Source organism: Rathayibacter sp. AY1F3 (genome assembly GCF_002931975.1).
GTDB lineage: Bacteria > Actinomycetota > Actinomycetes > Actinomycetales > Microbacteriaceae > Rathayibacter.
The window spans coordinates 1-56,338 of sequence record NZ_PSVF01000010.1; the positions used below are offsets into that span (position 1 = coordinate 1).

Sequence of the window (56,338 nt, forward strand, 5' to 3'; positions counted from 1 at the left end):
CCCCCGCCCGGACCCCGTCCCGCCCGGTCTGAACACACTGCTCCGCGGCTACTCGACCACCATCTACGGGCCCGCCCGGTCCCTATACCCGCGCCGCCATTACTCGACCACCAGAAGGACACCGGCGGCCGCAGGCTCGCACTCCGATCCGCCACCCTCTCGCCGCACCCTCCGAGGCGAACCGGCGATCCGCGTGCCAGCGGATCGTCGTAGCCGGACGCATGACGCTCTCACGAACCCGGCCACCCTCCCCAGCCGACCGCGCCGAGCCGGGCAGGGACCGGCTCGGAATTCAATACAGACAGTTCGGCCCCAGCAGGCTCTTCAGCTCACCGAAGAGGTCCGGGGTGATGCGCACGGGGAACGGGACCTCGAACACGCGGGCCGTGTCGCCCTTGATGAGCTTCAGCCGCACCTCGGTCTGGCCGGAGTGGCGGATGAGCACGTCGCTGAGCTGCGAGACCGTGTCGGTGGTCGCGCGCGACTCGGGCATCGAGACGGTGAGCGGTCCCGAGTCGCCGTCCTGGCTCATCTCGGGGGCGAACAGGCTGAACGCGTGCAGGTTCATCCCGTCGTCGCGCATGCTGACGCGGCCTCTGACGACGACGATGGAGTCGTTCGTGAGCGCCGGGGCGAACTCCTGGTACGCCTTCCCCATGAACATGCAGGTGATCTCGCCGCCGAAGTCCTCGACCTGGATCATCCCGTACTGGTTGCCGGAGGCCTTGGCCATGCGGTGCTGGACGCTCGTGACGAGGCCCGCGACGACCACGGTCTCGCCGTCGGCGATCGTCTCAGAGATCAGCAGGTCGGCGATCGTGGTGCTGTAGTGCTTGGCGAGCTCGGTCTCGAGTCCGGCGAGCGGATGGTCCGACACGTAGAGCCCGAGCATGTCGCGCTCGAAGGCGAGCTTGTCGCGCTTGGCCCATTCGGGCCGCTCGGGCACCTGGATCGCGGCCTGCGGCTCGTCCCAGAGGCTGTCGAAGTCGAAGCCGACCTGGCCGTTCGCCTCGTTGCGCTTCTCCCCCACCGCCGCCTCGACGGCGTCCTCGTGCACCTCGACCAGGGCGCGGCGGGTCGAGCCGAGCGAGTCGAAGGCGCCGGCCTTGATGAGCGACTCGATGGTGCGCTTGTTGGTCACCTGCAGCGGCACCTTGCGGAGGAAGTCGTGGAACGTCTCGAAGCGCCCCTTCTCCTCGCGGGCGGCCCGGATGCCCTCGACGACGTTCATGCCGACGTTGCGGACGGCGCCGAGGCCGAAGCGGATGTCGGTGCCGACGGCGGTGAAGAAGCCGATCGACTCGTTGACGTCCGGCGGGAGCACCTTGATCCCCATCCGCCGGCACTCGTTGAGGTAGGCGGCCATCTTGTCCTTGGAGTCGCCGACGCTGGTGAGCAGCGCGGCCATGTACTCCGCGGGGTAGTGCGCCTTGAGGTACGCCGTCCAGTAGGAGACGACGCCGTACGCCGCCGAGTGCGCCTTGTTGAAGGCGTAGTCGGAGAAGGGCAGCAGGATGTCCCAGAGGGTCTTGACGGCCTCCATCGAGTAGCCGTTCGCGATCATGCCGCCCGAGAAGCCCTCGAACTGCTTGTCCAGCTCGGACTTCTTCTTCTTGCCCATCGCGCGCCGCAGCAGGTCGGCCTGCGCGAGCGTGAAGCCCGCGAGCTTCTGCGCGATCGACATGACCTGCTCCTGGTACACGATCAGGCCGTAGGTCCCTCCGAGCACCTCCGAGAGCGGCTCCTCGAGCTCCGGATGGATCGGGGTGATCTCCTGCACGCCGTTCTTCCGCAGCGCGTAGTTGGTGTGGGAGTCGGCGCCCATCGGGCCCGGCCGGTAGAGCGCGAGGACTGCGGAGATGTCCTCGAAGTTGTCGGGCTTCATCAGCCGGAGAAGGCCGCGCATCGGGCCGCCGTCGAGCTGGAAGACGCCGAGCGTGTCGCCACGCGCGAGGAGGTCGTAGGCGGCCTGGTCGTCGAGCTCGAGGTCCTCGAGCACGAGGTCCTGTCCGCGGTTGGCGCGGATGTTGTCGAGGGCGTCGTCGATGATCGTGAGGTTCCGCAGCCCCAGGAAGTCCATCTTGATCAGCCCGAGCGACTCGCACGCGGGGTAGTCGAACTGCGTGACGATCTGGCCGTCCTGCTCCCGCTTCATGATCGGGATGATGTCCAGCAGCGGATCGCTGGACATGATGACGCCGGCCGCGTGCACGCCCCACTGGCGCTTGAGGTTCTCGAGTCCGAGCGCGGTGTCGAAGACCAGCTTGGCCTGCGGGTCCTCGGCGATGACGTTGCGCACGTCGAGCGCTTCCTTGTAGCGCGCGTGGGCGGGGTCGTTGATGCCGCTGAGCGGGATGTCCTTGCCCATGATCGCGGGCGGCATGGCCTTCGTCAGCTTCTCGCCCATCCCGAACGGGAAGCCGAGGACGCGCGAGGCGTCCTTGAGAGCCTGCTTCGCCTTGATGGTGCCGTAGGTGACGATCTGCGCGACGCGCTCGTCGCCGTACTTCTCGGTGACGTAGCGGATGACCTCGCCGCGGCGACGGTCGTCGAAGTCGACGTCGAAGTCGGGCATGGAGACGCGGTCGGGGTTGAGGAAGCGCTCGAAGATCAGGCCGTGGCGCAGCGGATCGAGGTCGGTGATCTTCATCGCGTAGGCCGCCATCGAGCCGGCACCGGAGCCGCGGCCGGGACCGACGCGGATCCCGTTGCGCTTGGACCAGTTGATGAAGTCGGCGACGACGAGGAAGTAGCCGGGGAAGCCCATCTGCAGGATGACGCGGGTCTCGTAGTCCGCCCGGTCGCGCACCTCCTGGGAGATGCCGTCCGGGTAGCGCTCGCGCAGTCCGGCCTCGACCTCCTTCACGAACCAGGTGTCCTCGGTCTCGCCCTCCGGCACCGGGAAGCGCGGCATGTAGTTCGCCGAGGTGTCGAACTGGACGTCGCAGCGCTCCGCGATGAGGAGCGTGTTGTCGCAGGCCTCGGGGTGGTCGCGGAAGACCTGGCGCATCTCGCGCGGCGACTTGAGGTAGAACTCGTCCGCGTCGAACTTGAAGCGCTTGGGGTCGTCGAGGGTGGTCCCGGACTGCACGCAGAGCAGCGCCGCGTGCGAGGTCGCGTCGTGCGCGTGCGTGTAGTGCAGGTCGTTGGTGGCGACCAGCGGGAGGTCGAGGTCCTTCGCGAGCCTGATGACGTCGCCGATCACCCGCCGCTCGATGTCGAGGCCGTGATCCATGATCTCGGCGAAGAAGTTCTCCTTGCCGAAGATGTCGCGGTAGTCGGCGGCCGCCTGGCGGGCCTCCTTGTACTGGCCGAGGCGCAGGCGCGTCTGGACCTCGCCGCTCGGGCAGCCCGTGGTGCCGATCAGGCCCTCGGAGTACTGCGAGAGGATCTCGCGGTCCATGCGCGGCTTGAAGTAGTAGCCCTCGATCGACGCGCGCGAGGAGAGGCGGAAGAGGTTGTGCATCCCCGTCGTGGTCGAGCTGAGCAGCGTCATGTGGGTGTACGCGCCGGAGCCGGACACGTCGTCCCCTCCGCCGTCGCCCCAGCGGATGCGGGTCTTGTCGGAGCGGTGCGTCCCCGGTGTGAGGTAGGCCTCGGTGCCGATGATCGGCTTGATCCCCGCCGCCGTCGCGGTGCGCCAGAAGTCGAAGGCGCCGAACACGTTCCCGTGGTCGGTCACGGCGATGGCCGGCATGCCCTCCTCGACCGCCGCGTCGATCAGCGGCTTCACCCGCGCTGCACCGTCGAGCATCGAGTACTCGCTGTGCACGTGGAGGTGGACGAAGGAATCGTTACTCGGCAAGGATGCGCCTCCGGCGGACTGCGGGCAGGGGAGGGATGGCCGGCGACAAGGGAGGGCCCGTGGACACGGCGGGAAGAAGTCTAACCGCGCTGGACGCGGGTCCGGCCGGGAGAGCGCGGATCACTCCCCGCGCAGTACCTCGAGGGCGTGCACCAGGTCGTCGGGGTAGGACGCCTCGAACTGCACCCACTCCCCCGAGCCCGGGTGGGTGAAGCCGAGCCGGACCGCGTCGAGCCACTGGCGGGTGAGGCCGAGCCGCTTCGAGAGGGTCGGATCGGCGCCGTACATCGCGTCGCCGACGCACGGGTGGCGCTGGGCGGCCATGTGCACGCGGATCTGGTGGGTGCGGCCGGTCTCGAGGTGGATCTCGAGGAGGGAGGCGAACGGGAAGGCCTCGATCGTCTCGTAGTGGGTCACCGAGGGCTTGCCGTCGGCGCGGACCGCGAACTTCCAGTCCGAGGACGGGTGGCGGCCGAGCGGGGCGTCGATCGTCCCGGCGAGCGGGTCGGGGTGGCCCTGTACGACCGCGTGGTAGACCTTCTCGACCGTGCGGTCGTGGAACGCGCGCTTGAGGTGCGTGTAGGCGCGCTCGGACTTCGCGACGACCATGAGGCCGCTCGTGCCGGCGTCGAGCCGGTGCACGATGCCCGCGCGCTCGGCCGCACCGGAGGTCGACACGGTGAAGCCCGCGGCGGCGAGGGCGCCGAGCACCGTCGGTCCCTCCCAGCCCACGGCGGGGTGCGCGGCCACTCCGACGGGCTTGTCGATCACCACGATGTCGTCGTCGTCGTGCACGATGCCGAGGCCGGGGACCGCCATCGGCACGATCCGCGGCTCCTCGCGCGGGCTCCACTCGACGCTCAGCCAGGTGCCGGCATGCACGCGGTCGCTCTTGTCGAGGACCCGTCCGTCGGCGCTCACTCCGCCCGCCTCGGCGACCTCGGCCGCGAAGGTGCGCGAGAAGCCGAGCAGCTTCGCGACGGCCGCGTCCACGCGGAGGCCGTCGAGCCCGTCCGGGACCGGCAGCTCTCGGGACTGCGCCATCAGCGTCCGCCGGGGCGGTCGGCGTCGCGGGCCGCCTCCTCGACGGAGGAGGCCGCTGCGGGGGCGCCCGCTCCGGGGGCGGCGGGAGCGCCGTCCTCGGACACGACCTGGTCCTGCTCGTCGCGGCCCGCGCGCTCACGGGTGCCGTCGAGGCCGACGCCCCGCACGCTCAGGAGGACGAACAGCGCCATCGCCGTGCAGATCGCGATGTCGGCGACGTTGTAGATCGCCGGGAGCAGCCACGGCGTGAAGAGGAAGTCGACGACGTGTCCGAGCCCGAAGGAGGGCTCTCGGAACAGCCGGTCGAAGAGGTTGCCGAGGGTGCCGCCGAGCAGCAGGCCGAAGAAGACGCCCCACGCGGTGGAGCGGATCCGGCGCGAGAACCAGATCACGGCGACGACGACGCACGCCGCGATGATCGAGAAGATCCAGGTCGACCCGCTCGCGAGGGAGAAGGCGGCACCCGGGTTCTTCACGTAGTGCAGGATCAGGACGTCGCCGAGGACATGGACGTCCTCGCCCAGGGTCAGGTTCGTCGTGACCAGGAACTTCGCGGTCTGATCGATCGCGAAGACCGCGAGCGCGACGAGGCCGAGGGTGACGAGCACCCTCGGCCTGACGTCCGCTGCGGCGGGACTACGCCCCAAAGCCCGACAGCGAGGACTCCGTCGACGCCGGCTGGGTGTCGAGGTCGCGGAGCTGGCCCTCGATGTAGCTCTTCAGCTTCTGGCGGTACTCGCGCTCGAAGGTGCGGAGCTCGTCGATGCGGTGCTCGACCGTCGCGCGCTCCTCCTCGAGCTTCGCGACCTGCTGGCGCTGCTTGGCCTCGGCCTCGGCGACGATGCGGGCGGCCGTGGCACGGCCCTCGGCGACGAGAGCGTCGCGCTTCTCGGCACCCTCGCGCACGTGCTCCTCGTGGAGGCGGCGGGCGAGCTGCAGGAGTCCGCTGGAGCTCTCGGCCTCGTCGACCGGAGCCGACTGCGAGGAGCTGACGGGAGCGACGACCGGTGCGGGAGCCGGGGTGGGCTCGGGCTCGGGCTGCGGCTCCGGCTCGGGTGCCTCGTCGACCACCGGGGCGGGAGCAGGAGTGCTCTCGCGCGGGGCGTCGGAGACTCGGGCGTCCGAGGGGCGGCTGTCGCCGGAGGAGAGGCGCTGACGAAGCTCCTCGTTCTCCTGGTTCAGGCGGCGGAGCTCCACGACGACCTCGTCGAGGAAGTCGTCAACCTCGTCCTGGTCGTATCCCTCACGGAACTTGGTCGGCTGGAACCGCTTGTTGACAACGTCTTCGGGAGTGAGCGCCATGGCTTTCCACCTTCGATTTCAAGTAGGTACACGTTTAACAACGCGCGACTAAAGCTAGCAACTTCAGGCGCACGGCGCAGTGCTGACACCGCGGGGAACGTCCGGACGTGCCAACGATACAGGGACGGTCAGGCGCGCTGGAGCCACGTGGCGATGTACATGCCCACGATGACGCAGAGCATGGTGAGGCTCCAGCCGAAATCGAGGGCGATCGGACCGATCGAGACCGGCTTGATCAGGCGTCGGAAGAAGCCGATCGGCGGGTCCGTGACGGTGTAGACGCCCTCCGCGGCGACGAGGCCGGCACCGCGGGGGCGCCAGTCGCGTCGGATCACGCGGACGAGGTCGAGCACGAACCGCGCCCACATCGCGAAGAAGTAGAGCAGCAGCACGAAGTACAGGACGCTCCCGAGGAGCGAGACGACGGAGGTCACCGGGGGCCAGGGCTCCCCGGGATCAGGACTTCGCGAAGAACGACGCGTCGGCGTCGCTCTCGGCGGAGGCGGAGTCGCCGGCGACGGTGATGTGCGACGGCGAGAGCAGGAAGACCTTGCTCGTCACGCGCTCGATGCGGCCGTAGAGGCCCTGCGAGAGTCCGCTCGCGAAGTCGATGAGGCGGCGGGCGTCCGCATCGCTCATCTGCGAGAGGTTGATGATCACGGGGATGCCGTCGCGGAAGTTCTCCGCGATGACCTGCGCGTCGCGGTACTGCTTCGGGTGGACGGTGAGGATCTCGTTCATCTCGGCGGGTGCCGTCGCCTTCGGGGTCTGGGGGGTGGGCTTGCGGAGCGGGGTGACCGTCGCGCGGGGCTGCTGCACCGGCTCGACGGGAGGGACGGGCTGCACCGGGGAGACCGGTGCGCGGTGGGCCGTCGCCGGGGCCGCCTCGACGGGCTCTGCGCGCTCGTACTCGACCTCTTCGTCGGCGAGTCCGAGGTAGACCATCGTCTTCTTCAGCGGGTTGGCCATGGGGTGTCCTCCGTGTCGTGTGTGCTCCCACAGGTGGGTCACCACGAGGTTAGGTGCGGGCGGGGCGTTCTCCGGTGATTGCCGATCCGATTCGCAGGTGTGTCGCACCCTCCTCGATCGCCTCGGCGAAGTCGTTCGACATGCCCGCCGAGATCGCCGTGGCGGAGGGCTCGACGGCGCGCACGCGGTCGGAGATCGACCGGAGCCGGGCGAAAGCCGGACGGGGCTCCTCGTCCAGCGGAGCGACCGCCATCACGCCGCGCAGCGTGAGGCCGGGCGCCCCGGCGAGAGCCTCGGCGAGGGGCTCGACGTCGGCGGGCGACGCTCCCCCGCGGTCGGGATCCTCGGTGAGGTTGACCTGCAGGAACACCTCGAGCGGCTCCTCCCCCGCCTCCAGCAGCGGGACGAGCGCGAGCCGGTCGACGGAGTGGACCGCGTCGGCGTAGCGGCGCACCTGGCGCGCCTTCTTGCTCTGGAGCTGCCCGATGAAGTGCCAGCGCGCAGCGGTCCCCGCCAGCTCGGCCGACTTCTCCTGCGCCTCCTGGTGCCGGTTCTCGCCGAAGTCGACGACGCCCAGCTCGAGGAGGTCGCGGAGCAGCGACACGGGGTGGAACTTGGTCACCACGATGGTCGTGACCGAGGACGCCTCGCGACCGGCCGAGCGGGTCGCGTCGGCGACCCGCTCGGAGACCTCGGCCCAGCGCGCGGCCAGCTCCGGATCCGGCACGACTACTTGAGGAAGTCGGGGATGTCCAGGTCGCTGTCGTCGTCGTCGAAGGACGGGTCGGCGACAGGAGCCGGGGCGGCGACGGGGGTGCTCGACCAGATCGAGCCGGCCGCAGGGGCGGCTGCGGGAGCCGGGACGGGCTCGGCGGCCGACTCGCTCGCCGAGCTCTGCTGCTGGCGCGGCTGGGCGATCGCGGCCTGAGCGGTTCCGCCCGGCTCTCCGCCGTCGAACCCCGCGGCGATGACGGTGACGCGCACCTCGTCGCCGAGCGTGTCGTCGATCACGGCACCGAAGATGATGTTCGCCTCGGCGTGCACCGCCTCCTGGACGAGGCGCGCCGCGTCGTTGATCTCGAAGATGCCGAGGTTCGAGCCGCCCTGGATCGAGAGGAGAACGCCGTGCGCGCCGTCGATGCTGGCCTCGAGCAGCGGTGAGGCGACGGCCAGCTCGGCCGCCTTGATCGCGCGATCGGCGCCGCGCGACGAGCCGATGCCCATCAGCGCCGAGCCCGCGCCCTGCATGACCGACTTCACGTCGGCGAAGTCGAGGTTGATCAGGCCGGGCGTGGTGATCAGGTCGGTGATGCCCTGGACGCCGGCGAGGAGCACCTGGTCGGCGGTCGCGAAGGCCTCGAGCATCGAGATGCCGCGGTCGCTGATCTCGAGCAGGCGGTCGTTCGGAACGACGATGAGCGTGTCGACCTCGTTCTTCAGCGTCGCGACGCCGGCCTCGGCCTGCGTCTGCCGACGGCGTCCCTCGAACCCGAAGGGCTTGGTCACGACGCCGATGGTGAGGGCGCCGATCGACTTGGCGATCCGCGCGACGACGGGCGCGCCGCCTGTGCCGGTACCGCCGCCCTCGCCCGCGGTGACGAAGACCATGTCGGCCCCCGCGAGGACCTCCTCGATCTCCTCGGCGTGGTCCTCGGCGGCGCGGCGGCCGACCTCGGGGTCGGCGCCGGCGCCGAGTCCGCGGGTCAGCTCGCGGCCCACGTCGAGCTTGACGTCGGCGTCGCTGAGCAGGAGCGCCTGGGCGTCCGTGTTGATCGCGATGAATTCGACACCGCGCAGGCCGAGCTCGATCATGCGGTTGACGGCGTTGACGCCGCCACCGCCGATGCCGACGACCTTGATCACGGCGAGGTAGTTCTGGTTTGAAGTCACGTCTCCGGCCTCCGGGCTGAACCTTAAACCTGTAGTTGAGGCTTAAAGTTATGCTGAGTATGCATTTGGGGTTCGGCTCCGACGGTAGGCGGAGTCCGGTCGCGCTCCCAGCAGACACGCCCGCAACGCTCGAAAGAACGCGCGGATCCGCCGCCGGTCAAGGCCGGGGCGCCACGACGGCGGCCTGGGGCGAGGACACGTCGTAGGTGCCGACGACGGCGGGGTCGGTCGCGGCCATCAGCTTCTCGAGCACGACGGCCTTGAGCGCCGACTCGTCCGACCCGCCCCAGACGACTTCCGTGCCGTTCTGCAGGGTGAGCGAGACGTCGTCGCCGGTCGTGGCCGTGGCGGCCGTCACCTGCGGAGCGAGCGATGCGGGCAGGGAGCGCAGCACCCGCGCGGTCGCGCGGAAGCCGGCTCCCGAGGCGTCGCCGGACGCGGTGGTGAGCACCGGGTAGCCGGGCTGCGCCGAGTCCGCCGTCTCGATGACGACTCCGGCCGCGTCCACGAGCTCGAAGCGGCCCCCCGCCGCGATCACGCCGAGGGGCGTGCGCTCGACGATCGACACCACGAGGGTGCTCGGCGGCCGGGTCTGCACCGAGTAGCTCTGGATGAGCGGGGACGCGCCCAGCACGCGGCCGACCTCGTCCCGGTCCACCAGGGTGAGCGGGACGCCGAGCTGGTCGTCGAGCTCGCTCTGCAGGGCGGCGGCGTCGACGCGCTGGGTGCCCGAGATCTCGATCGTGCGCACGGCCATGAGCGGCGAGAAGGCCGCGACTCCGACGATCAGGGCGAGGGCGACGAGCGACCCGGCCACGACCAGGGCGATCAGGCGGCGCCGACGCGCGCGCTTCGTGAAGCGGCGGACCTCCCCCCGCTCGTAGCGCCTCCGCTCGCGGGCAGCCCGGGAGACGGCCCGGTTCTCGGCACCGGGCAGACGCAGGCCCGAGAGGGTGCGGCGGACCGCGCCCGCGCGCGACCGAGTGCGCTCGGCCGGCTCCGGGTCCACGCGGATCGCGGTGACGATCCGGATCGGCTCGGTGTCCGGCTCCGGCTCGCCGCCGCGCGCGGGGACGCTCCGACCGCGCGCCGGAGGGCGTCCGCCGTCGGGCCGCTTCACGGCCGCTCCCCCGCTTCGGGCGCGAGGACCGCGGTCATCGTGCGACCGGCGCGGCCTCGCTCGCGCCGAGCGACTCGAGCACCTGCGGGATGATCCGGTAGACGTCGCCGCAGCCGAGGGTGATGACGAAGTCGCCCTCGCGCGCGATGCCGGCCGCGAGGCGGGCCGCCTCCGCCCAGTCCGGGACGAACGAGACGTGCGACGGGTCGGCGAACTTCTCGCTGACCAGCGCTCCAGTCACTCCGGGCTCCGGATCCTCGCGCGCCCCGTAGACGTCGAGGACGATCGTCTCGTCGGCGTAGCGCTCGAGCGTCTCGGCGAACTCGCGGGCGAAGAGGCGGGTGCGGCTGTAGAGGTGCGGCTGGTGCACGGCGATGATGCGGCCCTCGCCGACCACGGTGCGCGCGGCGGAGAGGGCGGCGGCCACCTCGGTGGGGTGGTGGGCGTAGTCGTCGTAGACGCTGACTCCGCGGACCGCTCCGTGCAGCTCGAAACGGCGCTCCGTGCCTCCGAACGCCGACACGGCCTCGAGCGAGGCGGCCGGATCGAAGCCCAGGCCCACCAGCACTGCGAACGCGCCGGCCGCGTTGATCGCGTTGTGCCGGCCGGGGATGCGGAGGCGGGCCGAGTAGCGCCTGCCCTCGTACTCGACCGAGAAGCCGACGGGGCCGACGAGGTCGAGGTCGACGACGCGGACGTCCGCCCCCTCGGCCTCGCCGAAAGTCAGCACCCGTCCGCCGTCCAGCCGCTCGGTGACGCGGACGGCGCCGGGGTCGTCGGAGGAGATGACGACGAGCTCGCTCGCGGAGGAGGCGAAGGTGACGAAGGCCTCCTCGAACGCCTCCAGCGATCCGTAGTGGTCGAGGTGGTCCGGGTCGACGTTCGTGATGAGGGCGACCGCGGTGTCGTAGAGGAGGAAGCTGCCGTCCGACTCGTCGGCCTCGACGACGAAGACCTCGCCGGAGCCGGCGGCGGAGGAGGTGCCGAGGCTCTCGATGATGCCGCCGTTGACGAAGCTGGGGTCGGCGTCGACGCCGAGCAGGCCGGTGACGATCATGCCGGTCGACGTGGTCTTGCCGTGCGCTCCGGCCACCGCGACCAGGCGCTTGCCGCGCACCAGCCAGGCGAGGGCCTGCGAGCGGTGCAGCACGGGCAGGCCGCGCTCCTTCGCGAGCAGGTACTCGGGATTGTCGGGCCACAGGGCGGAGGTGACGACGACCGCCTCGGCGTCCCCGAGGTTCGCCGCGTCGTGGCCGATGGCGACCGGGACGCCGAGCTCCCGCAGCTGCTCGACGGGGTGGGACTCGCGGACGTCGGACCCGGTGACCCGGTGCCCGGCGTGGTGGAACAGCCGGGCGATCCCGCTCATCCCGGAGCCGCCGATGCCGATGAAGTGGACCGAGCCGAGCTCGTCGGGGACGGTGATGCCGAGGTCGGGCTTGATCACGGGGCTCTCGCTTTCGGGTGGGTCGCGGCGGGCGGGAGGGGCCTCCCGCGGTGCGCCGGATCAGTGTAGACGGTGGGCGGGAGTGCTCTCCCGAGCCGCGCGGAGCGGGCTCAGCGCGGCTCGGAGAGGGTCGACTCGATCAGGTCGACGAGCCGCCCGGAGCCGTCGCGGACTCCCACGCGGGCGGCCCGGCGCGCCATCTCGTCGCGACGGGCGGTGTCGCCCAGGAGCGGTACGAGCTCCCGCTGGACCCAGCCGGGGAGGAAGGCGGCGTCCTCGACGAGGACCGCTCCCCCGGCGTCGACGACGCCGCGCGCGTTGTAGCGCTGCTCGCCGTTGCCGACCGGGTACGGGACGTAGACCGCGGGCAGGCCGAGGGCTGTCAGCTCGCTGACCGTCGCTGCCCCCGCGCGGGAGACGGCCACGTCCGCGGCGGACAGCGCGAGGTCCATCCGGTCGCAGTAGGCGAGGAGGTGGTAGCCGGCCACCCCCGGGTCCGTGATCTCGGCGCGGTCGCCCGTGATGTGGAGGACCTGGAAGCCGGTGGCGACGAGATCCCGGGCGGCGGCGTGCACCGTCGCGTTGATCCGTCGAGCGCCGAGGGAGCCGCCGGTCACCAGGAGGGTCTGCCGGGACGGGTCGAGGCCCAGCGCCGCCATCGCCTCGTCGCGGCGCGCGGCCCGGTCGAGCTCGGCGATCTCGCGGCGCAGCGGCATGCCGACGACCCGCGCGTGCGGCAGGGGCGTGCCCTCGAAGGCCACGCCGACCGAGCGGGTCGCGCGCGCGCCGAGGCGGTTGGCGAGCCCGGGGCGCGCGTTGGCCTCGTGGACGGTGAAGGGGACGCCGGCGCGGCGGGCCGCCAGGTAGGCGGGTGCTGCCGCGTACCCTCCGAAGCCGACCACCGCGTCGATCCGCCGGTCGCGGATCGTCCGGACGATGCCGGCGATGGTCGCGCGGAAGGCTCCGGGGAACCGCAGCGCCGCCGCGTTCGGGCGGCGCGGGAACGGCAGCCGCGGGATCACCGAGAGCTCGTAGCCGCGGAGGGGGACGAGGCGCGCCTCGAGCCCCTCGGCGGTGCCGAGCACGAGCACCTCGTCGCGCGGGTTCCGCCTGCGGATCTCGTCGGCCGTCGCGAGCAGCGGATTGACGTGGCCGGCGGTGCCGCCGCCGGCGAGCAGGTAGCGGGTCACTCCGCCGCCGCCTTCCTGCGGCGCAGCACGCCAGCGCCGGGCAGGGGCGCGGTCTGGGTGCGGGCGAAGGAGAGGACGACGCCGATGGCGAGGAGCGAGCTGAGCAGGGCGGTGCCTCCGGAGGAGATCAGCGGCAGCGGGACCCCCAGCACCGGGAGCACCCCCAGGACGACGCCGATGTTGACGAACGCCTGGCCGATCAGCCAGACCATGATCGCGCCGGTGCTGATCCGCACGAACGGATCGGAGGACGCGTGGATGACGCGGAAGAAGGCGACCGCGAGGACCACGAACAGCGCCAGGACGACGATCGCTCCGATCAGCCCGAGCTCCTCGCCGATAATGGCGAAGATGTAGTCGTTGTCCGCGGCGGGCAGCCAGGACCACTTGGCCTTGGAGTTGCCGAGGCCCACGCCGAAGATCCCGCCGGAGGCCATCGCCCAGGTGCCGTGCACCGGCTGCCAGCACGAGTTCTGGTACTCCTCGACGTTGGAGCAGTCGCCGAGGAAGGACATGATCCGGGTGAGGCGGTTGTCGCTGGAGACGGCGAACAGCACCGCTCCGATCGCGCCGACCACCACGATCGGCACGAGGACCTTCATCTGGACGTTCGCGTAGAAGAGTGCGGCGAGGACGATGCCCGCCATGATCACGACCGTGCCCAGGTCGCCTCCGATGAGGACCAGTCCGATCGCTGCGCCGCCGACGATCAGGACGGGGATGAGCGCGTCCTTCCAGTCCTTCGGCGACCGGTAGCGGCGGGCGAGCAGGAGCCCCAGCCAGAGGGCGAGCGCGAGCTTGATGATCTCGGAGGGCTGCATGCTGAAGGCGCCGAGTCGGATCCAGTTGCGGTTCCCGCCGACGGAGTCGCCGAGCGGCGTGAAGAGCACGAGGCACTGGAGGACGCAGCCGGCGATGAGCAGGATCGGCGTCACGCGCTTCCACACGCCGAGGGGCAGCCGCGAGACCACCAGCATCATCGGGATCCCGAGGAGGGCGAATCCGCCCTGGCGCAGGAAGCCGCCGAAGGAGTCGTCGCTCGACACGTAGGAGGTGACCGACGAGGAGGAGAGCACCATCGTCAGTCCGAACAGCACCAGGAAGAGCGTGGTGCCGAAAAGGAGGTAGAAGTTCGGCGAGTGGGAGGCGAAGACCTTCGACAGGACGATCCGCGCGGAGCGGGCCCCGCTCCGGTCCTTCCCGCGCGGTTCAGTGCGCGAGCGGCCCGCGGGGCGGCTCGTCGTCGGAGCGGTCATCGGCTCCTCCTCCCAGGTGTGTCGCCACGGCGGCCGCGAAGGAGCGGCCCCGAGCCGCGTAGTCGAGGAACTGGTCCATCGAGGCCGCGGCGGGTGCGAGCAGGACGACGTCCCCCGAGCGGGCGAGCGTCGCGGCCGCCTCGACGGCCGCCTGCATCACCGCACCAGTGTCGTCCGGCACCGCCTCGCTCACGGGGAGGGCGGGCGCGTGTCGTCGGAATGCCGCGAGCAGCGCCGAGCGGTCGGCGCCGATCACCACGGCGCCCCGCAGGCGGCCGACGTGCGCGGCCACGAGGGCGTCCACGTCGACGCCCTTGAGCAGGCCGCCGACGACCCAGACGACCGACGGGTACGCGCGCAGCGAGGCGTCGGCGGCGTGCGGGTTCGTGGCCTTGGAGTCGTTCACCCAGGTCACCCCGTCGTGCTCGGCGACGACCTGGATGCGGTGGGCGTCGAGCTCGAAGGACGCCAGCGCGGTACGGACGGCCGTGACCTCGATCCCGCACGCTCGGGAGAGCGCTGCCGCGGCGAGCACGTTCTGGACGATGTGCGGGGCGGCGAGGTTCCGAGCGGCGAGCTCGTCCACGGTGGTGATCTCGAGGGCACTGGTGCGGCGGTCCTCGAGGAAGGCGCGGTCGCAGAGGATGCCGTCGACGATCCCGAAGTCGCTCGGGCCGGGCACGCCGAGGCCGAATCCGATCGCCCGGGCGCCCTCCACCACCTCGGCGTCGAGGACCATCTGCTCGGTCGCCGCGTCGGCGCGGTTGTACACGCAGGCGACGCGGGTGCCGGCGTAGACCTTGCCCTTGGCCGCGCGGTAGGCGTCGAACGAGCCGTGCCAGTCGAGGTGGTCGTCGGCGATGTTGAGGCACGCGCTCGCGATCGGCTCGATCGCGCCCAGGTAGTGCAGCTGGTAGCTCGAGAGCTCCACGACGAGGACGTCGAAGCCCTGCGGGTCGCGGACCGCGTCGAGCACGGGCACGCCGATGTTGCCGCAGGGGGCGGCGCGGAGGCCGCCGGCCACGAGCATCGTCGCCGTGAGCTGGACGGTCGTGGTCTTCCCGTTGGTGCCGGTGACGGCCACCCAGTCGGCCGGAGTGCCGTCGGCGCGCACGACCTTGTCGCGGACACGCCAGGCGAGCTCGACGTCGCCCCACACGGGGATCCCGGACTCCGCCGCCCACACGAGGATCGGATGCGTCGGCCGGAAGCCGGGCGACACCACGACCAGCTCCGGTGCGAACGCGTGCAGCTCCTCCGGAGCGGAGTCGAGGCGGTCGGCCCGGTGCAGGCGGGAGCCGATCACCTCGAGCAGGCGCTCGCGCTCCTCGTCGGCGCGGTCGGCGAGGACCAGCACCTCGGAGCCGAGCTCGGTTAGCGTGTCGGCCACCGAGAACCCGGTGACGCCCAGGCCCAGCACGGCGACGCGCAGGCCGCGCCAGTCCGAGTGCCAGCTGCGGAGGGAGTCGGGACGGGCGGGATCGGTCATGCCAGCGACAGCCATTCCAGGTAGAAGAGCCCGACTCCGGCGGCGACGAAGATGCCGGCGATGATCCAGAACCGGACCACGACCGTGATCTCGGCCCAGCCCTTGAGCTCGAAGTGGTGGTGGAGCGGGCTCATCAGGAAGATGCGCTTGCCCCGGGTCAGCTTGAAGTAGATCCGCTGGAGGATGACCGAGCCGGTCACGATGACGAACAGGCCGCCGATGAGGATGACCAGCAGCTCGGTGCGGGTGAGGATCGCCAGGGCCGCGAGCGCGCCGCCGAGGCCGAGCGAGCCGGTGTCGCCCATGAAGATCTGCGCCGGCGAGGTGTTCCACCAGAGGAAGCCCACCAGGGCACCGGAGACGGCCGCCGCGATGATGGCCAGGTCGAACGGGTCGCTCACCTGGTAGCACTTGTCGACGACCTCGGGGTTGAGGTGCTGGTCGAAGCACCACTGGTTCGACTGCCAGAACCCGATGATGACGTAGGAGCCGATCGCGAGGATCGAGGACCCGGTCGCGAGTCCGTCGAGCCCGTCGGCGACGTTCACGCCGTTCGACGTGCTGGTGACGATGATGCAGATCCACAGCACGAACAGGCCGATGCCGATCCAGCCGAGGGAGGCGAAGTCGAACGGCAGGTCGCGGATGAACGAGATCGAGGTGGACGCGGGGGTGAGCCCGTTGGAGTCGCGGACCATGATCGCGATCACCGCGAAGGCCGCGGCGACGATGACCTGGCCGGCGATCTTCGCCCAGCCGCCGAGGCCGAGGCTGCGCTGGTTGCGGGTCTTCAGGAAGTCGTCGACGAAGCCGACGAGTCCGAGCCCGACCATCATGAAGAGCACCAGCAGGGCCGACGGCGCGATCGCCCGGTTGCCGAACAGCATCCCGAGGAAGTAGCCGACCACGGTACCGATGATGATGACGATGCCGCCCATCGTCGCCGTGCCGTGCTTGACGTGGTGCGACTTCGGTCCGTCCTCGCGGATGAACTGGCCCCACTGCAGGCGGTGGAAGAGGCGGATGAACAGGGGCGTCATCAGGAGCGTGAAGGCTCCCGAGAACGCGCCGGACAGGAGGAGTGCCCTCATCGGTGACGCTCCCCGAGACGGTCGGCGAGGAAGCGCAGCCCCGCGGAGTTGGACGACTTGACCAGCACGGTGTCGCCGGGTCGCAGGTAGTCCTCGAGGAGGTCGAACGCCTCGTCGGAGGTCTCCGCGAAGACGGACTCGCCGCTCCACGATCCCTCGCGCTCGGCCGCGACGTGGATCCGGCGGGCGCCTCGGCCCACCACCACGATCTGGGAGATGTTGAGGCGGACGGCCAGCAGGCCCACGCGCTCGTGCTCCTCGTCGGCCCACTCGCCGAGCTCGCTCATCTCTCCCAGGACGGCGACGGTGCGCCCCCCGGGCTTCGCGATCTGGGCGAGGGTGCGCAGGGCGGCCGCGGTGGAGTCGGGACTCGCGTTGTACGCGTCGTTGATGACGCGGACGTCCTCGCCGCCCAGGACCTCCATGCGGCCGCGCTCGGCGAGGGTGACGGTCGCGAGAGCCTCGACGATCGCGGGCAGCGCCACTCCGACCGAGAGCGCGGCGGCGGTCGCCGCGAGGGCGTTCATCACGTGGTGCTCGCCGAGGACGCGCAGCAGGAGCTCGGCGCGAGCGGCCTCGCGGCCCTCCCCCGCCGAGACCTCGATGGCGAAGCGGGTGCCGTCGGCGGTCGCGTCGATGTCGACGGCGCGGACGTCCGCGCTCTCGCCGCGACCGAACCAGAGGACCCGGGCGGCGGTGCGGCCCGCCATCGAGGCGACCCGGCCGTCGTCGGCGTTCAGCACGGCGACGTCGTCGGCGGTGAGGTCGGCGACCATCTCGGTCTTGGCCTCGAGCGTGCGCTCGATCCCGCCGAACTCGCCGGCGTGCGCGAGGCCCACGGCGAGGACGACGCCGACGTCGGGCCTGGCCATCCGGACGAGGCGGCGGATCTCGCCGACCGCGCTCGCGCCCATCTCGGCGACGAGGAAGCGCGTCGACTCGGACACCTGGAGCATCGTGATCGGCGCGCCGACCTCGTTGTTGAAGGATCCGCGCGGAGCGACCGTCTCGCCGACCCGCTCGAGGACGGTGCGGAGGAGGTTCTTGGTCGTCGTCTTGCCGTTCGAGCCGGTGACGCCGATGACGGTGAGCCCGCCCTTCGCGCGGACGCGCCGGACGACCTCGGTCGCCAGCGCTCCGAGCGCCTCGACGGAGTCGTCGACGAGGACCTGCGGCACGTCGAGGTCGAGCGGGCGCTCCACGATGAGGAGCGCGGCACCGCGCTCGAGAGCGGCGGGAGCGAAGAGGTGGCCGTCGGTGTGCTCGCCGCGCTTGGCGACGAAGATCCCGCCGGGCGCGATCTCGCGGGAGTCGGTCTCGGTCGCTCCGTCGATCACGGTGGCGGCCGTGGCGGACGAGCCGGCCAGGTGGAGGCGTCCGGAGACGGCCTCGGCGATCTCGGTGAGGGTGAGGGCGATCATCTACAGCCAGCCCGCCTCGCGCAGCGCGTGACGGACGTCGTCTCTGGCCGAATACGGCATGTGCACTCCTGCGATCTCCTGGTGGTCCTCGTGGCCGGGCCCGGCGTAGAGGATCGAGTCCCCTTCGCGCGCGAGGGCGACGGCGGCGCGCACGGCGGCGCGCGGGTCGGCGATCTCGTGGATCTCCCGGTCGGGCACGGCGGCCCGGGCGCCCTGGAGGAGCGCGGCGCGGATGGCGGCCGGATCCTCCCAGCGCGGGTGGAAGTCGGTGACGACTACGACGTCGGCGAGGCGGGCGGCGATGGCGCCCATGTCGCTCCGCTTGGTCGTGTCGCGGTCCCCGTCCGCCCCGAACACCATGAACAGGCGGCCGGGCGTGATGGTCCGCAGCGCCTCGAGCGCGTTCTGGAACGCGTCGGGGGTGTGGCCGTAGTCGACGTAGACGCGCGGTCCGCGCTCCCCCGAGACGAGCTCGGCGCGGCCCGGGATGTAGACGTCGAGACGGCTGTCCTCGAGCGCGTGCGCGACGGCGTCCAGGTCGAAACCCGACTCCACCAGCATCACGATCGCCAGCGCGGCGTTGGAGGCCATGTACCAGCCGATCAGCGAGACGGTGACGACGACGGAGCGGTTCTCGGGCCCCTCCAGGCGGAAGGTGGTGCTGTCGGGCGTCGCGTCCAGCACCGTCATCGACCAGTCGGCGGGCGTCGTCGGGGCGACTCCGACGACCGGCGAGCCGGCGAGCGTCGCGACGGGGATGCGGCTGCGCTCGGCGAGCTCGCGCCCCCAGGCGCTGTCGACCGTGACGACGCCGCGGCGTGCGCGCTCCGGCTCGAAGAGGTCGGCCTTGGCCTCGAAGTACTCGCGCAGATCGGAGTAGTCGTCGAGGTGGTCGTGGCTGAGGTTCGTGAAGCCGACGACGTCGAAGACGAGGCCGTCGATCCGGTGCCGCGTGAGCGCCTGCGCCGAGACCTCGATGGAGACCGCGCGGACGGCGGACTCGCGCATCCGCGCGAGCAGGCCGTGCAGCTCGCTCGCCTCGGGAGTGGTCAGCGAGCTGACCACGGCGACGTCGCCGATCCGGCGCTCGGCGGTGGAGCTGAGGCCGGAGACGACTCCGAGCCGGCGCAGCAGCGCGTCGAGGATGTAGACGACGCTCGTCTTGCCGTTGGTCCCCGTCACGCCGAAGAGCGTCGGGACGTCCTCGCGGGTGCGGTGGATCCACGCGGCGACGTCGCCGAGGGCGGCCCGCGGGTCGGGGGTCACCAGCACGGGCAGGCCGCTGTCGGCGGCGAGCTCCGCTCCGGCCGGGTCGGTCAGCACGGCGACGGCTCCGGACGCCGCGGCGGCCGACGCGAAGGCCGCGCCATGGGCACGGCGTCCTGCGACACCGACGTAGAGGTCCCCGGACTCGACCTGGTTCGAGTCCAGCGTGACTCCGCTCACCTCGACGCCCTCGAGGCCGCGGACCGGGCCGAGGGAGAACTCGGCCACGAGCTGCGAGAGGCTCCGCGGCACGGGGTGCTCGGGGCGGAGGGAGGACTGCGGGCGAGGGTCGTGCACTGCCCGCTCTTTCTCTCGTTCTGATGCGTGGATCGTGGTCCCGGCGGGGCTCACCACGTCGTCGGGTACTCGACGGGCGGCACCGTGGACGGCTCCACCCGGTTGGTCTTGAGCACCTGGGTCATGACCTGCTGGAAGACGGGAGCCGTCGCCTGGGACGTGTTCATCTTAACCGGATCGGCGATGGTGACCGTCACGACGTACTCCGGGTCCTCCGCCGGCGCAAGCCCGGCGAGCGAGACGGTGTAGCTCTTCGAGTAGCCGCCCTTCCCGTCGGGCTGCTGCGCGGTACCGGTCTTGGTGGCGATGTTGTAGCCGTCGACGTGGATGTCGTTCGCCAGCCAGCCCTCGTTGTAGTGGGTCTGCAGCATGTCGACGACCTGCTTCGCGGCCGAGCTCGACACCACCTGGGTGCCCGTCGCATCGGGGACGTCCACGACGGAGCCGTCGGCCGTGGTGCAGCCGTCGATCAGCTGCGACGGGAGCCGCACTCCGCCGTTGCCGAGCGTCTGGTAGATGCTCGCGACCTGCACCGCGGTCGCCGAGACGCCCTGGCCGAACATCGTCGTGTAGTTCGTCTGGTTGTCCCAGTCCTGGTAGTCGGCGAGCAGGCCGCCCTCCTCGCCGGGGAAGCCGCTCGTGGTGGGCGTGCCGAGACCGAACTTCTGCAGGTAGTCGTAGCGGGTCTGGGCCGACAGGCGGGAGCCGAGCATCGAGATGCCGACGTTCGACGAGTCCTTGAGGATGCCGGTCAGCGTGTAGTTCGTCGGGGTGTGCGCGAAGTCGTCGCTGAACGAGGCGCCGTCCTTCTCGAAGGAGTCCGGGACGACGACCTGGGTCGTCGGGCCCGCCTGGCCCTGGTCGATCAGCATCGCGGCCGTCATCGGCTTGAAGGTCGAGCCCGGCTCGAACGGCGCGCGGAAGGCGCGCGAGCTGCGGTCGGCGGAGGCGCTCGCCTCGACGTTGTTGGGGTCGACGGTCGGCGTCTCGGCCACGGCGAGCAGCTTGCCGGTCTTGACCTCCTGCACCACGACGATCCCGTAGCTGCCGCCGACCTCGGCGACGCGCTGCGAGAGGACCTGCTGGGAGTAGTACTGGAGGTCGGAGTCGATGGTGAGCTTCAGCGTCCCGCCGTCGACGGCCGGAGTCTCCGAGACGGTGCTGCCCGGGATCCGGACGTAGTCGGCGCTGCGCTCGTAGCTCTCGGACCCGTTCTGCCCCGCGAGGCAGGTGTTCTCCGCGTACTCCATGCCCTCCTGGGCCGCTCCGTCCGCCCCGACGTAGCCGACGAGGTTGCCGGCCACCGCGCCGTTGGGGTAGCTGCGTCCCTGCTGGGTCTCGAAGTAGGTCCACGGGATGTCGAGCGCGACGAGCTTCTGGTAGGCCTCGAGGTCGAGCCCCTCCGAGAGGATCAGGTAGTTGGCCTTCGCGTCCTTCGCGAGCGCGGCGTCCACCGCTCCGGTGATCTGCTCGACCGACTGCCCGGTGATCGCGCCGATCTCGGAGGCGGCCTGCTGCACGCTGACCATGACCTTCTGGTCCTCGCCCAGCTCGCGCGGGAACTCGGCCACGTTCTTCGGCGAGGTCGTCAGCCGGTAGCGCGTGGTGGTGTCCGCGAGCACCGTGCCGGAGCGGTCCACGATGGGGCCGCGCTGACCGTAGGTGACGACGCTGTTCGACTGGTTCTGGGCGGCCGCATCGGTGAGCTCGTTCGCCCGCACGATCTGGATGTCCACCAGCTTGCCGATGAAGAGTCCGACGACGGCGACGATGATGACGAACGTGACGGCCGTGCGGCGTCTGCTCGAGCGGTGGTGTCTCACTGCGGCGGTGTCCTTCTTGCTCCGGGCGGGCGGGCCGCCGTTCGTCGGGTCCGGATGGTCGTCGTGCGCCCCGCGGGGCGGGTGCCCGCGTGGAGGCGGACCGCGACGCCGTGAGTCAGTGCGTGATGGGCGCGGGCAGCTCGCCCTGCAACGGTACGGCCGCGCCGTCGACAGCCGGGGAGGACGCGCTCGCGCCGGGCTGGAGAGCCGGGACGAGGGCGTTGGGCACGAGCGGCGCGGAGGCGGTGCCTGCGACTTCGCTCGACGCGGCGGAGGAGGGGTCGCCCAGCACGGCGCCGTCCGAGAGGCGGAGGTAGACCGGCGCGGTGTTGGCGACCATGCCCAGGCCCTGTGCGGCGGTGGCGAGGTTCTGCGGCGAGCTCAGCGTGTCGACGGCGTCCTGCTTCTCCGCGTTGCTGCGGGTGAGCGACTTCTGCTCGGTCTGCAGCGCCGAGATCTGGTAGGCCCCCTGCGAGAGGCCGACGCTCACCAGGAGCTGGACGACGATGATCGCGAAGAGGCCGGCGACGGCGACGATCCCGTAGACGAGCTTCGGGCGCGACTGCGCCTGACCGGCCGGGACGGCCTCGATGCGGGGGCGGGGCGCCTCCTCCTCGGGGCGTGCTCGGCGGGCGGTGTCGATGACGGCGGGGTCGATGACGGCGGTGGCGCTCATGCGGTGCTCCTGATCCTCTCGGCCGCGCGCAGACGCACGGGTGTCGCTCGGGGGTTGCGGGCCTTCTCGTCGTCGGAGGCGAGCTCGGCTCCGCGGATGACGAGTCGGAACTCGGGTCGATGCTCCGGCAGCTCCATCGGGAGGCCGGCCGGGGCGGTGGAGGAGGACGCGGCCTGGAGCGCGCGCTTGACGATCCGGTCCTCGAGCGACTGGTACGCCTCGACGACGATCCGCCCGCCCTCGTTGATCCGGCCCAGCGCGGCGGGGATCGCCCGCTCGAGGACGGACAGCTCCTGGTTGACCTCGATCCGCAGCGCCTGGAAAACGCGCTTGGCGGGGTGGCCGTTCCGCTGGATCGCGACCGGGGTCGCCGCCTGGATGATCTCGACGAGACGGCCGGAGCGCTCCAGCGGGGCGTCGCGGCGGGCCTCCACGATCTTCTTGGCGTAGCGCGCGGCGAGGCGCTCCTCGCCGTACTCGTGGAAGATGCGGCGCAGGGCGGTCTCGTCGTACTCGGCGAGGATGCTCGCCGCCGTGAGCGGGGCGGTCGAGTCCATCCGCATGTCCAGCGGCGCGTCCTTGGAGTAGGAGAACCCGCGCTCGGTCTCGTCGAGCTGGAGCGAGGAGACGCCGAGGTCGAAGAGCGCACCGTCGATCGTGTCGATGCCCAGCTCGTCGAGCACGTCGGGCAGCTCGTCGTAGACGGCGTGCACGAGGTCGATCCGGGAGGCGTGGGCGGAGAGCCGCTCCCCCGCGAGCTGCAGCGCCTCGGGGTCGCGGTCCAGGCCCACGAGGTGCAGGCCGGGGAAGCGCTCGAGCAGCGCGAGCGAGTGCCCGCCCATGCCGAGCGTCGCGTCGACGACGACCGCCCCGTCGCGCTCCAGCGCCGGAGCGAGGAGCTCGACGCAGCGCTCGAGCAGCACCGGGAGGTGCCGCTCCTCGGTCGGGCGCGGAGCGTCCTTCGGAGTGTTCTCTGCCATGGCGGTCCCGCCGTTCCCGTTCCTGTCGTCCGATCCCCATCCACCTCGCGTCCGGACACCGGGGAAGGTGCGTCCGGGCGCCGAGTGGCTGGGAGTCGCGCGACAGGACCTAGAACAGGCCGGGGATCACCTCCTCCTGGGTGTCGGAGAACACGGACTCCTGCTCCTGCAGGTAGGTCTCCCAGGCGCCCTGCGCCCAGATCTCGGCGCGGTTGCCCGCTCCGATGACGGTGAGGTCGCGGTCGAGGCCCGCGTACGCACGCAGCGGAGCCGGGAGGGTCACGCGGTTCTGCTTGTCCGGCGTCTCGGCGCTCGCGCCCGAGAGGAACACCCGGAGGAAGTCCCGCGCCTGCTTGCTGGTCACCGGCGCCTGCCGGATCTTCTCGTGCATCACCTCGAACTCGGCCTGGCTGAACACGTACAGGCACCGCTCCTGGCCGCGCGTGACGACGACTCCGGAGGAGAGCTCGTCGCGGAACTTGGCGGGGAGGATCACGCGGCCCTTCTCGTCGAGCTTGGGGGAATAGGTGCCGAGGAACACGGACTGCCCCCCACTTCTTCCGGCCAAGGATGGTGTGTCCTCCACAGTACTCCACTTCCCCCCACTCACAACCCCGGCGCGGCGCGGGGCGCGCCGGAGAGGCCCCGGTCATCCGCGTGTTTCCGCGGAATCGCGACAGTGGGGCGAAGTGGAGGGGGAAGGCCGCGGGAGGGAGGCCGCGGGCACGAAAAAAGGGCCGATCCGTGAGGATCGACCCTGTGGTGGAGCGGAGGGGAGGCTAGCCGCGCCCGTCTCCGCGGTTGTCCCACCTGTCGTTCAGACGGTCCATGAAGCCGGACCCCTGGCGGTTGCCCGAGCGGGGCTTCGACGGACGGCCGACGTCGGGCAGGCCGGGCTCGGAGGAGCCGCCGGCGGCCGGGCGCATGGCCACGATCACGCCGCCGAGCATGAAGGCGAACCCGAGGATGCCGACGAGGGGCTGGCGCACGACCACTCCCGCGACGAGCACGGCGAGACCGAGGATGCCGAGGAGGATGCCGAGCACGAGGGCCCGGTAGTTGGTGCCGCCGCGTCCCTTGCCGACCGCCGCCACGAAATCGGCGTCGTTCTGGTAGAGGTTCCGCTCCATCTCATCGAGGAGCCGTTGCTCGTGTTCCGAAAGCGGCATCGTGACCCCTTCAGGGTGCGGCGTCGACCCTTTCGGGGATCGGCACCGGAATAGGCGGCGTCTGGGCTCGACCGGTCGGGCGGCGCTTCAGTGTAGACCGAGCCCGACGCAGGCACCAGGCACCTTCGGTGCATAGGCTGGTCGGGTGAACCACAGCTCTCGACTGGTCGATCGCGTCCAGCTCCGAATCGATGAATTCCTCACCGGGCGCACGCCAATTCTGCGCTCCATAGGAGAGGACGTCTCCGCCCTCGGCGACCTTTCGCGGGACTTTCTCAGCGGGGGCAAGCGGTTCCGCGCGCGCTTCTGCGAGGCGGGCTGGAACGCGGTGTCGAGCACCTCGAGCGAGGCCCATCCGAGCGGCTCCGATCCGATCGCGAGGGTGGGCGCCGGGCTGGAGCTGTTCCACGCCGCCGCCCTCGTCCACGACGACGTGATCGACAACTCCGACACCCGCCGCGGCGCTCCCGCGGCCCACCGGCGCTTCTCCTCCTTCCACGCCGACGGCGGCTGGACCGGCGACCGCGACGAGTTCGGCCGCTCCTCCGCGATCCTCCTCGGCGACCTCCTCCTGGTCTGGTCGGACGAGATCTTCGCCGCGGCGGAGTGGTCGCTCGGGGATCGAGTCGCAGCCGAGCGCGCGCGCGCGGAGTTCAACCTGATGCGCACCGAGGTCACGCTGGGCCAGTACCTCGACATCCTCGAGGAGAGCGCGTGGGTGCAGCACCCCGAGCACGAGCACCTGCAGCGGGCGGAGCGGGTGGTGGTCTACAAGAGCGCGAAGTACAGCATCGAGGCGCCGCTGGTGATCGGCGGCTCCCTCGCCGGCGGCGACGACGCTCAGCTGGACGCCCTGCGCCGCTTCGGGCTCCCGGTCGGGATCGCCTTCCAGCTGCGCGACGACGTCCTCGGAGTCTTCGGCGACCCGGCGGTGACGGGCAAGCCGGCCGGCGACGATCTGCGGGAGGGCAAGCGCACTGTGCTGCTCGGCCTCGCCCGCGGCGCGTGCTCGCCGGGCGAGCGGGCCGAGCTCGACGCGGTCGTGGGCCGGAACGACGCCGACGCGGCGTCCATCGCGCGGGCGCAGGAGATCATCGCGGGCAGCGGCGCCCTCGAGCGGCTCGAGGAGCGCATCGACCAGGAGGTGGCCGCGGCGATCGCGGTCCTCCCCGACGCGCCGCTCCGCACGGAGGGCGTGGCGGAGCTGCGCGAGCTGGCCGCCCAGGTCACGGTCCGCACCTCCTAGGAGCGGACCGGCGGGATCAGGCCAGGGCCTGGGCGACCCGCCGGACCTCGGCCTTGCGGCCGGCGCGGAGGGCGACGATCGGGCTCGTGCCCAGGCTCTCCTCGACCGTCAGCATCCAGTCGACCGCCTCGTCGTCGGTGAAGCCGGAGTCGGCGAGCAGGATCGCGGTGCCGCGGATCTCGCTCATCGGCTCCCCGTCGCGGAGGAAGAGGGCGGGGACCTTCAGCACGCCGTCGCGGCGGGTGCCGAGCAGGTGGCGCTCCTCGAGGAGGCGGCGGACCCGGCCGGCGCCGAGCCCGGTCAGCTCCACGAGGTCGGGGACGGTCAGCCACTCGAGCTCGGAATCGGTCGAGGTGGCGGGGGAAGCGGACGAGTCGGTCACGCGTCAAGACTGCCACGAGCCCGGAGGGCCGCCAACTGCGGGCGCCCCGGAGAAGGAGTCGGGCCCGTCCTGCGCCGCCCGGGCGTCGCTCACCGGTTCCCCCGGGCGTCTTGCCTAGACTCGTCGCGTGACCACCAGCCAGCTCGACCCTCTCCTCGGCCGTCTCGTCGACGGCCGGTACGAGGTGCGCTCGAGGATCGCCCGCGGCGGCATGGCGACGGTCTACCTCGCGCACGATCAGCGCCTCGAGCGCCGCGTGGCGATGAAGGTCATGCACGGCCACCTCTCCGACGACGCGACGTTCAAGAACCGCTTCGTCCAGGAGGCGCGCTCCGCCGCCCGTCTCGCCCACCCGAACGTGGTCAGCGTCTTCGACCAGGGCCAGGACTCGGACATGGCCTACCTGGTGATGGAGTACCTCCCCGGGATCACCCTGCGCGACCTGCTCAAGGAGCGCGGCCGGCTGACCGCCCAGCAGGTCGTCGACATCATGCACTCCGTGCTCTCGGGTCTCGCCGCCGCGCACCGCGCCGGGATCCTCCACCGCGACCTCAAGCCCGAGAACGTGCTCCTCGCCGACGACGGCCGGATCAAGATCGGCGACTTCGGCCTCGCGCGCGCCGCCTCCGCCAACACCGCCTCCGGTCAGGCCCTCCTCGGCACGATCGCCTACCTCTCCCCCGAGCTGGTCACGCGGGGCACCGCCGACACCCGCAGCGACATCTACGCCATCGGGATCATGATCTACGAGATGCTCACCGGAGAGCAGCCCTTCACGGGCGAGCAGCCGATGCAGATCGCGTACCAGCACGCGAACGACTCCGTCCCGTACCCCAGCGCGACGGTCGCCTCCGTCCCCACCTCGCTCGACGAGCTCGTCCTCTGGGCGACCGAGCGCGACCCGGACATGCGGCCCCGCGACGCCGGTGTCATGCTCGCGCAGCTGCTCGAGGCCGAGCGGCTCATGGGCATCACTCCGAGCGACCGCCGCGGCGACACGCAGGCGGTCACCCCGCTCCCGGCGCCCGTCGCCGATCCGGCGCCCGCGACGGCCGTCTTCGATACGGCGGAGCCCGGGCAGACCTCGGTCTTCGACCCGGCGCCGGCCCCCGGAGCGGTGCTCGTGGTCGACGAGGACGACGACACCGTCGCCCGGCTCGCGAGCAGGCGCCGCGTCCGACGGCGCCGCGGCGTCCTGCTCACGGTGGTCGTCCTCCTCCTGGCGCTCATCGGCGGCGGGACGGCCTGGTGGTTCGGCGAGGGACCCGGCGCGATCGTGTCGATCCCGGACGTCGTCAGCCAGTCGCAGCAGGACGCGACGGCCCAGCTGCAGGCGCAGGGCTTCGAGGTGCAGCCGCAGGAGACGCCCGACCTCACCGTGCCCGCAGGGACGGTGGTGAGCTCCGATCCGCCCGGCGGGCAGGGGGTGCACAAGGGCTCCGTCATCACGCTGACCGTCTCGAGCGGGCCGCGCCAGCTGCCGGTCCCGTCGCTCGCCGGCCTCTCGGAGGCCGACGCTGCCGCCGCGGTGACGGGCGGCTCCTTCACCGTCGGCGACGTCTCGAAGATCTTCGACGCCGACGTCGATGCGGGTGTGGTCGTCTCCGCCTCGCTGCCTGACGGATCGGCGCTGCCCGAGACGATGTCCGAGACCAGCACCATCGCGATGGTGGTGAGCCTCGGACCGATCCCGAACGTCGTCGGCCTCTCGATCGACGACGCGACGGCGAAGGCGGAGGCGGCCGGTCTCGCCCTCGACCGCAGCGGCGAGGACTGGAGCGACACCGTGGCCGCGGGCGTCGTCCTCACGCAGGCGAACCCGGAGGCGCCCGCCGTGACCGGCGACACCGTCTCGGTCGTCGTGTCGAAGGGGCCCGAGCCCGTCGCCGTGCCGAACGTCGTGGGGATGAACCGCGACGAGGCGAAGGCGGCCCTCGAGGCGGCGGACCTGTCGTGGAGCTACTCCCTGACGACGCTCGGCCCGCTGATCGACGCGGCGCCGAACGAGCTGACCAAGGTCACGAACCAGTCCAACAAGGCCGGCGATCTCGTGCAGCGCGGCACGACGATCCAGCTGTCGATCACCATCACGACCTGACGCCGCCGGTCGAGCCCTCAACGAGGACTCGACCGGCGGTCGGGGTCGGATCAGATCGCGCGGCCCCGGAGCTCCTCCGCCACGAGGAACGCGAGCTCGAGCGACTGCATGTGGTTGAGGCGCGGGTCGCAGACCGACTCGTACCGCGTGGCGAGCGTCGCCTCGTCGATGTGCTCCGAGCCGCCGAGGCACTCGGTGACGTCGTCGCCCGTGAGCTCGACGTGGATGCCGCCCGGGTGCGTCCCCGCGGCGCGGTGCGCCTCGAAGAAGCCCTTGACCTCGTCGACCACGTCGTCGAAGCGACGGGTCTTGTAGCCGGTCGGCGTCGTCAGCCCGTTGCCGTGCATCGGATCGGTCACCCACAGCGGCAGGGCGTCGCTCCGCTTGACGGCCTCGAGCAGCGGCGGGAGGGCGTCGCGGATCCTCCCGGCACCCATGCGGGTGATGAAGGTGAGGCGACCGGGCTCCCGCTCGGGGTCGAGCTTGTCGATCAGCTCGAGCATCGTCTCGGGCGTGGTCGACGGGCCGAGCTTCACGCCGATCGGGTTGCGCACCCGCGACAGGAAGTCGACGTGCGCGCCGTCGAGCTCGCGGGTGCGCTCGCCGATCCAGATGAAGTGGCTGGAGGTGTTGTACGGCGTGCCGGTCCGCGAGTCGATGCGCGTCATGGGGCGCTCGTAGTCCATCAGCAGGCCCTCGTGGCCGGTGTAGAACTCGGTGCGCTTCATGCCCTCGAAGTCGGCCCCGCACGCCACCATGAACTTGACCGCGCGGTCGATCTCGCGGGCCAGCTGCTCGTAGCGCTGGTTCTGCGGGTTCTCGGTGAAGCCCTTGTTCCAGTAGTGGACGAGGCGCAGGTCGGCGAATCCGCCCTGCGTGAAGGCGCGGATGAGGTTCAGCGTCGAGGCGGCGGTGTGGTAGCCCTGCACGATGCGGCGCGGGTCCGCGGCGCGGGACTCCGGGGTGAAGTCGTAGCCGTTGACGATGTCGCCGCGGTAGGCGGGCAGGGTCACGTCGCCGCGGGTCTCGAGGTCGCTCGAGCGCGGCTTCGCGAACTGGCCGGCCATCCGGCCCATCTTGATGACGGGCATGCTCGCGCCGTAGGTCAGGACGACGGCCATCTGCAGCACGGTCTTGACGCGGTTCCGGATCTGCTCGGCGGTCGCTCCGGCGAAGGTCTCGGCGCAGTCGCCGCCCTGCAGGAGGAACGCCTCGCCGCGGGCCGCGGCTCCGAGACGCTCGCGCAGCTGGTCCACCTCGCCGGCGAACACCAGCGGAGGGAGCGCGGCCACCTCGGCGGACGCCGCTCGCACGGCCTCCGCATCGGGCCACTGCGGCTGCTGCTTGATCTCGAGCTCGCGCCAATAGTCCAGGCCGGCGACCACGGAGGGGGCGGCGAGGACGTACGGTTCGTTCGGATCGATGACCACGAGGGTGTTCCCGGTTCTGACGGGCGCCAGCGGCGCGCGGAGGGCCGCCGTCCGGACGGACGGCAGCGGTTGACGAGCTTATCGCCTGGCAGGGCGCTCGGCCGGGAGGGGCCCCCGGCGTCGAGCGGGCGCTCAGCGGGTGAGGGCCGCGCGCTTCTCCTTGACCGAGGTCGCGTAGACGTCGAGGTACTCCTGGCCGCTCAGGGCGAGGAGCTCGTACATGATCTCGTCGGTGATCGAGCGGAGGATGAACCGGTCGCCCTCCATGCCCTCGAAGCGGCTGAAGTCGAGCGGCTCCCCGAAGACGATGCCGATGCGGCCCAGCTTCGGCAGGCGCTTGCCGATGGGCATGATGCGCGCGGTGTCGATCATGGCGACCGGGATGACGGGCACGCGGGCCTCGAGGACCATGCGCGCGACTCCGGTGCGGCCGCGGTACATGCGGCCGTCGGGGCTGCGCGTGCCCTCGGGATAGATGCCCAGGGCGTGGCCGCCCGCGAGGACGCGGAGTCCCGTGTTGAGCGAGGCCTCCGACGCCTTGCCACCGGAGCGGTCGATGGGCAGCATCCCCGTGGCGGTGAAGAACGTCCGCGTCGCCCAGCCCTTGAGGCCCTTGCCGGTGAAGTAGTCGCTCTTGGCGAGGAAGACCATGTTCCGCTCGATCACCAGCGGGAGGATCACGGAGTCGATGAAGGAGAGGTGGTTGCTCGCGAGGATCACGCCGCCGTTCTGCGGCACCTTGTCGGCGCCGACCACCCACGGCCGGAAGATCGTCTTCAGGAGCGGGCCCGCGACGATGTGCTTCATGAACCAGTAGAACATCGGGCTCCTCGGCGGTGCGGCGGATCGGGTGCGGCGGGTGCCGCTAGAGGGAGCTCGCGTGCAGGCGCGCCAGGTCGGCGGCCCCCACGACTCCGGCGTCGTTGACGAGCTCCGCGATGCGGAACTCGGGCTCGGGGTGGTAGCCCCGGGCGGGGAGGTTGTCGAGGTAGGCCTGGCGGATGGGGTCCAGCAGGAGGTCGCCCGCCTGCGCCACTCCGCCGCCGATGACGAACATCTGCGGGTCGAGGACGGCGCTCAGGCTGGCCGCCGCCTCGCCCAGCCAGTGGCCGAGCTGTCGCAGCGCCGCGAGGGCGCCGAGGTCGCCGGCGGTGATCAGCTCGGAGATGAGGTGGCCGTTCAGCTCGCCGCCGTTGCGGGCGCGGGCGTCGGCGATGCCCTGGCCGATCCCGCCCGCGTCGGCCAGCTCGCCGGCGAAGCGCTGGAGCGCGCGGCCCGAGCCGTACTGCTCGATGCAGCCGCGGGCGCCGCAGCCGCAGGGCAGGCCTCCGGGGACGACGCGCATGTGCCCGATCTCGGCCGCTGCGCCGAAGCCGCCGCGCAGGAGCCGGTCGTTGATGACGATCGCGCCACCCACTCCGGTTCCGATGGTGAGCATCAGCATGTCGCTGACGAGGCGGCCCGAGCCGTAGCGGAACTCGGCCCAGCCGGCGGCGTTCGCATCGTTCTCGATGATGATCGGCAGGTCGATGCGGGCCGAGAGCTTCTCGCGGAAGGGCTCGTTGCGCCAGTTGATGTTCGGGGCGTAGTAGACGATCGACTGCGAGGCGTCGATGAAGCCGGCGGCGGCGACTCCGACCGCGGAGACGTCTCCCGGGAGCAGGCCGGAGCGCAGATGCTCGACCATCTCGACCACGACGTCGACGATCAGCTCGGGGTGCCCGGCGGGAGTGGGCCGACGGTCCTCGCGGAGGATCCCCCCGAACTCGTCGACCAGGGCTCCGGCGATCTTCGTGCCGCCGATGTCGATCCCGATCGCGTGCACGCGAACCGCCTTCCCGTCGCCACCGGCGCGGCAGCGTCGGCGGGCCGCCCTGAGCGGCGGCCAGGACGAGTGTAGTGACCGCGAGCGCTCCGATGCGGCTCAGCGGCGAGACCCGGCGACGCGTGTCGGCCCTCCTCGCGGAGCCACCCCTGGATCGTTACCCTGAACGGATCCACAGCTTGCGCCGCGCCGGTAGGGTGGAGACGACGTTCATTCAGGTACCGAAGGAGTTGCCGTGGACCAGTTCGATTCCCCCCTGGTGGTTCCGGCCGATACCCAGGCCAACACGACCGCCCTCCTGCTGGACCGCGTCCGCGAGACGCCCGATCGCCCGCTCTTCGCGCTGCCCGACGGCGACGGCTGGCGCGATGTGACGGCGCAGGAGTTCCTCGACCAGGTCACGGCCCTCGCGAAGGGCTTCGTCGCCGCCGGCCTCGAGCCGGGCGAGAAGGTCGGGCTGATCTGCAAGACGCGCTACGAGTGGACGCTGATCGACTTCGCCGTCTGGTTCGCCGGCGGGGTCCTCGTCCCGGTGTACGAGACCTCCTCCCCCGCGCAGGTGCAGTGGAACCTCGCCGACTCCGGCGCGCACGCCGTGATCGTCGAGACCCCCGAGCACTTCGCCCGCTTCGACGAGATCCGCGCCGACCTTCCCGAGGTCCGACTCGCCTGGCAGATCGGGCTGGGCGATCTGGACAAGCTCGTCGCGCGCGGCGTCGACGTGCCGGACGCCGAGATCGAGCGCCGCCGCTCGATGGCGACCGGCACCGACATCGCGACGATCATCTACACCTCCGGCTCCACCGGCCGCCCCAAGGGCTGCATCATCCGGCACTCGAACTTCGTCGAGCTCAGCCGCAACTCGGCGGTCGCCCTGACGGAGCTGATCCACCAGCCCGGCGCGTCGACGCTGCTGTTCATCACCACCGCGCACGTGTTCGCCCGCTTCATCGCGATCCTCTGCGTGCACGGCGGGGTGAAGGTGGGGCACCAGGCCGACACCAGGCAGCTGCTCCCCTCGCTCGCGTCCTTCAAGCCGACGTTCCTCCTGGCCGTGCCGCGCGTGTTCGAGAAGGTCTACAACTCCGCCGAGCAGAAGGCCGAAGCCGGGGGGAAGGGGAAGATCTTCCGCCGCGCGGCCGACGTCGCCGTCGCCCACTCGATGGCGCTCGAGGCGGGCTCGGTGCCGCTCGCTCTGAAGCTGCAGTTCCTCCTCTTCGACCGGCTCGTCTACTCGAAGCTGCGCACCGCCATGGGCGGGAACGTCCGCTTCGCCGTGTCCGGCTCGGCGCCGCTGGGAGACCGGCTCGGGCACTTCTTCCACAGCCTCGGCATCAAGATCCTCGAGGGCTACGGCCTCACGGAGACGACGGCGCCCGCCACCGTCAACCGCACCGAGCGGTTCAAGATCGGCTCGGTGGGCCCGGCGATGCCCGGGGTCTCGATCCGGATCGCGGGCGACGGCGAGATCCAGGTGCGCGGCATCGACGTCTTCGGCGGCTACTGGAACAACGAGGCGGCGACGGCCGAGTCGTTCGACGGCGAGTGGTTCCGCACGGGCGACCTCGGGACCCTGGACGAGGACGGGTACCTACGCGTCACCGGGCGGAAGAAGGAGATCATCGTCACCGCCGGCGGCAAGAACGTCGCTCCGGCGGCGCTGGAGGATCCGATCCGCGCGAACCCGCTGGTCGGCCAGGTCGTCGTCGTCGGCGACCAGCGCCCGTTCATCGCCGCACTGGTCACGCTCGACTCCGAGATGCTGCCGACGTGGCTCGCGAACAACGGGCAGGACAAGGGCCTCTCACTCGAGGACGCGGCCGTGAACCCGGTCGTTCTGGCCGAGGTGCAGCGGGCCGTCGATGCGGCGAACGAGCGCGTGTCCCGTGCAGAGTCGATCCGGAAGTTCGTGATCCTCCCGACCGAGTTCACGGAGGCGAGCGGTCACCTGACTCCGAAGATGAGCATCAAGCGAAACGTCATCCTCGCCGACTTCGCCGACACCATCGCCGCCGTCTACTCCGCCGCCCCCGCCACCGAGGGCATCTCCCTCCGCTGACCCCGCGCTCTCCCGCCGTTACCAGCAGGCCGTCCCGATCGCAGCCGCCTCCGAGAAAGCGCGCCCAGCTCTATCCCGTCGGCGGAACGCCCGACGCTCTCCTCGACGCGCCCCTGTCGCGGTGCCGACCGCGCCGGGCCGGGCAGGGACCGGCTCCCCCTCAACACAGCCGTAATTGGTGAAGCGCAGGCCAGCGCTTCACCGTCGGCGGAACGCACGACGCTCCACGAAACGCCCCCACCTCGCCAAGCCGACCGCGCCGAGCCGGGCAAGGACCGGCTCCCCACCAACACAGCCGTATCCGGGAAAGCGCGTCCCAGCGCTTTCCCGTCGGCGGAACGCACGACGCTCCATGGAACGCGCCCACCTCGAGCGGCCGACTGCGTGGAGCCGGGCAAGGACCGGCTCCCCACCAACACAGCCGTATCCGGGAAAGCGCGTCCCAGCGCTTTCCCGTCGGCGGAACGCACGACGCTCCACGGAACGCGCCCACCTCGAGCGACCGACTGCGCGGAGCCGGGCAAGGACCGGCTCCCCACCAACACAGCCGTATCCGGGAAAGCGCGTCCCAGCGCTTTCCCGTCGGCGGAACGCACGACGCTCCACGGAACGCGCCCACCTCGAGCGGCCGACTGCGCGGAGCCGGGCAAGGACCGGCTCCCCACCGACACAGCCGTATCCGGTGAAGCGCGTGCCAGCGCTTCACCGTCGGCGGAACGCACGACGCTCCACGGAACGCCCCCACCTCGCTGAGCCGACCGCGCCGGGCCGGGCAGGGACCGGCCCGGAATCGAACTCAGAACCAGTCGGATTCCCGGACGGCCTTCATGGCGGCGCGGCGGTCGTCCTGGGAGAGGCGGTCGAGGTAGAGGCGTCCGTCGAGGTGGTCGCATTCGTGCTGGAGGGCCTGGGCCATGAGGCCGTCGCCTTCGAGGACGATCTCGTTGCCGTCGAGGTCGGTGCCGCGGACCTTCGCGTGCGGGTAGCGGATCGCGGGGTACCAGAGGTTCGGGACGGAGAGGCAGCCCTCGTCGACCGGTCGCGGGTCTCCGCTGAGCTCGATGATCTCGGGGTTGAGGATGTAGCCGATGACGCCGTCGACGTTGTAGCTGAAGGCGCGGAGGTTGACGCCGATCTGGGGGGCTGCGACGCCGGCGCGTCCGGGCGGGCGGACGCTGTCCACGAGGTCCTCGACGAGGCCGCGGACGCCGGCGTCGACCGTCTCGATGGTCGTGGACGGGGTCTTCAGGACCGGGTCCCCGAAGATGCGGATCTGGCGTTCGGTCATGTGGTGCGCTCCCTCAGGGCCTCCTCCGCGCTCAGGAGGGCGTTCTCGACGACTTCGCTCGCTGCGGGGTGCGGCCAGTACTGGCTGCGGGCGAGTCCGCGGATGCCGGTGCCGGCGCTGGCGGCCTGGACGAGCGGCTGAATGAGGATACTGGCCTGCGGTCCGATGATGTGCGCGCCGAGGAGGGTGCCGTCGAGTCCGACGACCAGGAGGCAGGCGCTGGAGTCGTCCTCGAGCGCCCAGCCGAAGGCGGTGGAGCCGTACTCCTGGGTGACGGTGACGACGTCCAGGCCCTGGTCCCGCGCTTCGGCCGCGGTGAGCCCGAAGTGGGCGATCTGCGGGTGGGCGAAGATCGCGCCGGGCACCGGCGAGAGGGTGTTGGAGAGCAGCTCGCCCGGGTGCAGGAGGTTGTGCGCCACGAGGCGCGCCTCGTGGTTGGCGACGTGCTTGAGCTGCCAGCGGGACGACACGTCGCCGAGGGCGAAGAGGCCGGGCACGGGGCGTCCGCCGGAGAGGACGCGCTGCTCGGTGTCGACGCTGATCCGGCCGTCCTCGTGCAGATCGATCCCGACGGAGGCGGCGGCGACCGTGTCGCTGTTGGGGTCGCGGCCGAGCGCGACGAGCAGCAGGTCGGTCTCGACCGTCGTGCCGTCGCTGAGGGCGACGCGGAGCCCGTCAGGGCGGGCGTCGACGCTCTCGGCGCTCACTCCGGTGAGCACCGTGTACCGCTCGGCGGCGATCCCGGTGAACCGGCGCGAGACGTCCTCGTCGAGGGCGCGGAGGAGGCGGTCGCCGCGGACGGCGACGGTCACGGCGGTGCCGAAGGAGGAGAAGACGTGGGCGAACTCGACGGCCACCGCGCCGCCGCCGAGGATCAGCATCCGCTCGGGGAGCTCGTCGAGCCGCATGACGGAGGAGGAGTCCTGGATGCGGGGGTCGGGCTCGTACGCGGCGAGGAGCGGCCTGGGCCGCGAGCCGGCGGCCACGACCACCTGCGGCGCACTGATGCGGGCACCGCTGGCGCTGACGAGGACGTGCGGGCGGTCGCCGTCTCCGAGCGACTCGAAGCCGAAGCTCTCGCGGAGGACGGTCACGTTCGGGGAGCGCTGATCGCGGTACTCGAAACCGCCCTCGCTGATCGCGTCGATCCGGCCGAAGACCCGGTCGCGCACCTCGGCCCACTCGGGGCGGCGGAGGCGGGAGTGGACGCCGATCGGGGCGCCCTGGTCGACGTCGGTGACCACGTCGGCGACATGGACGAACATCTTGGTCGGGATGCAGCCGGCGTTGAGGCAGGTGCCGCCGAACCACTCGCCGTCGTCGAGGATCGCGACCCGCAGGCCGTCGAACTCCGGACCGACGATCGAGTTGCCGGAGCCGGCCCCGACGACGATCAGGTCGAAGGCGTCGGTGGACGCGTCGGGCCCGTCGGTGCGGTCCTGGTGCGCGGCGGACGCCGCCCCGGAGCCCCGGGGCTCAGACACGTCGGACCGGCATGCCCTCGACCACGAGCGCGGCGAGCAGGCGTGCGGCGTCCTTCGTGCCCTCGCGCAGCTGCTCCCACTTCACCACGGAGCCGGCGGCGAGCACCGGGTCGTAGGGGATGCGGACGATGTCGCGGACGCGGGAGCGGAAGTGCGACTCGATCTCCTCCAGCTTCACCAGGCTCGTGCCCTGCGTCGCCGTGTTGAGCGCGACGACCGCGTTGCGCACCAGGGCGCCGTAGCCGTTCGCGTCCAGCCAGGTGAGGGTCTCGGAGGCCAGGCGGGCCTCGTCGACGCTGCCGCCCGAGACGATCACCACTGTGTCGGCGCGCTGCAGCGTGGGCCGCATCACCGAGTGCACGATGCCCGTGCCGCAGTCGGTGAGCATGATCGAGTAGAAGCGCTCGACCAGATCGGCGACCACGTTGTAGTCGTCCTCGTCGAAGGCCTCGGAGAGCTGCGGGTCGGTGTCGGAGGCGAGGACGTCGAGCCGGGTCTCGTCGCGGGAGACCATCGTCGAGAACTCGGTGAATCCGGTCACGCCGGCCGCGCGGTTCACGACATCGCGGACGGTCGCCCGCGTCTGCTTGGGGACGCGCTCGGCCAGGGTGCCGCGGTCGGGGTTCGCGTCGACCGCGATGATGCGGTCCTCGCGCGCATCGGCGAGGGCCATGCCCAGGAGCGTCGTGACCGTCGTCTTGCCGACGCCGCCCTTGCGGGTCATGACCGGGACGAAGCGGGTGCCGCCCTCGAACTGCCGGCCGATCCGCTCGTCCATCGCCTTCCACGCCTTCACCTTCGCGGAGTCGCCGAGGTTGACCGTGTGGAAGGTCAGGCCGTAGAGGAAGCGGTGCCAGCCGCCCGTGGGAGCGGGACGGGTCTTGCGGTTGACCTCCAGGAGCCTGTCCGGGGTGAGCATCGACGCCGACTCGGGCACGGCGGCGCTCGGCGCGGACGGGGCGGGAGCGGCGCTCGAGGACTCGGCGCGGAGGCGGTCGCGGCGCGTGGGGACGGCGGCGGGCTCCCCCGCGGACTCGGACGCCGCGGGCTTCTCGGCGGACTCCGCTCGGGCGGGGATCCCCGCCGAGACCGGTCCGTTCGCGCCGGACGGGTGAGCGGGAGCCGGTGAGGGGGTCGGAGCAGGACTCGGCTCCGGGGGCACGAGAGCGTGCGAGCGCGAGGGCGGCAGGCCGAGGCGGCCGACGTCGATCGCGTCCTCGTCCTCGACCGGAGCAGGGGCGGTGGAGCGGCGCCGCGGGCCGGGCGGGGTGATCCGCACGCCGTCGGGCAGGAGGGTCGGAGCGGTGTCGCTCGCTCGCGGGGAGTACTGACCCGATTCCCGAGCCGCGTCCATGGCGGTCCGCGGCGTGGGACCGGTGCCGGTGTCGGGCTGTTCGTCGTTGCGCTCATCCATGCGAACGAGCCTCCTTCCGCTCAGGACGAGTGTACCGGCGGGCCCGGATCGCGCCGGGCGGCTTGGTCGGAGCGCGCTCCGACTGCTAGTGCGGCCCGCTTCCGGAGGCGGCGCGGACGGCGCGTGCAGCGAACGGTTAGGTTCTGCCGCCCGGAGGAACGTAAAGTAGTCAGCCATGCATGTACTCAGCGTGAGCTCCCTCAAGGGCGGCGTCGGCAAGACCACGGTGACGCTCGGCCTTGCATCCGCGGCGTTCTCGAAGGGCCTGCGAACGCTGGTCGTCGACCTCGATCCCCAGTCCGACGTGTCGACCGGAATGGACATCAACGTCGCCGGCCACCTCAACATCGCCGACGTCCTGACGTCGCCGAAGGAGAAGATCGTCCGCTCGGCGATCGCCCCCTCCGGCTGGACCAAGGAGCACCACGGCACGATCGACGTGCTGATCGGCAGCCCCTCCGCGATCAACTTCGACGGGCCGCACCCCAGCATCCGCGACATCTGGAAGCTCGAGGAGGCCCTCGCGAGCGTCGAGGCCGACTACGACCTCGTGCTGATCGACTGCGCCCCCTCGCTCAACGCCCTGACCCGCACGGCCTGGGCCGCGAGCGACCGCGTCGCCGTCGTCACGGAGCCGGGCCTGTTCTCGGTGGCCGCCGCCGACCGGGCGCTCCGGGCGATCGAGGAGATCCGCCGCGGACTCAGCCCGCGCCTCCAGCCGCTGGGCATCATCGTCAACCGCGCCCGCGTCCAGTCGCTGGAGCACCAGTTCCGGATCAAGGAGCTGCGCGACATGTTCGGACCGCTCGTGCTCAGCCCGCAGCTCCCGGAGCGGACCTCCCTCCAGCAGGCGCAGGGCGCGGCGAAGCCCGTGCATGTCTGGCCTGGGGAGAGCGCTCAGGAGATGGCGCACAACTTCGACCTGCTGCTCGACCGCGTCATCCGCACCGGACGCATCGGCGAGCAGGTCCCCGCCGCGACCTAGGGCCGGCGGGTCCGCCGGACTTCTCCGGCTCGAGGTCTCGGGACGCGGGCGATGCTCGGTGCCCGAGGAGTACCAGGGACGGCGCCGGCGGACGCTCGCCGTCGGAGTTCAGCGCGGACTCTCGATGCGCGGGCGGAGCGCGCTACTCGATCAGCATGACCGCACACGAGCGGAGCCCGTTGAGAGATCAGCACGGCGGGACGCGAGCGGAGCCCGTCGTCGGATCCGCAGGGCGGGACACGGACGGAGCCCGTCATCGGACCAGCAGGGTGAGCGGGCGTGATCGGCGGGGAGCTCGCGTCCGGCGGACGGTTCACGCGGGCGGGGCCCGCCATTCGACCAGCACGGTGAGACTCGGGTGGCGCCCGTTGCTCGCACAGCACGGCTGCAGGCGGGTCCGCTCCTGACTAGTTGAGCGCGCGGAGGAGACCCGGGAGTCCCCGGAGCAGCGGCCGCCCCGCGAGGGGTGGGCGGTCAGCCGACGCGGCGGGAGGCGCGGCGCTGGGCGAGCTCGTCGCCCGGGTCGACCGACTGGTGGTCGAGCTCGACGAGGCTCGACTCGACCTCGCGGAGGACCTTGCCGACGGCGATGCCGAAGACGCCCTGGCCGCGGCTGAGCAGGTCGATGACCTCGTCGTTCGAGGTGCAGAGGTAGACGCTCGCGCCGTCGCTCATCAGGGTCGTCTGCGCGAGGTCATCGACCCCGGACTCGCGGAGCTGGTTGACCGCCGTGCGGATCTGCTGGAGCGAGATCCCGGTGTCGAGCAGGCGCTTGACCAGCTTCAGCACGAGGATGTCGCGGAAGCCGTAGAGGCGCTGCGTGCCGGAGCCGGACGCGCCGCGCACGGTGGGCTCGACGAGCTCGGTCCGCGCCCAGTAGTCGAGCTGACGGTAGGTGATCCCTGCGGCGCGCGCCGCGACGGCCCCGCGGTAGCCCGCGTCGGCGTCGAGCTCGGGCAGTCCGTCGGTGAACAGGACGAGGTCGCGCTGGCCGCTGACGTCGCGGCTGACTTCTCTCATCCCTGTGCCTCTCGGATCCGGACGCCGGATCCTCCGAACGCGCTCCCTACCGTACCGACCGGCGCAGGCCGAGTAAACGACATCGGCCTCGGCGCCGCGGCGTGTCGCACGGGCCGCCCGCCGGCCGGCGGCGCGGCCCTCACGAGCGGGCGATCCGCGAGAGGGCGCTCCGCACCATCGCCCCGCGGATCGTGCCCAGCTGGGTCGCGAGCCCCACCGCGTTCTCGGCAGCGCCGGCGGAGCCGGACGCCTCTCCGCGGCGGGCGCTGGAGGCGACGACGCTCTCGATGAGCGACATCTCGCGCTCGACGGCGACGCGGAGCGGTCGGAGGTGACGGGGCTCGATACCCGATCGGCCGAGGTCGACGAGCGCCTTGAGCGTGGTCACGGCCTCGTCTCCGAACACGTCGCCGCCCCGCACGAGCCCGGCGGCGATGGCCTCCTGGACGAGAGCGGGCGTGGCACCGGACTCGGCCGCGAGGCCCTCGCGGGTCAAGCGCGTGGCGGGGCCGAGGAGCGAGGCGCTCGGACCACCGACACCGGCCGGCAGGGCGGGCTCGCGTCCGGCGTCGATGTCGTCGAGGTACCCGCGGATGACCTTGAGGGGGAGGTAGTGGTCGCGCTGCAGCGCGAGGATCATCCGGAGCCGCTCGACGTCGGAGCCCGAGAACTTGCGGTAGCCGGAGTCGGTGCGGGCCGGCGAGACGAGCCCCTGCTCCTCGAGGAAGCGCAGCTTGGACGGGGTGACGTCCGGGAACTCACTGGTCAGCCTGGCCAGCACCTGCCCGATGCTCAGCAGAGCGGCGGAGCCGGTGGGGAGGGCGCGCGCGGAGGAGCGGCCCACGGCTCACGCGTCCGGAGCGGCGACGAGGTCGGCGCGGGACGCGTAGAAGGTGAGTCGGAACTTGCCGACCTGCACCTCGGAGCCGTCGGTGAGGATCGCGGACTCGATCCGGACCCCGTCGAAGTAGGTGCCGTTCAGGGATCCGAGGTCGTGGACCTCGAACGCCGTGCCGCGGCGGACGAACTCGGCGTGCCGGCGCGAGACCGTGACGTCGTCGAGGAAGATGCCCGCGTCGGGGTGACGGCCGACCGTCGTGGAGTCGGTGTCGAGGAGGAAGCGGGCGCCGGTGTTCGGTCCGCGGCGCACGACCAGCAGCGCGGATCCCGAGGGCAGAGCCCCGACGGCCTCGGCCTCCTCGCGGGACGCGCGGTTGTCGAGAGCGGCGAGCTGGGCGCCGATGTCGTCGGTGAACGTCAGAGTCGTCTCCGTCGACGGCTCACCGGGAACGGAATTGTGCTGGGCGGATGATGCTCCACCGACGGGCTCGACCAAGACGTACCTCCTATCAGGTCAGCGTATCCGAATCGTGACCCTCGTCGGACCCCTGAGCACCTGTGCGGACCCCCAGGACGAGGTCCCGCGTCTGGACGGCGTAGACGATCCCGGCCCACCAGTAGAGGAACGCGCCCCACAGCGCGAAGGCCCAGGCGATGGGGAGCGAGGCGGGCGCGAGGGCAGGGAACGCCTGCCCCAGCATGATCAGCGGGAGCGCGTAGAAGAGGCAGAAGGTCGCGAATTTCCCCAGGTGGTGCACGGGAAGCGGTCCGTAGCCGTTGTTCGCCAGGACGACCGCCAGGACCACGAGCATCAGGTCGCGGGCGAGCAGCACGGCGACCAGCCACCAGGGCACCAGTCCGCGGGCCGCGAGGCCCAGGACGGTGGCGAAGATGTAGAGGCGGTCGGCGGCCGGATCGAGGACGCGGCCGAGGCGCGTCATCTGGTCGAAGCGGCGCGCGATCCAGCCGTCGAGGTAGTCGGTGAGGCTCGAGACGACGAGGGTCAGGAGCGCGAGCGCGTCCTCGCCGAGGACCACGAGCACGAGGAACACCGGCACCAGCGCGAGACGCACCATGCTGAGGACGTTCGGGACCGTCCAGATCCGGTCCTCACCGGTGCGCGCCATGCGCCCAGCCTAGGCGGGGCGCACGGCGGCGTGGTCAGCGCTTGTCGCGCCAGACCCGCTCGAACGGCAGGCGCCAGGCGTGCGGCGCGATCAGCTGGTGGATGGCGTTCGGCCCCCAGGAGCCGGGCGCGTAGAGACGGACGGGCGGCGGATCCTGCAGGAGCGGCGCGGAGACCTCCCAGAGCCGCTCGATGCCCTCCGCGGTGGTGAACAGCGTGTGGTCTCCGCGCATCGCGTCGAGGATCAGGCGCTCGTAGGCCTCGAGCGCGTCGCCCGCGCGGTCGGTCTCCTGGAGCGCGAACTGCATGCTCAGCTTGTCGAGCCGCATGCCGGGACCGGGGCGCTTCCCGTAGAACGAGAGCGAGACCTTCGAGGCGTCCGCCAGGTCGAAGGTGAGGTGGTCCGGGCCGTGGGCACCGACTCCGGAGCCCTGCGGGAACATGCTCTTCGGGGGCTCGCGGAACGCGATCGAGATGATGCGCTGGCCCTCGGCCATCCGCTTGCCGGTGCGGAGGTAGAACGGCACTCCCGCCCAGCGCCAGTTGTCGATCTCGCACTTCAGCGCGACGAAGGTGTCGGTCTCGGAGTCGGCGGCGACGCCCGGCTCGTCGCGGTAGCCGATGTACTGGCCGCGCACCACGTTCTCGGGGTTGAGCGGACGCATCGAGCGGAAGACCTTGTTCTTCTCCTCGCTGATGGCCTGGGGCTCCAGCGCGGTCGGCGGCTCCATGGCCATGAACGCCAGCACCTGGAAGAGGTGGGTGACGACCATGTCCTTGTAGGCGCCGGTGGACTCGTAGAACTCGGCGCGGCGGTCGAGAGTCAGGCGCTCGGGGATGTCGATCTGGACGTGATCGATGAAGTTGCGGTTCCAGATCGGCTCGAAGAGGCCGTTGGCGAAGCGGAAGGCGAGGATGTTCTGCGCCGGCTCCTTGCCGAGGAAGTGGTCGATCCGGAAGATCTGCTCCTCGCTGAAGGTCTCGTGGAGCTCCGCATTGAGGACGACCGCGCTCTCGAGGTCGACGCCGAACGGCTTCTCCATGATGATCCGCGAGCGCTCGACCAGCCCGGCCTCGGCGAGCATCCGCACGACGGAGAGCGCTGCCCTCGGCGGGACGCTGAGGTAGTGCAGCCGGCTCACGTCCGGGCCGAGGACCGCCTCGGCGTCCGTCACGGCGGCGGCCAGCGCGGCCGGGCCTGCGGACTGCGGGACGTAGCGGAGCTTGGACGCGAACTCGTCCCACTGCGCCGGCGTCAGGGAGCGGCTCCCGAACTCGTCGTAGGCCAGCTTCGCGAAGGCGCGGAACGAGGCGTCGTCGTGCTCCTCGAGCGAGGTGCCGACGATCTGCAGGTCCGGTGCGAGGGAGGAGAGCGCGAGGTGGGCCATCCCCGGGATGAGCTTGCGCCGGGCCAGGTCGCCGACGGCGCCGAACAGCACGACGACATGGGGTGCCGCCTGCTCGGTCTGGACGGCGGGAGCGGGGGGTGCGGTTGTCACGGTCACCCCTCGATCATTCCAGTTCGGATCGTGACGCAGGCGTCATGTGCTCGATACGCACCGCCGCTAAGGTCTCTCCCGTGCCTCCGTTCTCCGACGCGTCCGCCGCGACCGCAGCACCCGCCTCCGCCACCGCCCCCTCCTCCGCCGACGGGACGACCGCGCCTCCGCTCGACGAGAGGATCCGCGCCGACGTCCACCTGCTGGGCGAGCTGCTCGGCCAGGTGCTCCGCGAGTCGGGCGAGCCCTCCCTCTACGAGGACGTGGAGCGCCTGCGCGCGCTCACGATCAGCGCCTACGACAGCGGCGACGCCGCCGGGACCGCGGAGGCGGAGGAGTTCGTCGCCTCGCTCACGCTCGAGCGCGCCGAGGAGGTCGCCCGGGCGTTCACCTGCTACTTCCACCTCGTCAACGTGGCGGAGGAGTTCCACCGCGTCCGCGTGCTGCGCCGGCGCGAGGCCGACGCCGGTGCGCAGTCGCCCGAGGACTCGATCCTCGCCTCGATGCGCCGGCTGACCGGCGAGCTCGGGGAGGACGAGGCGTTCGCGCGCCTGTCCCGGCTGGAGTTCCGCCCGGTCCTCACGGCGCACCCGACCGAGGCGCGCCGCCGCGCGGTGGCCTCGACCATCCGCCGCATCAGCGACCTGCTCGAGCAGCGAGACGACCCGCGCATGGGCGGCGTCGTGCTGGTGGAGATCCGCCGCAGGCTGCTGGCCGAGGTCGACACGCTGTGGCGCACCGCTCCGCTGCGCGAGTCCAAGCCCACTCCTCTCGACGAGGTGCGCACCGCGATGAGCGTCTTCGACGAGTCGCTGTTCTCGGTGCTCCCCCGGGTCTACCGCCGCCTCGACGACGCTCTGCTCGGCGAGGGCTCGGGCACCCGGGCTCCGGTCGCACCGGCCTTCGTCCGCCTGGGCACCTGGATCGGCGGCGACCGCGACGGCAATCCCTTCGTCACCGCCGAGACGACCCTCGCTGCGGTCGACATCGCCTCCGAGCACGTCCTCATGGGTCTCGAGCGCGTCGCCCGCCGCGTGGGCCGCGCGCTGACCCTCGATGCGTCGACCACTCCCCCGTCGGCCGCCGTCGAGGCGCTCTGGGCCTCCTGCGTCGAGCGGGCTCCCGAGCTCGCCGCCGACATCGCCGAGCGCTCGCCCAACGAGGCGCACCGCCGTGTCCTGCTCTTCGCGGCCGAGCGCCTGGCCGCGACCCGCTCCGAGGGGCCGCTGGCCTACTCCGCCGCCACCGAGCTGCTGGCCGAGCTGCGCACCCTCCAGGAGTCCCTGGTCGAGGCCGAGGACGTCCGCGCCGCCTACGGCGACCTCCAGGACTTCGTCTGGCAGCTCGAGACCTTCGGCTTCCACCTCGCCGAGATCGAGGTGCGCCAGCACTCGAAGGTGCACCGCGAGACGATCGCCGCGATCCGCGCCGGCGAGGAGCTCGACGAGCGCGGCCTCGAGGTCCTGTCGGTGTTCCGGGCGATCGCGAAGGTCCAGGAGCGCTTCGGCACCGACGCGGCGAGGCGGTACATCGTCTCCTTCACGCAGTCGGCCGACGACCTGCGGACGGTCTTCGAACTGGCCGAGGCGGCGACCGACGGCAAGCCGCCGATCATCGACGCGGTCCCGCTCTTCGAGACCTTCGCCGACCTCGACGCCTCGACCGACATCCTCGCCGAGATGATCCGCCTCCCCCAGGTGCAGGCGCGCCTCGCGGCCACCGGCAACCGGCTCGAGGTGATGCTCGGCTACTCCGACTCGTCGAAGGACGTCGGACCGGTCTCGGCGACGCTCGCGCTCTACGACGCGCAGGCGCGCATTGCGCAGTGGGCGGCCGACGAGGGCATCGTGCTCACGCTGTTCCACGGGCGCGGCGGAGCGCTCGGCCGCGGCGGCGGGCCGGCCAACCGGGCCGTCCTCGCGCAGCCGCCCGGATCGGTGGACGGCCGCTTCAAGCTGACGGAGCAGGGCGAGGTCATCTTCGCCCGCTACGGCAACCCGGACATCGCCACCCGGCACATCGAGCAGGTGGCGGGAGCGACGCTGCTCGCCTCGTCCCCCGCGGTCGGCGAGCGCAACGCGGGCGCCGCGGAGCGCTTCGCCGAGGTGGCGGCGACGATGGACCGCGAGTCGCGCCGCCGCTTCTTCGAGCTCGTGAAGGCCGACGGCTTCGCGCCGTGGTTCGCCCGGGTCACCCCGCAGGAGGAGGTGGGCCTGCTCGCCCTCGGCTCGCGTCCGGCCCGCCGCGGCCTCTCCGTCGAGTCGCTCGAGGACCTGCGAGCGATCCCGTGGGTCTTCGCCTGGACCCAGGCCCGCGTCAACCTGACCGGCTGGTTCGGGCTGGGCAGCGCGCTCGAGGCCGTCGGCGACCTCGACCTGCTCCGCGAGGCCTACGCCTCCTGGCCGCTGTTCACGACGATGGTCGACAACGTCGAGATGTCGCTCGCGAAGACCGACGAGGGCATCGCCCGCCGCTACCTCGCCCTCGACTCCCGCGACGACCTCGCCGGACTCGTGCTCGACGAGATGGCGCTCACCCGCCGGTGGGTGCTCTCGATCACCGGCGAGGAGAGCCTGCTCACGGGCCACCGCGTGCTCGGCCGTGCCGTGCGCCTGCGCACCCCGTACGTCAACGCGCTCTCGCTCCTGCAGCTGCGCGCACTGAAGGCACTCCGCACCGACCCGGGCGGATCCGGGACGGAGCAGAACCAGCGGCTGCTCCTGCTCGCGGTCAACGGAGTCGCGGCGGGGCTGCAGAACACCGGCTGATTCCGGCTCGGAACGACGGAACCCCCGGCGGCCTCACGGCTGCCGGGGGTTCTCGTGCGTCTGCGGGCGCCTCCCGCCTGCGGAGCGGGTCGAGGCGCCGGGCGGATCAGGCCTGCGGGGCGGCGCCGGCCTCCTGAGCGGCCTTCGCCTCCTCGTACTGGCGGCGCACCTCGACCATGTCGAGGCCGCGGACCTGCTCGATCAGGTTGTCGAGCGCGGGGGCGGGCAGGGCGCCGGGCTGAGCCATCAGCGGGATCCCGTCGCGGTACACCACGAGGGTGGGGATGGAGGAGATGCCGTAGCTCGCGGCGAGCTGCTGCTGGTCCTCCGTGTCGACCTTCGCGAACGTGATGTCGGCGTTCTTCTCGCTCGTGGCCTCGAAGACCGGAGCGAACTGCTTGCACGGGCCGCACCAGTCGGCCCAGAAGTCGATGAGGACGATGCCGTCGGCGATCGTCTGGTCGTGGGAGTCGAGGGTCATCGCAGTCGTAGCCATGGGGGATGCAACCGGGTGCCCCCGCGGCCTATTCCCGGGCGGGATCGAGGAGGTCGAGCAGCGACCGCGGACCGACCACGGCGGCCCCGAGCGCCTCGACGCGGGCGGCCAGCCCCCGGTCGGCCGTCACGACGACCGCGGTCTCGAGCGCGCCGACCAGCTCGACGATCGCGTCGTCGCCCGAGCCGTCGGCCGAGTGGACCGTCAGCCGCTCCGTGAGAGCGCCCGCCTCCGGACGGGCGGCGCGCGCCACTCCCTCGAGCACCACGGCGATGCGCGGCCAGACCGTGTCGGCGTCGATCCCCAGGAGACGGCCGGGGACGCCGGCCTCCGCGAGGCGGGCCAGGGAGGCGAGGAGGCGCTCCGCGGCGCCGGCGCGGTCGCGCCACCAGCCGTCGGGGCGTGAGCCGACCACGTTGGCGGCGTCCACGACGAGCACCGGGATCGAGGAGCCGAGCGCGCGCAGGCCCGGCCAGGCCGCCCCGAAGCCCGGGTGCAGCGGCAGGGAGGCGACGTCCTCGGGGGCGACCCAGCGCAGCTCGGTGCTCTCGGCGTCGCTGATGCGGGGAGTGAAGTGCTCGCGGGACTCGGCCAGGACGGTGGAGTAGCTCCACGGTCCGATCACGACGACGCTGGAGAGCACGGGCAGGATCAGGTCGGCGGGGACGCCCGCCTCCTCCTCCGACTCCCGAAGGGCCGCCTCGAAGGCCGTCTCCTCGGGGTGACGGGCGCCGCCGGGCAGCCCCCAGGTGTCCCCGAAGTGGCTCCAGCTGACGCGGTGCTGGAGCAGGACGCGTCCCGACGGATCGCGCAGGAGGAGGCCGGCGGCGCCGAAGCGTCCCCAGAAGCGGCGTCCGTCGCCGATCTCGACCCAGCCGTCGCCGAGCGACGCGTCGAAGGGGTGGCGCGGGAGCACGGCGTCCGCGCCGGGGTCCTCGCTGGTCATGCCCTCCAGCCTCCCACACCGCGCCCGCCGCGCCCGACCCCGACGGGCTGGCAGAATCGGACGATGCGCCGCTCGAGACCTCTCCGCCTCGCGACGCTCGCCTGGCTCGCGCTGATCGCCCTGATCACGCTGACGCCCGCGCCATACCCGGCCGGGGAGCCCAACGCGCTGATCCGCGGGATCATCGCCTTCCTCGCTTCCACGCCGCTCACCGGCTGGTTCGACTTCGACGTGGCGGAGTTCACCGCGAACGTGCTGCTCTTCGTGCCGCTCGGTGCGCTGATCGCCGCGCAGCTGCCGGCGGGTCGCCGCCTGTGGGCCGCCGCCATCGGGCTCGCCGTGTCGGCGGCCGTCGAGACAGCGCAGCTGCTGTGGCTGCCGACCCGCGTCTCCGACGTGCAGGACCTCGTCTCGAACGGCAGCGGCTCCCTGATCGGCGCCCTGCTGACGATCGCGCTGCTCCGCTTCTCCCCCCGCCGCCGCTCCCGGAAGGACCGCACCGCCCATGCCCGCTGAGACCCTCGTCGTCCTCGACCGACCCTCCCTCGACGCCGAGGCGCACTCGCCGGGAGGACCCGCGTACCGCATCGATCCGAGCGGGCGTGGCGATCTGGACGTGACCGACCTCGGCTTCACCCGCGGCGACGGCGTGTTCGAGACGATCAACCTGGTCGACGGACGGCTGCAGGCGCTCGACGCGCACCTGGACCGCTTCGAGCGCTCGGCCCGGATGCTCGACCTGCCCCGGCCGGACCGGCCCGCCTGGCTCGAGGCGATCGGAGCGGCGGTGGCCGCGCACCCGCCCGTCGCCGAGGCGATGGTGAAGACGATCCTGACCCGCGGCGTCGAGGGCGGCGGGCGGCCCACCGGCGTCGTCTTCGTCCAGACCAGCCCGGACTTCGGCCCGGCCCGCCGCGACGGCGTGCGCGTGGTGCTCCTGGACCGCGGGCTGCGCTCGGACGTGCAGTCGACGTCCCCCTGGCTGCTCGCCGGCGCGAAGACGCTCTCGTACGCGGTGAACCGTGCGGCCGCGCGGGAGGCCGCCCGGCGCGGTGCCGACGACGCCCTGTTCGTGTCGAGCGACGGCTACCTGCTCGAGGGGCCGACCTCGAACCTCGTGCTGCTGACGGGCGGGGAGCTCGTGACTCCTCCGCCGAGCCTCGGGCTGCTGCCCGGCACCACGCAGGCCGACCTGTTCGCGCTCGCGCCGGGCCTCGGCCTCGGGACGGCGGTGCGTCCGCTGCGCGCGAGCGATCTGGAGGCGGCGGACGCGGCTTGGCTGGTCTCGAGCGCACGCAACGCCGCTCCCGTCCGCGCCGTCGACGGGACCGACCGCCGTGTCGACGCCGACCTCTCGGCCCGGATCAACGCCGCGCTGCTCGCCCGCTGAGACTCCGATCCTCCCCCGTGGGACGCCCCGCGCCGAGCGCGGACGGCGTCCCGGAGGAGAGAGGGCTCAGGAGAGGCCGTCGACGTCCGCGGGGCCGCGGCTGATCAGTCCGCCGCGGACGTGCTCGACGGTGGGGTCGAGCTGGACCGGCTCGCGCTCGTCCGCCGCCTCGTCGTTGATCACGGCCGACACGATGCCGCGCCAGTCGGTGCCCTCGGCCACGGCGTCCTCGGAGCCGACGCGGCGCGTGACGAACACGGCCTCCGACTCCTCGCCCGCGTGCGAGATGACGGCGAGGACGCCGACGGTGCGACCGCCCGGGTGCTCGATCCGCCACTCCTCGTGCCCGGACGGCACGAGCGAGAACTCCAGGCCCGCGTGCGGGAAGCCGGTGGGGCGCAGCTCGGACGGGGATCCGCTCTGCGGAGGCGCGCCGCGGGTGGGGACCCCGGTGCCCTCGCCGCTCGTCGTGCTCATGCCGACGTCGCCGCGGGTTCCGCCGGCTCCGGAGCTGTCGTTCGCCGCGACCATGCGGTCGTCGCCGCTCCGCAGCGCGTCGTCCGCTCCGGTGTAGATGCTGTCGTCTCGGTTCATGGGAACCTCCTTGTCGGCGGCCAGTGTAGGACCGCGGGGTGGGTGGCGAGCGGGCGCCGTTCGTAGACTGGGGGATGCAGATCCCGGTGACCGGTGCCGTGCGGGTGGACGCGTGGCTCTGGGCGGTGCGCATCTACAAGACGCGCTCCGCCGCGACGACCGCGGCCCGGGCCGGCCACATCCGCGTCAACGGCGAGCGGGCCAAGGCGGCGCAGACCGTGCGGGTCGGCGACGAGGTCCGCGCCCGGATCGGCGGCTTCGACCGGGAGCTGATCGTCCGCGGACTCGTGGTCAAACGGGTCGGTGCGCCGGTGGCCGCCGAGTGCATGGAGGACCGGACACCCCCGCCGCCACCCCGGGAGTCCGCGCCGGGCGTGATCGTCCGTGACCGCGGAGCGGGCCGCCCGACGAAGCGCGACCGGCGCGACATCGAGCGCCTCCGCGGATTCTGACCGCGCGACCCGGCAGCGGCCTCAGGGGGCGAGTGCGCGCAGGCGCTCCAGGAGCCCCTCCGCCGCCTCGTCGAGGAACCGCTGCTGCAGCTCGTCGCCGACCTGGACGAGGGCGATGTCGGTGAAGCCCGCCTCGATGTAGGGCACGAAGCTCTGGGCGAGCTCGTCGAGGTCGGGGCCGCAGGCGATCTGCTCGGCGACGTCCTCCGGGCGCACGAACTGGCTCGCTCCGGCGAAGCCGGCGGGGGTCGGCAGATCGGAGTTGACCGCCCAGCCGCCGGCGAACCAGCGGAACTGCTCGTGGGCCAGCGCCACTCCCTGCTCCTTGTCCGGCGCCCAGCAGATCGGGATCTGGCCGATCGTGCGCGAGGGGGCGACGTCCGCACCGCGGACCGCGGTCCACTGCGAGATCAGCTCCGCGTCGGGCTCGGTCGTGATGAGGTGGTCGCCGATCGGCGCGAAGCGGGCGATCGACTTCTCCCCCGAGACCGCCAGGCCGATCTCGACCGGCTTGTCCGGCAGGTCCCAGATGCGGGCGGAGTCGACGCGGAAGTACTCGCCCTCCCAGGTCACCAGCTCGCCGGTGTGCAGCTCGCGGATGAGGTGGACGGCCTCCTCGAGCATGTCCTGGCGCACGGCGACCGAGGGCCAGCCCTCGCCGACGACGTGCTCGTTGAGGTTCTCGCCCGAGCCGAGGCCGAGCGTGAAGCGGTCGTCGGAGAGGATAGCGAGCGTCGCGGCCTTCTGCGCGACCACGGCCGGGTGGTAGCGGATGGTCGGCGCGGTGACGTAGGTCGTGAGGTCGATGGTCGACGTGGCCTGCGCGACCGCTCCGAGCATCGTCCAGGCGTAGGAGGCGTGCCCCTGCTCGGTCAGCCACGGCGAGTAGTGGTCGCTCGAGACCGCGAACTCGAAGCCGAGCCTCTCGGCGTCAACCGCGTAGCCCACCAGCTGCTTGGGTCCGCTCTGCTCGGTCATCAGGGTGTATCCGAATCGCACCATGGTCCGTCCTCGTTCCGCTCGTCGTGGGATGCCCGGGGGCACGTCCCATGGTGGGCGGGGCGCCGGATGCGCGCTAACCCCTTGCCCCGGTCGCGAGCGGCGGCTAGCGCGGTGTCAGACGAAGCGGATGCGGTTCTGCACGCGGGTGCGGACCTCGAACGACTCGCCGTACCCGCCGAGCCGCGGGTCGTCCGTGCCGGAGCGCAGCAGCTGCGGCAGCAGCGAGCGGCGGATGACGACGGCGCCCTGGTGCCTGCCGCGCTCGACTTGCTCGAACGGCTGCTCCAGCGCGTCGTCCGGCACGACCACGACGCTCGTCGAGAAGCGGACGCCCAGCTCGCGGCCGAGACGGCGCGCGGCCTTCGCGAGCGAGGCGATCGGCTTCTCGTCCTCGGCGATCCCGGGGCCCTCGAGCTCGCCCTTCCTCAGACGGACCGGGTCGCCCCAGTCGGCGGAGGTCAGCGCGAGCAGGCCGGCCGGCCCGAGCACGAGGTGGTCGATCTTGAGCCCGCCGTCGCCGACCGCGACGTCGTTCCAGATCGTGTAGGCGATGCCGAGCGCGCCGACGAGCGCGGCCGTCGCCTCCTCGGCCTGAGCCTTCGCGAGCCAGGAGCGGACCTCGCGAGGAGCGGAGCGGACGATCGCCGGGTCGAAGGGGTCATCGGTCTCGACGCCGCGGCCGAGCCACTCGCGCACCAGGCGCAGGTAGTACTCGCGCGCCGCGCCTCCCGGGTGACCGTAGGAGCGGGCGCGCACGGCCGAGGCGGTCTGCGGGCGCGGTGAGCCGGTGTACGGCGACTGCGGGGAGGACCTCCCGGGGGCGGGAGCGCCTCGGTCGTAGTCGCCGCGGGCGGAGGCGCTGCCGATCCGCTCCCAGGCGAGCTGCACCGCGTGGAACGACGCGGCGTCGCCTCCCGTGTCCGGATGGGTCTCGCGGAGGCGGAGCCGGTACGCCCGGCGGAGCTCGTCGTCGGACGCGGTGGCGGCGACGCCCAGCACCTCGTAGGGGGTGCGGGCGGCGTGGCTGTCGGGCATGTGCTTCCGGGAGGGTCGGGGCGGGGGGTTCCGAGTGTATCGACGCGGGCCGGGCGCCCGGTGGGAGCGCGCACCGCGTCGGCTCGGAACGCGCCGAGCGCCCAGCGGGGGAACGGGCGCCCGGCGGGGGTCAGTGCGCGAGCAGCTCGCGCACCCGCGGGATGACCTGCGTGCCGTAGAGCTCGATGTTGCGCATGATCGCCGGGTGCGGCAGCGTCCCGGCGCTGTACTTGAGGTCGAAGCGGTCGATGCCCAGGGCCTCGACCGTTCGCGCGATCTTCCGGGCGACCGTCTCGGGCGAGCCGAGGTGGATGGCGCCGTCGGGGCCGGCCTCCTCCTCGAAGCGCTCGCGGGTCATCGGGGACCAGCCGCGCTCGCGGCCGATGGCGTCCATCATCGCCTTGTGGTGCGGGAAGTACAGCTCGCGCGCCTCCTCGTCCGTGTCGGCGACGAAGCCGGGCGAGTGCACGGCGACCGGGAGGCGGGGCTGCTCGAGCTGGTCCAGCGCGCGGCCGAAGAGGTCGACGTAGGGGCGGAAGCGGGCCGGCGAGCCTCCGATGATCGCCAGGACGAGCGGGAAGCCGTACCGGGCGGCGCGGACCACCGACTCGGGGCTGCCGCCGACGCCGATCCAGGTGCGGAGGGTGCCGTTGTCGAGGGTCGGGTAGACGCTCTGCTCGGTGAGCGCGGGGCGGGTCGTGCCCTGCCAGGTGACCGGGCCGCCCTGGATCAGGGCGTGGAAGAGGTCGAGCTTCTCCTCGAAGAGGACCTCGTACTGCGCGAGGTCGTAGCCGAAGAGCGGGAAGGACTCGGTGAAGGAGCCGCGGCCGAGGATGACCTCGGCCCGGCCGCCGGAGAGTCCGTCGAGGGTGGCGAAGCGCTGGTAGACGCGCACCGGGTCGTCCGAGGAGAGGACCGTCACGGCGGAGCCGAGGTGGATGCGCTCGGTGCGGGCCGCGATCGCGGCGAGCACGACGTCCGGTGCGCTCACGGCGAAGTCGGCGCGGTGGTGCTCGCCGATCCCGAAGAAGTCGATGCCGACCCGGTCGGCCAGGACTCCCTCCTCGACCACGTCGCGGAGGACCTGGCCGTGCGGCAGCGGGGCGCCGTCGGGGCCGGCGGTGACGTCGCCGAACGTGTCGACGCCGAACTTGACTTCATGCATACTCATGGACTTCTGCAACCTCCGGGGGTCGACGGCTATTCCTGCGGGCGGGGTCCGACGTCCCCGGGCAGGAGCGCGTCGGAAGAGACGATCCCCGCCTCGAGCGCCGGCTCGCGGTAGGCGCGCCCGAGCGAGGCGACGGTGTCGTGCGCGTTCAGGCCGCTCGGGTTCGGCAGCACCCAGAGCGGCGCGCCCGCCACGTCCTCCTCCTGCCTGCCCTGCACCGCCCTGCGGCGTCCGAACGCGATCCGGTAGGCGGTGATGCCGACGACCGCGACGGCCCGGGGCCGCACCCGCTCCACGGTGGCGACCAGCCGCTGAGCGCCCTCGCGCAGCTCCTCCGCGGTCAGCTCGTCGGCGCGGGCGGTCGCCCGGGAGGCGAGATTGGTGATGCCGACGCCGCGGGAGACGAGCTCCGCGCGGTCCGCAGCGCTCATCCCCTCGGAGACGCGCGGCGCGCGCTCGAGGATCCCGGCCGCGACGAGCGCCGGGTAGAAGCGGTTGCCGGGGTGGGCGAAGTGCGCGCCGGTGGCGGCGGTCCACAGCCCCGGGTTGATGCCGACGAAGAGGAGCCGGACGTCGTCGCCCAGCAGGTCCTCGACGGTGCGGTCCTGGAACGCTGCGAGCTCGGCGCGGGTGAACGGCATGCGACCATCCTGCCGCGGCGCAAGTCCTCTCGGCTCGGGGTCGCCGGTGCCAGCATGGAGGCATGACGAACGCATCCCAGGACCACCCGATCCAGCACGGCAGCGACGACGCGCAGCTCGACGAGAAGCTGCGCGGCGTGCTGCTGCAGGTCGCCGGCGACGCCGAGCTGCGACCGGAGGAGGACGTCGAGACCCTGCTGCGCCAGCGCCTGCGCGACACGCGCATCTCGATCTCGGACGAGGCGATCCCGGGGCTCGCCAAGCGCATCCCCGGCCTCATGCAGCGCGGGGGCGGCGACGTGAACCCCGGGGCGCACTAGCCCCGAGGGACGGGCGCGGGCCGAGCGGCCGCTCGGACCCGCGCCTGCCCGCGCTACTCGGGGACCGCCGGGCCCTTGCGGTGGTGGTCGAACACCAGACTCGTGCGCGTCGAGGCCACCGCCGGGTTCGCCGAGAGGTTCGAGACCACGAAGTCCCGCACGTCGCTGGAGTCGCGGACCGCGACGTGGATGATGAAGTCCTCCGAGCCGCCGAGGAAGAACACCTGCACCACCTCGGGCAGCGCGCGGATCTCCTCCGCGAAGCGCGTGATCGCCTGGCGCTGGCCGACGCGGATGCTGACGCTGATCAGCGCCTGCAGGGTCAGGCCGAGCGCCGCCGGGTCGAGCTCGGCGGTGAAGCCGGTGATGACGCCGCGCTCGACGAGGCCCCGGACGCGTGCGACGCAGGTCGACGGGGCGATGCCGGCGCGCTCGGCGAGCCGGCTGTTGGGCGTCCGCGCGTCGGCGCGGAGGAGGCGCACCAGGGTCCGGTCGACCGGATCCAGGTCGTCGAGGTCGTGCAGATCCTTCGGTGGCATGCGCCCGCCCCCCCCACTCCGCCGACGAACCTTCGGCCCGTGCGGTGACTTCCGACCGATTATGCGGAATTCCTCCGCCCCGGGCACGATCTTCGCACGATGGGGGCAGAGCCGATGCAGGATCGGCGCCCACCGCCCGCCCCGCGGGCCGCAGCGAAGGAGCCGCCGTGCGCGTCGGGATCCCCACCGAGATCAAGAACAACGAGAACCGGGTCGCCGCCACTCCGGCCGGCGTCCACGAGCTGGTGCGCCGCGGCCACGAGGTCCTCGTCGAGGCCGGCGCGGGCCTGGGCTCGCGCGTGTCGGACGACGACTTCCGCCGCGCCGGCGCCCTCGTCGTCGACGGGCCCGACGAGGTCTGGGGCGAGTCCGAGCTGGTCCTCAAGGTCAAGGAGCCGATCGAGGCCGAGTACCCGCGGATGCGCCGCGACCAGGTGCTCTTCACCTACCTCCACCTCGCCGCCTCCCGCCCGTGCACCGATGCGCTGCTCGCGGCGGGGACGACCTCCATCGCCTACGAGACGGTCCAGCTGGACGACCGGCGGCTGCCGCTGCTCTCGCCGATGAGCGAGGTCGCCGGGCGCCTGTCGATCACGGTCGGCGCCTACCACCTCATGAGCGCCGTCGGCGGACGGGGCACGCTGCTCGGCGGGGTCCCCGGCACTCCGAAGGCGAGGGTCGTCGTGATCGGCGGCGGCACGGCCGGCGAGCACGCCGCGGCGAACGCCCTCGGCATGGGAGCCGACGTCACGATCGTCGACCTCTCGCTCCCCCGCCTCGCGCAGCTCGAGAACCGCTTCCAGGGCGCGATCCAGACCCGCGCCTCCTCGGCCTACGAGATCGCCGCGCAGCTGGCCGACGCCGACCTCGTGATCGGATCCGTCCTCATCCCGGGCGCCAAGGCGCCCAAGCTGGTGACCGACGAGATGGTCGCCACGATGAAGCCGGGCTCGGTGCTGGTCGACATCGCGATCGACCAGGGCGGCTGCTTCGAGGGCTCGCGTCCGACCACGCACGACGACCCGGTGTTCCCCGTGCACCGGAGCGTCTACTACTGCGTCGCGAACATGCCCGGCGCCGTCCCCGAGACCTCGACCCGCGCGCTCACCAACGCGACGCTCCCCTACGCGCTCGCGCTGGCCGACCGCGGGTGGCGGGCCGCCCTGGCCGCCGACCCGGCGCTCGCCCGCGGCCTGAGCACCCACGACGGCCGGGTGACGAACACCGCCGTCGCCGCGGCCTTCGACCTCCCGGCCGTGCCGGTGGAGTCGCTGCTGCTCTAGGCGCCCGCGGGCGCGAGGCCGAGCCCCCCGAGGATCTCGGCGATCTCCTCCTCCGGAGCGCCGCCCACGTCGACCGTGACGTGGAGCTCGTCGTCGCCGAGGGGCTCGAGCGCCTCGAACTGCGAGTCGAGCAGCGTGGTCGGCATGAAGTGGCCGACCCGCGAGGCGAGCCGCCCGGCGATACGGTCCCTCGATCCCGCGAGGTGCGCGAAGACGAGGTCGTCGCGGCGCAGGACGTCGCGGTAGCGGCGGCGCAGGGCAGAGCAGGTCACGACGACCGAGCCGCCCGCGGCGATCCGCTGGTCCACCACGCGGGCGATCTCGGCCAGCCAGGGCGCCCGGTCCTCGTCGGTCAGCGGGATGCCGGCGTGCATCTTGTCGACATTCGCCTGCGGGTGCAGGTCGTCCCCCTCGAGGAACTTCCAGCCCAGTCGGCGCGCCAGGAGCGACGCGACGGTCGACTTGCCGCTGCCGGAGACGCCCATGACGACGACGGCGCGGACGGGGACGGTGGGAAGAGCGGTCATCAGATACCTCCTACGAAGAGACCGATCAGGAGGACCCCGGCGAGCCCGGTCACCGAGACCAGGCACTCCATCACGGTCCAGGTCTTGAGCGTCTGGCCGATGCTGAGCCCGAGGTACTCCTTCACCAGCCAGAACCCGGCGTCGTTGACGTGCGACAGGAACACCGAGCCGGCGCCGATCGCGAGCACCATGAGGGCGACCATCGGCCCGTCCATGGTCTCGGTCAGCGGCTGGAGGATCCCT

At 72.0% G+C, this 56,338-nt stretch carries 53 protein-coding genes (1 of these 53 cut by a window edge); 10 read left to right on the forward strand and 43 right to left on the reverse strand.

All coding sequences use genetic code 11. The features are described from left to right. Positions 1-292: 292 nt before the first annotated feature. The 21 genes from dnaE to C5C39_RS07850 all read right to left on the reverse strand — a co-directional run bounded on the left by dnaE (position 293) and on the right by C5C39_RS07850 (position 24,235). Positions 293-3,754, reverse strand: coding sequence for a DNA polymerase III subunit alpha (gene dnaE, locus C5C39_RS07750; protein WP_244229655.1), 3,462 nt, complete (start codon positions 3,752-3,754; stop codon positions 293-295). A 171-nt stretch (positions 3,755-3,925) separates the two neighbouring features. Continuing rightward, positions 3,926-4,849 carry an RluA family pseudouridine synthase gene (locus tag C5C39_RS07755; protein WP_104233341.1) on the reverse strand — a complete coding sequence of 308 codons (924 nt, stop codon included), beginning with the start codon at positions 4,847-4,849 and terminating at the stop codon, positions 3,926-3,928. After that, positions 4,849-5,457 carry a signal peptidase II gene (lspA, locus tag C5C39_RS07760; RefSeq protein WP_104353075.1) on the reverse strand — a complete coding sequence of 203 codons (609 nt, stop codon included), beginning with the start codon at positions 5,455-5,457 and terminating at the stop codon, positions 4,849-4,851. Before lspA ends, C5C39_RS07755 begins: the two co-directional genes overlap by 1 nt. A 28-nt stretch (positions 5,458-5,485) precedes the next feature. Then, positions 5,486-6,151: a DivIVA domain-containing protein gene (locus tag C5C39_RS07765; protein WP_104222600.1), complete on the reverse strand. Its 666-nt coding sequence runs from the start codon at positions 6,149-6,151 to the stop codon at positions 5,486-5,488. Positions 6,152-6,279: 128 nt separating this feature from the next. Continuing rightward, a complete protein-coding gene (locus C5C39_RS07770; RefSeq protein WP_258059242.1) occupies positions 6,280-6,585 on the reverse strand; it encodes a YggT family protein in 306 nt (101 codons plus the stop codon). Between the two features lie 22 nt (positions 6,586-6,607). Further along, entirely contained in the window at positions 6,608-7,120 is a 513-nt protein-coding gene (locus tag C5C39_RS07775) for a cell division protein SepF (protein ID WP_104222599.1), read from the reverse strand. Positions 7,121-7,169: 49 nt separating this feature from the next. Further along, entirely contained in the window at positions 7,170-7,847 is a 678-nt protein-coding gene (locus C5C39_RS07780; protein WP_104353076.1) for a YggS family pyridoxal phosphate-dependent enzyme, read from the reverse strand. 2 nt (positions 7,848-7,849) lie between these two features. Next, on the reverse strand, positions 7,850-9,010 hold the full coding sequence (gene ftsZ, locus C5C39_RS07785) for a cell division protein FtsZ (RefSeq protein ID WP_104222597.1): 1,161 nt from the start codon (positions 9,008-9,010) through the stop codon (positions 7,850-7,852). 157 nt (positions 9,011-9,167) lie between these two features. After that, positions 9,168-10,130 (reverse strand): cell division protein FtsQ/DivIB, encoded by a 963-nt coding sequence (locus C5C39_RS07790; protein ID WP_104353077.1) that lies wholly within the window; start codon positions 10,128-10,130, stop codon positions 9,168-9,170. 34 nt (positions 10,131-10,164) lie between these two features. Continuing rightward, a complete protein-coding gene (murC, locus tag C5C39_RS07795; protein WP_104353078.1) occupies positions 10,165-11,577 on the reverse strand; it encodes a UDP-N-acetylmuramate--L-alanine ligase in 1,413 nt (470 codons plus the stop codon). A 110-nt stretch (positions 11,578-11,687) separates the two neighbouring features. Next, the gene (murG, locus tag C5C39_RS07800; protein ID WP_104335997.1) at positions 11,688-12,767 is read right to left on the reverse strand and encodes an undecaprenyldiphospho-muramoylpentapeptide beta-N-acetylglucosaminyltransferase; all 1,080 of its coding nucleotides are present in this window, start codon (positions 12,765-12,767) and stop codon (positions 11,688-11,690) included. Then, a complete protein-coding gene (gene ftsW / locus C5C39_RS07805; protein WP_104222593.1) occupies positions 12,764-14,023 on the reverse strand; it encodes a putative lipid II flippase FtsW in 1,260 nt (419 codons plus the stop codon). Before ftsW ends, murG begins: the two co-directional genes overlap by 4 nt. Then, positions 13,977-15,512 (reverse strand): UDP-N-acetylmuramoyl-L-alanine--D-glutamate ligase, encoded by a 1,536-nt coding sequence (murD, locus tag C5C39_RS07810; RefSeq protein ID WP_104353079.1) that lies wholly within the window; start codon positions 15,510-15,512, stop codon positions 13,977-13,979. The genes ftsW and murD overlap by 47 nt, the downstream gene beginning before the upstream one ends. Further along, positions 15,509-16,603, reverse strand: a complete 1,095-nt coding sequence (gene mraY, locus C5C39_RS07815; protein ID WP_104222591.1) for a phospho-N-acetylmuramoyl-pentapeptide-transferase — start codon at positions 16,601-16,603, stop codon at positions 15,509-15,511. Before mraY ends, murD begins: the two co-directional genes overlap by 4 nt. Further along, complete coding sequence (gene murF, locus C5C39_RS07820; protein WP_104222590.1) at positions 16,600-18,024, reverse strand: UDP-N-acetylmuramoyl-tripeptide--D-alanyl-D-alanine ligase; 1,425 nt, start codon at positions 18,022-18,024, stop codon at positions 16,600-16,602. The genes mraY and murF overlap by 4 nt, the downstream gene beginning before the upstream one ends. Beyond that, positions 18,025-19,587 (reverse strand): Mur ligase family protein, encoded by a 1,563-nt coding sequence (locus C5C39_RS07825; RefSeq protein WP_104238697.1) that lies wholly within the window; start codon positions 19,585-19,587, stop codon positions 18,025-18,027. 50 nt (positions 19,588-19,637) lie between these two features. Continuing rightward, the gene (locus tag C5C39_RS07830; RefSeq protein WP_244229623.1) at positions 19,638-21,410 is read right to left on the reverse strand and encodes a penicillin-binding protein 2; all 1,773 of its coding nucleotides are present in this window, start codon (positions 21,408-21,410) and stop codon (positions 19,638-19,640) included. A gap of 115 nt (positions 21,411-21,525) precedes the next feature. Further along, on the reverse strand, positions 21,526-22,086 hold the full coding sequence (locus C5C39_RS07835; protein WP_104222588.1) for a hypothetical protein: 561 nt from the start codon (positions 22,084-22,086) through the stop codon (positions 21,526-21,528). Further along, positions 22,083-23,066: a 16S rRNA (cytosine(1402)-N(4))-methyltransferase RsmH gene (gene rsmH / locus C5C39_RS07840; RefSeq protein WP_104328915.1), complete on the reverse strand. Its 984-nt coding sequence runs from the start codon at positions 23,064-23,066 to the stop codon at positions 22,083-22,085. The genes C5C39_RS07835 and rsmH overlap by 4 nt, the downstream gene beginning before the upstream one ends. A 109-nt stretch (positions 23,067-23,175) precedes the next feature. Continuing rightward, on the reverse strand, positions 23,176-23,607 hold the full coding sequence (gene mraZ, locus C5C39_RS07845; RefSeq protein ID WP_104222586.1) for a division/cell wall cluster transcriptional repressor MraZ: 432 nt from the start codon (positions 23,605-23,607) through the stop codon (positions 23,176-23,178). Between the two features lie 238 nt (positions 23,608-23,845). After that, positions 23,846-24,235, reverse strand: coding sequence for a DUF3040 domain-containing protein (locus C5C39_RS07850; RefSeq protein ID WP_104233350.1), 390 nt, complete (start codon positions 24,233-24,235; stop codon positions 23,846-23,848). 145 nt (positions 24,236-24,380) lie between these two features. Here C5C39_RS07850 and C5C39_RS07855 point away from each other — a divergent pair, with 145 nt between their 5' ends. After that, entirely contained in the window at positions 24,381-25,481 is a 1,101-nt protein-coding gene (locus C5C39_RS07855) for a polyprenyl synthetase family protein (RefSeq protein ID WP_104238695.1), read from the forward strand. Between the two features lie 16 nt (positions 25,482-25,497). Here C5C39_RS07855 and C5C39_RS07860 read toward each other — a convergent pair whose 3' ends face one another. Beyond that, a complete protein-coding gene (locus tag C5C39_RS07860) occupies positions 25,498-25,863 on the reverse strand; it encodes an Rv2175c family DNA-binding protein (protein WP_104222583.1) in 366 nt (121 codons plus the stop codon). A 127-nt stretch (positions 25,864-25,990) separates the two neighbouring features. Between C5C39_RS07860 and pknB the strand changes: the two genes are divergently transcribed. After that, a complete protein-coding gene (pknB, locus tag C5C39_RS07865) occupies positions 25,991-27,961 on the forward strand; it encodes a Stk1 family PASTA domain-containing Ser/Thr kinase (RefSeq protein WP_104222582.1) in 1,971 nt (656 codons plus the stop codon). Between the two features lie 50 nt (positions 27,962-28,011). On the opposite strand, the gene C5C39_RS07870 is transcribed toward pknB, so the two are convergent. From C5C39_RS07870 to C5C39_RS07880, 3 genes are all read right to left on the reverse strand, one after another. Continuing rightward, positions 28,012-29,346, reverse strand: a complete 1,335-nt coding sequence (locus C5C39_RS07870; protein ID WP_104222617.1) for a class II 3-deoxy-7-phosphoheptulonate synthase — start codon at positions 29,344-29,346, stop codon at positions 28,012-28,014. A 177-nt stretch (positions 29,347-29,523) separates the two neighbouring features. Further along, a complete protein-coding gene (locus tag C5C39_RS07875) occupies positions 29,524-30,213 on the reverse strand; it encodes a 1-acyl-sn-glycerol-3-phosphate acyltransferase (protein WP_104222581.1) in 690 nt (229 codons plus the stop codon). Positions 30,214-30,256: 43 nt separating this feature from the next. Next, positions 30,257-31,216: an ROK family glucokinase gene (locus tag C5C39_RS07880; RefSeq protein ID WP_104222580.1), complete on the reverse strand. Its 960-nt coding sequence runs from the start codon at positions 31,214-31,216 to the stop codon at positions 30,257-30,259. A 235-nt stretch (positions 31,217-31,451) separates the two neighbouring features. On the opposite strand from C5C39_RS07880, the gene C5C39_RS07885 reads away from it, so the two are divergent. Continuing rightward, a complete protein-coding gene (locus C5C39_RS07885) occupies positions 31,452-33,275 on the forward strand; it encodes a long-chain fatty acid--CoA ligase (RefSeq protein ID WP_104353080.1) in 1,824 nt (607 codons plus the stop codon). Positions 33,276-34,071: 796 nt separating this feature from the next. Here the strand turns inward: C5C39_RS07885 and def are convergent. The 3 genes from def to C5C39_RS07900 are packed head-to-tail and all read right to left on the reverse strand — an operon-like array spanning position 34,072 to position 37,461. Beyond that, on the reverse strand, positions 34,072-34,563 hold the full coding sequence (def, locus tag C5C39_RS07890) for a peptide deformylase (protein WP_104225378.1): 492 nt from the start codon (positions 34,561-34,563) through the stop codon (positions 34,072-34,074). Continuing rightward, the gene (locus C5C39_RS07895) at positions 34,560-36,047 is read right to left on the reverse strand and encodes a mycothione reductase (protein WP_104353081.1); all 1,488 of its coding nucleotides are present in this window, start codon (positions 36,045-36,047) and stop codon (positions 34,560-34,562) included. The genes def and C5C39_RS07895 overlap by 4 nt, the downstream gene beginning before the upstream one ends. Then, on the reverse strand, positions 36,040-37,461 hold the full coding sequence (locus C5C39_RS07900) for a MinD/ParA family protein (RefSeq protein WP_258059940.1): 1,422 nt from the start codon (positions 37,459-37,461) through the stop codon (positions 36,040-36,042). The genes C5C39_RS07895 and C5C39_RS07900 overlap by 8 nt, the downstream gene beginning before the upstream one ends. A 175-nt stretch (positions 37,462-37,636) precedes the next feature. On the opposite strand from C5C39_RS07900, the gene C5C39_RS07905 reads away from it, so the two are divergent. After that, positions 37,637-38,446, forward strand: coding sequence for a ParA family protein (locus tag C5C39_RS07905; RefSeq protein ID WP_104222576.1), 810 nt, complete (start codon positions 37,637-37,639; stop codon positions 38,444-38,446). Between the two features lie 474 nt (positions 38,447-38,920). Here C5C39_RS07905 and C5C39_RS07910 read toward each other — a convergent pair whose 3' ends face one another. The 5 genes from C5C39_RS07910 to zwf form a co-directional block, all read right to left on the reverse strand. Further along, positions 38,921-39,466: a MerR family transcriptional regulator gene (locus tag C5C39_RS07910; protein WP_104222575.1), complete on the reverse strand. Its 546-nt coding sequence runs from the start codon at positions 39,464-39,466 to the stop codon at positions 38,921-38,923. Positions 39,467-39,605: 139 nt separating this feature from the next. After that, a complete protein-coding gene (locus C5C39_RS07915; protein WP_104222574.1) occupies positions 39,606-40,310 on the reverse strand; it encodes a MerR family transcriptional regulator in 705 nt (234 codons plus the stop codon). 3 nt (positions 40,311-40,313) lie between these two features. Further along, on the reverse strand, positions 40,314-40,802 hold the full coding sequence (locus C5C39_RS07920; protein WP_104222573.1) for an FHA domain-containing protein: 489 nt from the start codon (positions 40,800-40,802) through the stop codon (positions 40,314-40,316). Positions 40,803-40,815: 13 nt separating this feature from the next. Continuing rightward, complete coding sequence (locus C5C39_RS07925; RefSeq protein ID WP_104222572.1) at positions 40,816-41,433, reverse strand: CDP-alcohol phosphatidyltransferase family protein; 618 nt, start codon at positions 41,431-41,433, stop codon at positions 40,816-40,818. Between the two features lie 34 nt (positions 41,434-41,467). Beyond that, positions 41,468-42,931: a glucose-6-phosphate dehydrogenase gene (gene zwf, locus C5C39_RS07930; protein WP_104225448.1), complete on the reverse strand. Its 1,464-nt coding sequence runs from the start codon at positions 42,929-42,931 to the stop codon at positions 41,468-41,470. 80 nt (positions 42,932-43,011) lie between these two features. Between zwf and C5C39_RS07935 the strand changes: the two genes are divergently transcribed. Next, positions 43,012-45,699, forward strand: a complete 2,688-nt coding sequence (locus C5C39_RS07935) for a phosphoenolpyruvate carboxylase (protein ID WP_374953680.1) — start codon at positions 43,012-43,014, stop codon at positions 45,697-45,699. Positions 45,700-45,805: 106 nt separating this feature from the next. On the opposite strand, the gene trxA is transcribed toward C5C39_RS07935, so the two are convergent. Together trxA and C5C39_RS07945 are read right to left on the reverse strand one after the other, a co-directional pair. Further along, complete coding sequence (gene trxA, locus C5C39_RS07940) at positions 45,806-46,195, reverse strand: thioredoxin (RefSeq protein ID WP_104225382.1); 390 nt, start codon at positions 46,193-46,195, stop codon at positions 45,806-45,808. 28 nt (positions 46,196-46,223) lie between these two features. Further along, a complete protein-coding gene (locus tag C5C39_RS07945) occupies positions 46,224-47,141 on the reverse strand; it encodes an NUDIX domain-containing protein (protein WP_104346156.1) in 918 nt (305 codons plus the stop codon). A gap of 63 nt (positions 47,142-47,204) precedes the next feature. Here C5C39_RS07945 and C5C39_RS07950 point away from each other — a divergent pair, with 63 nt between their 5' ends. Both C5C39_RS07950 and C5C39_RS07955 read left to right on the forward strand, forming a co-directional pair. Next, entirely contained in the window at positions 47,205-47,657 is a 453-nt protein-coding gene (locus C5C39_RS07950) for a VanZ family protein (protein ID WP_104225384.1), read from the forward strand. After that, complete coding sequence (locus tag C5C39_RS07955) at positions 47,647-48,531, forward strand: aminotransferase class IV (RefSeq protein ID WP_104353083.1); 885 nt, start codon at positions 47,647-47,649, stop codon at positions 48,529-48,531. The genes C5C39_RS07950 and C5C39_RS07955 overlap by 11 nt, the downstream gene beginning before the upstream one ends. 66 nt (positions 48,532-48,597) lie before the next feature. Here the strand turns inward: C5C39_RS07955 and C5C39_RS07960 are convergent, their stop codons facing one another. Then, on the reverse strand, positions 48,598-49,125 hold the full coding sequence (locus C5C39_RS07960; protein ID WP_104233360.1) for a hypothetical protein: 528 nt from the start codon (positions 49,123-49,125) through the stop codon (positions 48,598-48,600). A gap of 74 nt (positions 49,126-49,199) precedes the next feature. Here C5C39_RS07960 and C5C39_RS07965 point away from each other — a divergent pair, with 74 nt between their 5' ends. After that, a complete protein-coding gene (locus C5C39_RS07965; protein WP_181027140.1) occupies positions 49,200-49,577 on the forward strand; it encodes an RNA-binding S4 domain-containing protein in 378 nt (125 codons plus the stop codon). Between the two features lie 21 nt (positions 49,578-49,598). Here the strand turns inward: C5C39_RS07965 and C5C39_RS07970 are convergent, their stop codons facing one another. The 4 genes from C5C39_RS07970 to C5C39_RS07985 form a co-directional block, all read right to left on the reverse strand. Further along, positions 49,599-50,579 carry a TIGR03557 family F420-dependent LLM class oxidoreductase gene (locus C5C39_RS07970; protein ID WP_104353084.1) on the reverse strand — a complete coding sequence of 327 codons (981 nt, stop codon included), beginning with the start codon at positions 50,577-50,579 and terminating at the stop codon, positions 49,599-49,601. A gap of 114 nt (positions 50,580-50,693) precedes the next feature. Then, the gene (locus C5C39_RS07975; protein ID WP_104353085.1) at positions 50,694-51,614 is read right to left on the reverse strand and encodes a DnaJ domain-containing protein; all 921 of its coding nucleotides are present in this window, start codon (positions 51,612-51,614) and stop codon (positions 50,694-50,696) included. 130 nt (positions 51,615-51,744) lie between these two features. Then, positions 51,745-52,779: an LLM class flavin-dependent oxidoreductase gene (locus C5C39_RS07980; protein ID WP_104225389.1), complete on the reverse strand. Its 1,035-nt coding sequence runs from the start codon at positions 52,777-52,779 to the stop codon at positions 51,745-51,747. Between the two features lie 35 nt (positions 52,780-52,814). Next, positions 52,815-53,426: a mismatch-specific DNA-glycosylase gene (locus C5C39_RS07985; protein WP_104222562.1), complete on the reverse strand. Its 612-nt coding sequence runs from the start codon at positions 53,424-53,426 to the stop codon at positions 52,815-52,817. A gap of 62 nt (positions 53,427-53,488) precedes the next feature. On the opposite strand from C5C39_RS07985, the gene C5C39_RS07990 reads away from it, so the two are divergent. Then, complete coding sequence (locus tag C5C39_RS07990; protein WP_104222561.1) at positions 53,489-53,746, forward strand: hypothetical protein; 258 nt, start codon at positions 53,489-53,491, stop codon at positions 53,744-53,746. A 53-nt stretch (positions 53,747-53,799) separates the two neighbouring features. On the opposite strand, the gene C5C39_RS07995 is transcribed toward C5C39_RS07990, so the two are convergent. Further along, a complete protein-coding gene (locus C5C39_RS07995; protein WP_104222560.1) occupies positions 53,800-54,285 on the reverse strand; it encodes an Lrp/AsnC family transcriptional regulator in 486 nt (161 codons plus the stop codon). 167 nt (positions 54,286-54,452) lie between these two features. On the opposite strand from C5C39_RS07995, the gene ald reads away from it, so the two are divergent. After that, a complete protein-coding gene (gene ald, locus C5C39_RS08000; RefSeq protein WP_104247156.1) occupies positions 54,453-55,568 on the forward strand; it encodes an alanine dehydrogenase in 1,116 nt (371 codons plus the stop codon). Here ald and C5C39_RS08005 read toward each other — a convergent pair. Beyond that, positions 55,565-56,095 (reverse strand): gluconokinase, encoded by a 531-nt coding sequence (locus C5C39_RS08005; RefSeq protein ID WP_104353086.1) that lies wholly within the window; start codon positions 56,093-56,095, stop codon positions 55,565-55,567. The two genes, ald and C5C39_RS08005, sit on opposite strands and share 4 nt — an antisense overlap. Then, positions 56,095-56,338, reverse strand: the end of a protein-coding gene (locus C5C39_RS08010; protein ID WP_104273301.1) for a GntP family permease. It continues 1,163 nt past the right edge of the window; 244 of the gene's 1,407 nt are visible here — the last part of the coding sequence; the start codon falls outside the window, past its right edge — the gene reads right to left on this strand; the stop codon is at positions 56,095-56,097. The genes C5C39_RS08005 and C5C39_RS08010 overlap by 1 nt, the downstream gene beginning before the upstream one ends.

What these genes read in the sequence shown, in the direction of transcription:
- dnaE (WP_244229655.1), bottom strand. Translation starts at nt 3,754, where the DNA reads ATGCTCGACGGTGCAGCGCGGGTGAAGCCGCTGATCGACGCGGCGGTC.
- C5C39_RS07755 (WP_104233341.1), bottom strand. Translation starts at nt 4,849, where the DNA reads ATGGCGCAGTCCCGAGAGCTGCCGGTCCCGGACGGGCTCGACGGCCTC.
- C5C39_RS07765 (WP_104222600.1), bottom strand. Translation starts at nt 6,151, where the DNA reads ATGGCGCTCACTCCCGAAGACGTTGTCAACAAGCGGTTCCAGCCGACC.
- C5C39_RS07775 (WP_104222599.1), bottom strand. Translation starts at nt 7,120, where the DNA reads ATGGCCAACCCGCTGAAGAAGACGATGGTCTACCTCGGACTCGCCGAC.
- ftsW (WP_104222593.1), bottom strand. Translation starts at nt 14,023, where the DNA reads ATGACCGCTCCGACGACGAGCCGCCCCGCGGGCCGCTCGCGCACTGAA.
- murD (WP_104353079.1), bottom strand. Translation starts at nt 15,512, where the DNA reads ATGACCGATCCCGCCCGTCCCGACTCCCTCCGCAGCTGGCACTCGGAC.
- mraY (WP_104222591.1), bottom strand. Translation starts at nt 16,603, where the DNA reads ATGAGGGCACTCCTCCTGTCCGGCGCGTTCTCGGGAGCCTTCACGCTC.
- murF (WP_104222590.1), bottom strand. Translation starts at nt 18,024, where the DNA reads ATGATCGCCCTCACCCTCACCGAGATCGCCGAGGCCGTCTCCGGACGC.
- C5C39_RS07835 (WP_104222588.1), bottom strand. Translation starts at nt 22,086, where the DNA reads ATGAGCGCCACCGCCGTCATCGACCCCGCCGTCATCGACACCGCCCGC.
- rsmH (WP_104328915.1), bottom strand. Translation starts at nt 23,066, where the DNA reads ATGGCAGAGAACACTCCGAAGGACGCTCCGCGCCCGACCGAGGAGCGG.
- C5C39_RS07850 (WP_104233350.1), bottom strand. Translation starts at nt 24,235, where the DNA reads ATGCCGCTTTCGGAACACGAGCAACGGCTCCTCGATGAGATGGAGCGG.
- C5C39_RS07875 (WP_104222581.1), bottom strand. Translation starts at nt 30,213, where the DNA reads ATGTTCTACTGGTTCATGAAGCACATCGTCGCGGGCCCGCTCCTGAAG.
- def (WP_104225378.1), bottom strand. Translation starts at nt 34,563, where the DNA reads ATGACCGAACGCCAGATCCGCATCTTCGGGGACCCGGTCCTGAAGACC.
- C5C39_RS07900 (WP_258059940.1), bottom strand. Translation starts at nt 37,461, where the DNA reads ATGGATGAGCGCAACGACGAACAGCCCGACACCGGCACCGGTCCCACG.
- C5C39_RS07905 (WP_104222576.1), top strand. Translation starts at nt 37,637, where the DNA reads ATGCATGTACTCAGCGTGAGCTCCCTCAAGGGCGGCGTCGGCAAGACC.
- C5C39_RS07910 (WP_104222575.1), bottom strand. Translation starts at nt 39,466, where the DNA reads ATGAGAGAAGTCAGCCGCGACGTCAGCGGCCAGCGCGACCTCGTCCTG.
- C5C39_RS07925 (WP_104222572.1), bottom strand. Translation starts at nt 41,433, where the DNA reads ATGGCGCGCACCGGTGAGGACCGGATCTGGACGGTCCCGAACGTCCTC.
- trxA (WP_104225382.1), bottom strand. Translation starts at nt 46,195, where the DNA reads ATGGCTACGACTGCGATGACCCTCGACTCCCACGACCAGACGATCGCC.
- C5C39_RS07945 (WP_104346156.1), bottom strand. Translation starts at nt 47,141, where the DNA reads ATGACCAGCGAGGACCCCGGCGCGGACGCCGTGCTCCCGCGCCACCCC.
- C5C39_RS07950 (WP_104225384.1), top strand. Translation starts at nt 47,205, where the DNA reads ATGCGCCGCTCGAGACCTCTCCGCCTCGCGACGCTCGCCTGGCTCGCG.
- C5C39_RS07955 (WP_104353083.1), top strand. Translation starts at nt 47,647, where the DNA reads ATGCCCGCTGAGACCCTCGTCGTCCTCGACCGACCCTCCCTCGACGCC.
- C5C39_RS07960 (WP_104233360.1), bottom strand. Translation starts at nt 49,125, where the DNA reads ATGAACCGAGACGACAGCATCTACACCGGAGCGGACGACGCGCTGCGG.
- C5C39_RS07965 (WP_181027140.1), top strand. Translation starts at nt 49,200, where the DNA reads ATGCAGATCCCGGTGACCGGTGCCGTGCGGGTGGACGCGTGGCTCTGG.
- C5C39_RS07970 (WP_104353084.1), bottom strand. Translation starts at nt 50,579, where the DNA reads ATGGTGCGATTCGGATACACCCTGATGACCGAGCAGAGCGGACCCAAG.
- C5C39_RS07975 (WP_104353085.1), bottom strand. Translation starts at nt 51,614, where the DNA reads ATGCCCGACAGCCACGCCGCCCGCACCCCCTACGAGGTGCTGGGCGTC.
- C5C39_RS07980 (WP_104225389.1), bottom strand. Translation starts at nt 52,779, where the DNA reads ATGCATGAAGTCAAGTTCGGCGTCGACACGTTCGGCGACGTCACCGCC.
- C5C39_RS07985 (WP_104222562.1), bottom strand. Translation starts at nt 53,426, where the DNA reads ATGCCGTTCACCCGCGCCGAGCTCGCAGCGTTCCAGGACCGCACCGTC.
- C5C39_RS07990 (WP_104222561.1), top strand. Translation starts at nt 53,489, where the DNA reads ATGACGAACGCATCCCAGGACCACCCGATCCAGCACGGCAGCGACGAC.
- C5C39_RS07995 (WP_104222560.1), bottom strand. Translation starts at nt 54,285, where the DNA reads ATGCCACCGAAGGATCTGCACGACCTCGACGACCTGGATCCGGTCGAC.
- C5C39_RS08005 (WP_104353086.1), bottom strand. Translation starts at nt 56,095, where the DNA reads ATGACCGCTCTTCCCACCGTCCCCGTCCGCGCCGTCGTCGTCATGGGC.